The 55,149-nt window shown below is 65.1% G+C and carries 62 protein-coding genes, 1 pseudogene and 1 riboswitch (1 of these 64 only partly in view); of the genes and pseudogenes, 22 read left to right on the top strand and 41 right to left on the bottom strand.

All coding sequences use genetic code 11. The features are described from left to right. Together R4P47_RS19280 and R4P47_RS19275 are read left to right on the top strand one after the other, a co-directional pair. On the top strand, nt 1-161 hold the end of the coding sequence (locus R4P47_RS19280; protein ID WP_411567355.1) for a GNAT family N-acetyltransferase. 760 nt of this gene lie to the left of the window's left edge; the window shows 161 of its 921 coding nt (coding positions 761-921); its start codon lies off the left edge, out of view; it ends in the stop codon at nt 159-161. Between the two features lie 11 nt (nt 162-172). Next, the gene (locus R4P47_RS19275) at nt 173-973 is read left to right on the top strand and encodes an exodeoxyribonuclease III (RefSeq protein ID WP_317785484.1); all 801 of its coding nucleotides are present in this window, start codon (nt 173-175) and stop codon (nt 971-973) included. Here the strand turns inward: R4P47_RS19275 and R4P47_RS19270 are convergent. The 3 genes from R4P47_RS19270 to R4P47_RS19260 form a co-directional block, all read right to left on the bottom strand. Continuing rightward, complete coding sequence (locus R4P47_RS19270; RefSeq protein WP_317785483.1) at nt 943-1,539, bottom strand: hypothetical protein; 597 nt, start codon at nt 1,537-1,539, stop codon at nt 943-945. The genes R4P47_RS19275 and R4P47_RS19270 overlap by 31 nt on opposite strands. Before the next feature lie 85 nt (nt 1,540-1,624). Continuing rightward, nucleotides 1,625-1,969 (bottom strand): GNAT family N-acetyltransferase, encoded by a 345-nt coding sequence (locus R4P47_RS19265; RefSeq protein ID WP_317785493.1) that lies wholly within the window; start codon nt 1,967-1,969, stop codon nt 1,625-1,627. Nucleotides 1,970-2,089: 120 nt separating this feature from the next. Next, the gene (locus R4P47_RS19260; RefSeq protein ID WP_068048077.1) at nt 2,090-2,416 is read right to left on the bottom strand and encodes a GNAT family N-acetyltransferase; all 327 of its coding nucleotides are present in this window, start codon (nt 2,414-2,416) and stop codon (nt 2,090-2,092) included. 291 nt (nt 2,417-2,707) lie between these two features. Between R4P47_RS19260 and thiD the strand changes: the two genes are divergently transcribed. Beyond that, the gene (gene thiD / locus R4P47_RS19255; protein ID WP_317785482.1) at nt 2,708-3,562 is read left to right on the top strand and encodes a bifunctional hydroxymethylpyrimidine kinase/phosphomethylpyrimidine kinase; all 855 of its coding nucleotides are present in this window, start codon (nt 2,708-2,710) and stop codon (nt 3,560-3,562) included. Here thiD and R4P47_RS19250 read toward each other — a convergent pair. From R4P47_RS19250 to thiO, 7 genes are all read right to left on the bottom strand, one after another. Beyond that, nucleotides 3,524-4,345: an adenylate/guanylate cyclase domain-containing protein gene (locus R4P47_RS19250; protein ID WP_317785481.1), complete on the bottom strand. Its 822-nt coding sequence runs from the start codon at nt 4,343-4,345 to the stop codon at nt 3,524-3,526. The two genes, thiD and R4P47_RS19250, sit on opposite strands and share 39 nt — an antisense overlap. A gap of 37 nt (nt 4,346-4,382) precedes the next feature. Then, on the bottom strand, nt 4,383-5,840 hold the full coding sequence (locus R4P47_RS19245) for a M28 family peptidase (RefSeq protein WP_317785480.1): 1,458 nt from the start codon (nt 5,838-5,840) through the stop codon (nt 4,383-4,385). Nucleotides 5,841-5,866: 26 nt separating this feature from the next. Further along, nucleotides 5,867-6,637, bottom strand: coding sequence for an ABC transporter permease (locus tag R4P47_RS19240; protein WP_317785479.1), 771 nt, complete (start codon nt 6,635-6,637; stop codon nt 5,867-5,869). Continuing rightward, a complete protein-coding gene (locus R4P47_RS19235) occupies nt 6,637-7,599 on the bottom strand; it encodes an ABC transporter ATP-binding protein (RefSeq protein WP_094640986.1) in 963 nt (320 codons plus the stop codon). The genes R4P47_RS19240 and R4P47_RS19235 overlap by 1 nt, the downstream gene beginning before the upstream one ends. A gap of 481 nt (nt 7,600-8,080) precedes the next feature. After that, nucleotides 8,081-8,830, bottom strand: a complete 750-nt coding sequence (locus tag R4P47_RS19230) for a thiazole synthase (protein WP_317785478.1) — start codon at nt 8,828-8,830, stop codon at nt 8,081-8,083. Nucleotides 8,831-8,834: 4 nt separating this feature from the next. Continuing rightward, complete coding sequence (gene thiS, locus R4P47_RS19225; protein ID WP_037186702.1) at nt 8,835-9,050, bottom strand: sulfur carrier protein ThiS; 216 nt, start codon at nt 9,048-9,050, stop codon at nt 8,835-8,837. After that, nucleotides 9,047-10,099, bottom strand: a complete 1,053-nt coding sequence (gene thiO / locus R4P47_RS19220) for a glycine oxidase ThiO (protein WP_317785492.1) — start codon at nt 10,097-10,099, stop codon at nt 9,047-9,049. Before thiO ends, thiS begins: the two co-directional genes overlap by 4 nt. Beyond that, a riboswitch (TPP riboswitch) is annotated at nt 10,098-10,212 on the bottom strand. (Overlaps the previous gene by 2 nt.) Before the next feature lie 46 nt (nt 10,213-10,258). Here thiO and thiE point away from each other — a divergent pair. After that, entirely contained in the window at nt 10,259-10,951 is a 693-nt protein-coding gene (thiE, locus tag R4P47_RS19215; RefSeq protein WP_068048054.1) for a thiamine phosphate synthase, read from the top strand. A gap of 2 nt (nt 10,952-10,953) precedes the next feature. Here the strand turns inward: thiE and R4P47_RS19210 are convergent, their stop codons facing one another. Then, nucleotides 10,954-11,802, bottom strand: coding sequence for an NUDIX hydrolase (locus R4P47_RS19210; RefSeq protein WP_149406557.1), 849 nt, complete (start codon nt 11,800-11,802; stop codon nt 10,954-10,956). Nucleotides 11,803-11,888: 86 nt separating this feature from the next. On the opposite strand from R4P47_RS19210, the gene R4P47_RS19205 reads away from it, so the two are divergent. Genes R4P47_RS19205 through R4P47_RS19195 form a run of 3 tightly spaced genes read left to right on the top strand, consistent with a single transcriptional unit; the run spans nt 11,889 to nt 16,582 of the window. After that, nucleotides 11,889-13,193, top strand: coding sequence for a hypothetical protein (locus R4P47_RS19205; protein ID WP_231893724.1), 1,305 nt, complete (start codon nt 11,889-11,891; stop codon nt 13,191-13,193). Beyond that, a complete protein-coding gene (locus tag R4P47_RS19200) occupies nt 13,190-14,161 on the top strand; it encodes a glutamate ABC transporter substrate-binding protein (protein WP_149406555.1) in 972 nt (323 codons plus the stop codon). Before R4P47_RS19205 ends, R4P47_RS19200 begins: the two co-directional genes overlap by 4 nt. A 12-nt stretch (nt 14,162-14,173) precedes the next feature. After that, nucleotides 14,174-16,582 (top strand): serine/threonine-protein kinase, encoded by a 2,409-nt coding sequence (locus R4P47_RS19195; RefSeq protein WP_317533945.1) that lies wholly within the window; start codon nt 14,174-14,176, stop codon nt 16,580-16,582. Here the strand turns inward: R4P47_RS19195 and R4P47_RS19190 are convergent. Together R4P47_RS19190 and pta are read right to left on the bottom strand one after the other, a co-directional pair. Beyond that, a complete protein-coding gene (locus tag R4P47_RS19190) occupies nt 16,579-17,760 on the bottom strand; it encodes an acetate kinase (RefSeq protein WP_317785477.1) in 1,182 nt (393 codons plus the stop codon). The genes R4P47_RS19195 and R4P47_RS19190 overlap by 4 nt on opposite strands. Continuing rightward, the gene (pta, locus tag R4P47_RS19185) at nt 17,757-19,880 is read right to left on the bottom strand and encodes a phosphate acetyltransferase (RefSeq protein WP_188078694.1); all 2,124 of its coding nucleotides are present in this window, start codon (nt 19,878-19,880) and stop codon (nt 17,757-17,759) included. Before pta ends, R4P47_RS19190 begins: the two co-directional genes overlap by 4 nt. 129 nt (nt 19,881-20,009) lie before the next feature. Here pta and R4P47_RS19180 point away from each other — a divergent pair, with 129 nt between their 5' ends. Continuing rightward, on the top strand, nt 20,010-20,522 hold the full coding sequence (locus tag R4P47_RS19180; protein ID WP_317785476.1) for a nitroreductase/quinone reductase family protein: 513 nt from the start codon (nt 20,010-20,012) through the stop codon (nt 20,520-20,522). Between the two features lie 12 nt (nt 20,523-20,534). Here R4P47_RS19180 and fgd read toward each other — a convergent pair whose 3' ends face one another. The 3 genes from fgd to R4P47_RS19165 form a co-directional block, all read right to left on the bottom strand. Next, on the bottom strand, nt 20,535-21,548 hold the full coding sequence (fgd, locus tag R4P47_RS19175) for a glucose-6-phosphate dehydrogenase (coenzyme-F420) (protein WP_317785475.1): 1,014 nt from the start codon (nt 21,546-21,548) through the stop codon (nt 20,535-20,537). 64 nt (nt 21,549-21,612) lie between these two features. Further along, nucleotides 21,613-21,945, bottom strand: a complete 333-nt coding sequence (locus tag R4P47_RS19170) for a YidH family protein (RefSeq protein WP_317785474.1) — start codon at nt 21,943-21,945, stop codon at nt 21,613-21,615. Further along, entirely contained in the window at nt 21,942-22,064 is a 123-nt protein-coding gene (locus tag R4P47_RS19165; RefSeq protein ID WP_317785473.1) for a hypothetical protein, read from the bottom strand. The genes R4P47_RS19170 and R4P47_RS19165 overlap by 4 nt, the downstream gene beginning before the upstream one ends. Before the next feature lie 225 nt (nt 22,065-22,289). Between R4P47_RS19165 and R4P47_RS19160 the strand changes: the two genes are divergently transcribed. Together R4P47_RS19160 and R4P47_RS19155 are read left to right on the top strand one after the other, a co-directional pair. Continuing rightward, nucleotides 22,290-22,757 (top strand): DUF1348 family protein, encoded by a 468-nt coding sequence (locus R4P47_RS19160; RefSeq protein ID WP_094640980.1) that lies wholly within the window; start codon nt 22,290-22,292, stop codon nt 22,755-22,757. After that, complete coding sequence (locus R4P47_RS19155; protein ID WP_094640979.1) at nt 22,757-23,323, top strand: TetR/AcrR family transcriptional regulator; 567 nt, start codon at nt 22,757-22,759, stop codon at nt 23,321-23,323. The genes R4P47_RS19160 and R4P47_RS19155 overlap by 1 nt, the downstream gene beginning before the upstream one ends. A 122-nt stretch (nt 23,324-23,445) precedes the next feature. Here R4P47_RS19155 and R4P47_RS19150 read toward each other — a convergent pair whose 3' ends face one another. After that, the gene (locus R4P47_RS19150; RefSeq protein WP_317785472.1) at nt 23,446-24,141 is read right to left on the bottom strand and encodes a GNAT family N-acetyltransferase; all 696 of its coding nucleotides are present in this window, start codon (nt 24,139-24,141) and stop codon (nt 23,446-23,448) included. Between the two features lie 104 nt (nt 24,142-24,245). Here R4P47_RS19150 and map point away from each other — a divergent pair, with 104 nt between their 5' ends. Beyond that, a complete protein-coding gene (gene map, locus R4P47_RS19145; RefSeq protein ID WP_317785471.1) occupies nt 24,246-25,016 on the top strand; it encodes a type I methionyl aminopeptidase in 771 nt (256 codons plus the stop codon). Here map and R4P47_RS19140 read toward each other — a convergent pair whose 3' ends face one another. Beyond that, the gene (locus tag R4P47_RS19140) at nt 25,017-25,532 is read right to left on the bottom strand and encodes a GNAT family N-acetyltransferase (RefSeq protein WP_317785491.1); all 516 of its coding nucleotides are present in this window, start codon (nt 25,530-25,532) and stop codon (nt 25,017-25,019) included. A gap of 162 nt (nt 25,533-25,694) precedes the next feature. On the opposite strand from R4P47_RS19140, the gene R4P47_RS19135 reads away from it, so the two are divergent. Continuing rightward, nucleotides 25,695-26,174, top strand: a complete 480-nt coding sequence (locus R4P47_RS19135; protein ID WP_317785470.1) for a winged helix-turn-helix domain-containing protein — start codon at nt 25,695-25,697, stop codon at nt 26,172-26,174. A gap of 3 nt (nt 26,175-26,177) precedes the next feature. On the opposite strand, the gene R4P47_RS19130 is transcribed toward R4P47_RS19135, so the two are convergent. The 4 genes from R4P47_RS19130 to R4P47_RS19115 all read right to left on the bottom strand — a co-directional run bounded on the left by R4P47_RS19130 (nt 26,178) and on the right by R4P47_RS19115 (nt 28,775). Then, the gene (locus R4P47_RS19130; RefSeq protein ID WP_149406545.1) at nt 26,178-26,702 is read right to left on the bottom strand and encodes a permease; all 525 of its coding nucleotides are present in this window, start codon (nt 26,700-26,702) and stop codon (nt 26,178-26,180) included. Between the two features lie 84 nt (nt 26,703-26,786). Beyond that, nucleotides 26,787-26,960 carry a hypothetical protein gene (locus tag R4P47_RS19125; protein WP_317785469.1) on the bottom strand — a complete coding sequence of 58 codons (174 nt, stop codon included), beginning with the start codon at nt 26,958-26,960 and terminating at the stop codon, nt 26,787-26,789. Between the two features lie 263 nt (nt 26,961-27,223). Next, nucleotides 27,224-28,159, bottom strand: a complete 936-nt coding sequence (locus R4P47_RS19120; RefSeq protein WP_317785468.1) for an NADP-dependent oxidoreductase — start codon at nt 28,157-28,159, stop codon at nt 27,224-27,226. A gap of 61 nt (nt 28,160-28,220) precedes the next feature. Next, entirely contained in the window at nt 28,221-28,775 is a 555-nt protein-coding gene (locus tag R4P47_RS19115) for a hypothetical protein (RefSeq protein ID WP_317785467.1), read from the bottom strand. A gap of 308 nt (nt 28,776-29,083) precedes the next feature. Between R4P47_RS19115 and R4P47_RS19110 the strand changes: the two genes are divergently transcribed. Next, nucleotides 29,084-29,842 carry an HAD-IIA family hydrolase gene (locus R4P47_RS19110; protein ID WP_068053998.1) on the top strand — a complete coding sequence of 253 codons (759 nt, stop codon included), beginning with the start codon at nt 29,084-29,086 and terminating at the stop codon, nt 29,840-29,842. Next, nucleotides 29,842-30,915, top strand: coding sequence for an isochorismate synthase (locus tag R4P47_RS19105; protein WP_317785466.1), 1,074 nt, complete (start codon nt 29,842-29,844; stop codon nt 30,913-30,915). Before R4P47_RS19110 ends, R4P47_RS19105 begins: the two co-directional genes overlap by 1 nt. A 41-nt stretch (nt 30,916-30,956) precedes the next feature. Here the strand turns inward: R4P47_RS19105 and R4P47_RS19100 are convergent, their stop codons facing one another. From R4P47_RS19100 to R4P47_RS19085, 4 genes are read right to left on the bottom strand one after another with little or no spacing between them, the layout of a single operon-like run. Then, the gene (locus tag R4P47_RS19100; RefSeq protein WP_300523414.1) at nt 30,957-32,180 is read right to left on the bottom strand and encodes an O-succinylhomoserine sulfhydrylase; all 1,224 of its coding nucleotides are present in this window, start codon (nt 32,178-32,180) and stop codon (nt 30,957-30,959) included. Then, nucleotides 32,177-32,590: a rhodanese-like domain-containing protein gene (locus R4P47_RS19095; RefSeq protein WP_068053994.1), complete on the bottom strand. Its 414-nt coding sequence runs from the start codon at nt 32,588-32,590 to the stop codon at nt 32,177-32,179. The genes R4P47_RS19100 and R4P47_RS19095 overlap by 4 nt, the downstream gene beginning before the upstream one ends. A gap of 48 nt (nt 32,591-32,638) precedes the next feature. After that, entirely contained in the window at nt 32,639-33,166 is a 528-nt protein-coding gene (locus R4P47_RS19090; RefSeq protein ID WP_317785465.1) for a hypothetical protein, read from the bottom strand. Between the two features lie 48 nt (nt 33,167-33,214). Then, nucleotides 33,215-34,078: a TauD/TfdA dioxygenase family protein gene (locus R4P47_RS19085; protein WP_149406529.1), complete on the bottom strand. Its 864-nt coding sequence runs from the start codon at nt 34,076-34,078 to the stop codon at nt 33,215-33,217. Nucleotides 34,079-34,384: 306 nt separating this feature from the next. Here R4P47_RS19085 and R4P47_RS19080 point away from each other — a divergent pair, with 306 nt between their 5' ends. Next, complete coding sequence (locus tag R4P47_RS19080) at nt 34,385-35,770, top strand: FAD-dependent oxidoreductase (RefSeq protein WP_317785464.1); 1,386 nt, start codon at nt 34,385-34,387, stop codon at nt 35,768-35,770. A 71-nt stretch (nt 35,771-35,841) separates the two neighbouring features. On the opposite strand, the gene R4P47_RS19075 is transcribed toward R4P47_RS19080, so the two are convergent. After that, a complete protein-coding gene (locus R4P47_RS19075) occupies nt 35,842-36,711 on the bottom strand; it encodes an SMP-30/gluconolactonase/LRE family protein (protein ID WP_317785463.1) in 870 nt (289 codons plus the stop codon). 55 nt (nt 36,712-36,766) lie between these two features. On the opposite strand from R4P47_RS19075, the gene R4P47_RS19070 reads away from it, so the two are divergent. Continuing rightward, complete coding sequence (locus R4P47_RS19070; protein WP_068053980.1) at nt 36,767-37,513, top strand: amidohydrolase family protein; 747 nt, start codon at nt 36,767-36,769, stop codon at nt 37,511-37,513. A gap of 1 nt (nt 37,514) precedes the next feature. Here R4P47_RS19070 and R4P47_RS19065 read toward each other — a convergent pair whose 3' ends face one another. Together R4P47_RS19065 and purT are read right to left on the bottom strand one after the other, a co-directional pair. Next, nucleotides 37,515-37,997 (bottom strand): DUF456 domain-containing protein, encoded by a 483-nt coding sequence (locus R4P47_RS19065; RefSeq protein WP_068053977.1) that lies wholly within the window; start codon nt 37,995-37,997, stop codon nt 37,515-37,517. A 24-nt stretch (nt 37,998-38,021) separates the two neighbouring features. Then, entirely contained in the window at nt 38,022-39,218 is a 1,197-nt protein-coding gene (gene purT, locus R4P47_RS19060) for a formate-dependent phosphoribosylglycinamide formyltransferase (RefSeq protein WP_317785462.1), read from the bottom strand. A 94-nt stretch (nt 39,219-39,312) separates the two neighbouring features. Here purT and R4P47_RS19055 point away from each other — a divergent pair, with 94 nt between their 5' ends. Beyond that, nucleotides 39,313-40,389, top strand: coding sequence for a CaiB/BaiF CoA-transferase family protein (locus tag R4P47_RS19055; protein WP_317785461.1), 1,077 nt, complete (start codon nt 39,313-39,315; stop codon nt 40,387-40,389). 6 nt (nt 40,390-40,395) lie between these two features. On the opposite strand, the gene R4P47_RS19050 is transcribed toward R4P47_RS19055, so the two are convergent. Further along, on the bottom strand, nt 40,396-41,877 hold the full coding sequence (locus R4P47_RS19050; RefSeq protein WP_068053970.1) for a PLP-dependent aminotransferase family protein: 1,482 nt from the start codon (nt 41,875-41,877) through the stop codon (nt 40,396-40,398). Nucleotides 41,878-41,968: 91 nt separating this feature from the next. On the opposite strand from R4P47_RS19050, the gene R4P47_RS19045 reads away from it, so the two are divergent. Then, complete coding sequence (locus tag R4P47_RS19045; RefSeq protein ID WP_317785460.1) at nt 41,969-42,493, top strand: methylated-DNA--[protein]-cysteine S-methyltransferase; 525 nt, start codon at nt 41,969-41,971, stop codon at nt 42,491-42,493. 68 nt (nt 42,494-42,561) lie between these two features. On the opposite strand, the gene R4P47_RS19040 is transcribed toward R4P47_RS19045, so the two are convergent. The 8 genes and pseudogenes from R4P47_RS19040 to R4P47_RS19005 all read right to left on the bottom strand — a co-directional run bounded on the left by R4P47_RS19040 (nt 42,562) and on the right by R4P47_RS19005 (nt 49,383). Further along, on the bottom strand, nt 42,562-43,002 hold the full coding sequence (locus tag R4P47_RS19040) for a hypothetical protein (protein WP_317785459.1): 441 nt from the start codon (nt 43,000-43,002) through the stop codon (nt 42,562-42,564). Between the two features lie 89 nt (nt 43,003-43,091). Beyond that, the gene (locus R4P47_RS19035; protein ID WP_317785458.1) at nt 43,092-44,789 is read right to left on the bottom strand and encodes a signal peptidase I; all 1,698 of its coding nucleotides are present in this window, start codon (nt 44,787-44,789) and stop codon (nt 43,092-43,094) included. A gap of 3 nt (nt 44,790-44,792) precedes the next feature. Then, the gene (locus tag R4P47_RS19030; protein ID WP_317785457.1) at nt 44,793-45,314 is read right to left on the bottom strand and encodes a SipW-dependent-type signal peptide-containing protein; all 522 of its coding nucleotides are present in this window, start codon (nt 45,312-45,314) and stop codon (nt 44,793-44,795) included. Nucleotides 45,315-45,400: 86 nt separating this feature from the next. Next, nucleotides 45,401-45,910, bottom strand: a complete 510-nt coding sequence (locus R4P47_RS19025) for a hypothetical protein (protein ID WP_317785456.1) — start codon at nt 45,908-45,910, stop codon at nt 45,401-45,403. Then, nucleotides 45,907-46,506 carry a signal peptidase I gene (locus R4P47_RS19020; RefSeq protein ID WP_317785455.1) on the bottom strand — a complete coding sequence of 200 codons (600 nt, stop codon included), beginning with the start codon at nt 46,504-46,506 and terminating at the stop codon, nt 45,907-45,909. The genes R4P47_RS19025 and R4P47_RS19020 overlap by 4 nt, the downstream gene beginning before the upstream one ends. Further along, nucleotides 46,503-46,988, bottom strand: a complete 486-nt coding sequence (locus R4P47_RS19015) for a hypothetical protein (protein ID WP_317785454.1) — start codon at nt 46,986-46,988, stop codon at nt 46,503-46,505. The genes R4P47_RS19020 and R4P47_RS19015 overlap by 4 nt, the downstream gene beginning before the upstream one ends. Nucleotides 46,989-47,069: 81 nt before the next feature. Further along, nucleotides 47,070-47,636, bottom strand: a pseudogene (locus R4P47_RS19010) (alternate-type signal peptide domain-containing protein); the annotation flags it as partial. A 457-nt stretch (nt 47,637-48,093) separates the two neighbouring features. Further along, on the bottom strand, nt 48,094-49,383 hold the full coding sequence (locus R4P47_RS19005) for an adenylosuccinate synthase (protein WP_317785452.1): 1,290 nt from the start codon (nt 49,381-49,383) through the stop codon (nt 48,094-48,096). A gap of 202 nt (nt 49,384-49,585) precedes the next feature. Between R4P47_RS19005 and R4P47_RS19000 the strand changes: the two genes are divergently transcribed. The 3 genes from R4P47_RS19000 to R4P47_RS18990 all read left to right on the top strand — a co-directional run bounded on the left by R4P47_RS19000 (nt 49,586) and on the right by R4P47_RS18990 (nt 51,619). After that, nucleotides 49,586-50,251, top strand: coding sequence for a hypothetical protein (locus tag R4P47_RS19000; RefSeq protein WP_068053919.1), 666 nt, complete (start codon nt 49,586-49,588; stop codon nt 50,249-50,251). Continuing rightward, the gene (locus tag R4P47_RS18995; RefSeq protein ID WP_317785451.1) at nt 50,248-51,021 is read left to right on the top strand and encodes a site-2 protease family protein; all 774 of its coding nucleotides are present in this window, start codon (nt 50,248-50,250) and stop codon (nt 51,019-51,021) included. Before R4P47_RS19000 ends, R4P47_RS18995 begins: the two co-directional genes overlap by 4 nt. Nucleotides 51,022-51,151: 130 nt before the next feature. Then, nucleotides 51,152-51,619 carry a pyridoxamine 5'-phosphate oxidase family protein gene (locus R4P47_RS18990; RefSeq protein ID WP_068053912.1) on the top strand — a complete coding sequence of 156 codons (468 nt, stop codon included), beginning with the start codon at nt 51,152-51,154 and terminating at the stop codon, nt 51,617-51,619. On the opposite strand, the gene R4P47_RS18985 is transcribed toward R4P47_RS18990, so the two are convergent. The 3 genes from R4P47_RS18985 to R4P47_RS18975 all read right to left on the bottom strand — a co-directional run bounded on the left by R4P47_RS18985 (nt 51,609) and on the right by R4P47_RS18975 (nt 54,166). After that, nucleotides 51,609-52,538 carry a cation diffusion facilitator family transporter gene (locus R4P47_RS18985; RefSeq protein ID WP_317785450.1) on the bottom strand — a complete coding sequence of 310 codons (930 nt, stop codon included), beginning with the start codon at nt 52,536-52,538 and terminating at the stop codon, nt 51,609-51,611. The two genes, R4P47_RS18990 and R4P47_RS18985, sit on opposite strands and share 11 nt — an antisense overlap. A 79-nt stretch (nt 52,539-52,617) precedes the next feature. Continuing rightward, a complete protein-coding gene (locus R4P47_RS18980) occupies nt 52,618-53,712 on the bottom strand; it encodes an FUSC family protein (protein ID WP_094640956.1) in 1,095 nt (364 codons plus the stop codon). A gap of 37 nt (nt 53,713-53,749) precedes the next feature. Continuing rightward, on the bottom strand, nt 53,750-54,166 hold the full coding sequence (locus tag R4P47_RS18975) for a DUF3151 domain-containing protein (RefSeq protein WP_068053907.1): 417 nt from the start codon (nt 54,164-54,166) through the stop codon (nt 53,750-53,752). 150 nt (nt 54,167-54,316) lie between these two features. Here R4P47_RS18975 and R4P47_RS18970 point away from each other — a divergent pair, with 150 nt between their 5' ends. Beyond that, nucleotides 54,317-55,105 (top strand): hypothetical protein, encoded by a 789-nt coding sequence (locus R4P47_RS18970; protein ID WP_317785449.1) that lies wholly within the window; start codon nt 54,317-54,319, stop codon nt 55,103-55,105. Nucleotides 55,106-55,149 lie beyond the last annotated feature (44 nt).

Here is a 55,149-nt window from a genome sequence, read left to right as displayed (position 1 = left end):
TGTGCGGAGAACTGGTGCGCTGGGGACGCAGCCATGGCGCGACACACGCGTACCTGCAGGTGGCCGTCGACAACACCGAAGCCGTTGCTCTGTACCGAGACCTCGGCTTCGAGGACCACCATCGGTATCGCTATGCCCGGCCTGTCGGAGGCGTTCGATAAGGTTCGTTCCCGTGCGCTTGGCTACTTGGAATGTGAACTCCGTCCGCTCTCGTCAGGATCGAATCGTCGATTGGCTGCAGCGATCCGATGTCGATGTGCTGGCGATGCAGGAAACCAAGTGCAAGGACGCACAGTTTCCGTATCAGCGGTTCACCGACATCGGGTACGAGGTCGCCCACGTCGGGCTGAGCCAGTGGAACGGCGTCGCGATCGCATCGCGCGTCGGCCTGGACGATGTGCAGGTCGGGTTCGAGGATCAGCCCGGGTTCAGCAAGGATCCCGAGATCGATCCCGCTCAGGAGGCGCGCGCCATCGGTGCCACGTGCGACCGGGTGCGCGTCTGGAGCCTGTACGTGCCCAACGGTCGCGAACTCGCCGATCCGCATTACACCTACAAGCTCGAGTGGCTCGCTGCGCTGAAGGCCGACGCGCAGGCGTGGGTGGCGGCCGATCCGCAGGCGCAGATCGCGCTCGTCGGCGACTGGAACATCGCGCCTACCGACGACGACGTCTGGGATCCCGCACTGTTCGAGGGCAAGACCCACACCTCCCAAGCCGAGCGTGACGCCTTCACCGCGTTCGGCGACGCCGGCTTCACCGAGGTGACGCGGCAGTTCACCCCCGAGCCCAGGACGTACACCTACTGGGACTACACGCAGTTGCGGTTCCCCAAGAAGCAGGGCCTACGCATCGACATGGCGTTGACCTCCCCTGCCCTGGCGGCACGAGTGACCGGCGCGTCCATCGACCGCGAGGAACGCAAGGGTAAGGGAGCGAGCGATCACGCTCCGGTGATCGTGGAGATCGGCTGAGCAGAGTCCGCCGACCTGTCCGCCACGGCCCTGGCGGCGAGAATCGCCCCGACGGCGATCAGCACTCCGTGCGCAATTCGCACGGCAGGCGGGGTGTAGAACTGAGGAAGGAAGAGCACGAACCCGGCAGCGAGCACCGCGGCGTAGCGGTTGCGTAGAGCGAATGCCACCAGCCCAACGGCGATCAGCACCAGTCCGAGCCCGAACATGACGGACTGTACGAGCGAGTACCTGATCGAGTCGGCCAGATCGATCAGGCCGGGGTTCGCGTTCTGTACGGCATCGACACCCAGCGCATGCAGCGCGAAGGTTTCCGCGCCGTAGTACGGCAGCACCAACCCGACGCCGATCCACGTGGTCACGACCGCGAGCTCCGACCGTCGACCGGTGTAGAGCACGGTCAGCCCGAGCGCGATGAAGCCGAGCATGGCGAAGGTGTGGGAGAGCACCCAGTTCGAGGATGCGAAGGCGTCGACTCCCGCCGTGCCCACCTCGTCCGAGTAGGGACGCAGTGTGGGATACGCGGCGAACATGATGCCGACGAACAGATACAGGGATACACGCATCGGGGAATGCCAACCTTTCGAGAGCGGCGCTCTCTACAGGAAGCAGTATTCATTCGATACGCCCATAAAACAAGAGCACTGCTCTCTATTCGGCGATCAGATCCAGAAATTCTTCGTGCTGCGCCAGGTATCGCCGCACGTAGGTACAGATCGGAACGATGCGCCACTGCCGATCACGAGCGGTGTTCAGCGACGCCCTCACCAGCACGCCCGCCCACCCGCGGTCGCCGTACTCCTCCTTGACGACGGTGTGCATGAGCGCGACGACCGGGCCGTCGTCGCCCTCACCGAAGCGATAGCCGAGAATGCCGACGAGTTCGTCGTCGACGAAGAGGTCGAACCTGTTGTGATCGACGTCGTCCTCGATGCGAACGACGGGCCGGTCGACCGGAGCGGGCCCGGTGACCCGCCGTGGAAGTATGTGACTCATGTCACTCATGAGACCAGTGTTGTCCATGTGACGCGAGGCGAGTGCACCGATCGTCGCCGAGTCGTGCCCTTAATGTGACCAGCCTTGATGTGACCGGGCGATGCGTGCAGGAACCCGAGGTCAGAGAGCGACGAGCATGTCGTTGTATTCCGGGTTGGCCGCGGCGAAGCGCTGAACGTAGGTGCAGACCGGCTTGACCTTCCAGCCGTACGACCGCGCACTGTCGAGTGCGCGCCGCACCAGAATGCCGGCCAAACCCTGATGACCGAAATCCTCGGTGACGACGGTGTGCATGAAGGACACGACGTGAGTACGCGTCGCACGCGTGCCGTTTCCCTCGACCTCGTAGAAGCCGACGATCCCGACGAGATCACCGTTCAATCGAAGCTCGAATCGGTTCTGGTCTTTGTTGATCGAGACATCAGCGCTAGGAGAACTTGCCAGCATGGGACGCCTCCTTCGCTGTGTGTGGAGTGATGAACGAGTGAAACCGATGTGACGTGCACCACTATTAAACATGCGCACGGTGGCTCTGTCACCTTTTCTACCAACAAACCTTCGGATGCGTAGGTTTGTCCGTCGAACCCGACACGAATGCTGGTACGGATCATAAGTGGCCCTGTTCGACGTTGTGATACAACAACATTCAAGGCCTGCCCAAGTTTTCGCCACGGACTCGGCAATCCGATTCAGCGGCCGCGACCCCCGTCTCCCCACGCGCCGGTACTGTCTTCTCTCGTGAAGTTCCTACCGCTCACGCCCAACGGCGAGACTCCAGTCCGCGCGCTGACCATCGCCGGAACCGACTCCGGTGGCGGTGCCGGAATCCAGGCGGACAGCCGAACGATGGCACTGCTCGGCGTCCATGCCTGTGTCGCGGTCGCTGCGGTCACGGTCCAGAACACCGTCGGCGTGACGGGCTTCCACGAGATTCCGCCGGACGTCGTCGCCGCGCAGGTTCGCTCCGTCGTCTCCGACATCGGCGTCGGCGCAGCGAAGACCGGAATGCTGGCCTCCACCGCGATCATCGACGCGGTCACGGCCGTCTGCACCGAGGTCGGTATCGGCCGCGATCAGCCGGTTCCGTTGGTCGTCGATCCGGTGTGCGCGTCGATGCACGGCGATCCTCTGTTGCACGCCGAGGCCCTCGACGCCATTCGCCACACCCTGTTTCCCATTGCCTCGCTGGTGACCCCCAACCTCGACGAGGTTCGGCTCATCACCGGCATCGACGTGGTCGACGACTCGAGCGCGCACCGCGCCGCCGAGGCCCTGCACGGACTGGGCGCGCAGTGGGCCCTGGTCAAGGGCGGTCACCTGCGGACCTCCACGCACAGCACCGACCTGCTGTTCGACGGAGACACCTTTCTCGAATTCACCAGCGAACGCATCGACACCGGCAACGATCACGGCGGCGGCGACACCCTCGCCGCGTCGATCGCATCGGCCCTGGCGCACGGATACTCCATGCCCGACGCGGTGGCGTTCGGCAAGGCGTGGGTCACTCGCTGCCTCGCCGCGTCCTACGATCTGGGCGCGGGCCACGGACCGGTGTCACCGCTGTGGCGACTGCACGAGTCGGAGAATGCGTAGGTCGTCGGGTGCGCCCTTGATCTTCGGAGCGAAGAAGCTGCGGCGATAGGGCTTGGAGACCACGCGCAAGGCGTCGAGCACCTCCGGCGGGACCCCCTCCAGGGCCGTCGCGGAGATCATGATGTTGCCGTTGCCGCCGGTCTGCATCACCCGGGCGGCGACGGTGACGTCGACGCCCAGCCAGTCCGATCCCACCTGCCGCGGGCTGCCGGTGTGGATGCCGACGCGCATGGTCGGGGTGTAGCCGTCGACGTCGACGCCCTTCAGTGCCTCACGGGCCGCGAAGACCGCGTCGACTGCTTTGCCCGGATCGGCGAACACTGCCATGATGCCGTCGCCCAGTCTCTTGACGACGTGGCCACCGCGGAATGCGACCTCGGGTTCGACGGCTTTGGAGACCTTGCGCAGCAGGGTCAGGGTGGCGGTGTCGCCGGCCCGCAGCGACCACGACGAGAAACCGACGAGGTCGGTGAACACGATGGTGACGTCGTGCTCGCCGCGGCCTCGGCCGGCTCGTTCGAGGATCGCCTGCCACACCTGCAATGCTCCGAGGCCCACTTCGCGGGACGCACCGGGTTCGTCGTCGAGGCCGTTCGCAGCCAGGAACCTGTCGGCGACACGAGCGACGGCCATGGCTCTGCCCGGGCCGTCGATCGACAGCGGATCGCCGAACGTGGGGTCACCGGGTAGTGCGCGGCGCACACGCCGAACCGCCCCGACCACCGCGGGCGCTCGATTGGTGGTGCGGACCCACTCCACGACCGAGGAGACGACTGCGTTCACAGCATCGAGCGTAACCCACGGTTACACATACTTACCCTCATCCTTCGGCGCGAGCGGCCTCGCGCGCGGCGCCCACCGGAACCCCGTTGGGGCCCTCCACCGACTGCGCGTAGACGCCGATTCCGTAGGCCACCGCCGCGCCGTTCTTCGCCAGTGCTGCGCGGTCGACGTTCGCCAGGGTGTCCTGATCGGTGTGGTAGTTCTCGTCGAAGGTCTGATCCGCGGTGCCACCCCACTTCTCGGCCTGCGCGCCGGTCTTGTTCTCGTCCGCGCCGCTGAACACACCACCGGCGGGGATACCGACCTCGATGAACGGCCCGTAATCCGAGCGACCGTCGAAATCGGTGCCGTCGACGGCTACGCCCTCGGTCGCCAGTCGCTCGACGAAGGTGCGCTCGATGGCGTCGGATCCGGCCGGTCCGGCGGGCTCACCCACCTGGTCGGAGTCGTCTCCGTCGTAGGCGAGGTAACCGGCATTGTTCGAGCCGATCATGTCGAAGTTCAAGTACAGCGCGATGTTTCGCTTGTCCTCGTCGGACAGGCCCTCGACGTACTCGGTGGAACCGACGAGTCCGTTCTCCTCGGCACCCCAGAACGCGAAACGCACCGCGTTGGTGACCTCGGGGGCGCTACCCATCTGCAGTGCGGTCTCGAGCACTGCCGCGGTACCGGTTCCGTTGTCATTGATGCCTGGACCCTCGGGGACGCTGTCCAGATGCGCACCGGTGACCACCACGTTCTCGGTGGAACCGGTGGTGGTCTGCGCAATGATGTTGCGGCTGGTGGTCGTTTCGGTCTCGGTGACAAGTGTCAGCGTCACCTCGGGTGCGGCCAGAACGGCCGCCCCGTCCTCCTGGCTGACGCCGCCGGTCGGAATCCGAGCGGTGTCGGTGTCGCCGAGTGTGCCCGAATCGAGCGGTCCCGGTTCGTTGTTGACGATGATCGCGGCGGCCGCTCCCAGTTCCGCTGCAACAGTTTGCTTCACACCGAACGGGCACACTCCGCGCGGCACGACCGCAACGGCTCCGGCCAGGTCGAGGCCGGTGTAGTCGGTCGCCTCGCAGCCGTCTGCACCGGCGGGAGCGCCGACGACGCGTGCGGTGATCCCCTCGGCGGTGGTGGTCGGCGAGTAACTGAGCGCGAACACCGGGATCTCGGCACCCGCCACCGACAGGGTCTGGGTCTGCGCCTCGAAGGTGTCGAAATCGAATTCCGGGGTGGTGACCTCGAACCCGGCCGATTCGAGTTGCGAGACAACATAATCGACACTCGCGTCGTACCCGGCGGTGCCGGCCGCGCGGTTTCCGTCGTTCTCGGCGGCGATGGCTTCCAGTTGTTCGAGGTGCCCCACCAACGCCTCCTCGGTGACCGCTTCCGACAGGCCCGGCCCGTCGGGTGTAGCGAAAACTCTGGCCGGTTCCCCGTCCGAGGTGGACGAGCAACCGGCCAGAATCAAGACAGTGACAGCGCTACTTGCAAGCAAGGAAATCCGCATAGCGGACACCCTACCGGCGAGCGGCGTCAGGCGTCCCGACGATTGACGACGAACACCGCTGCTCCGAAGATCACCGCGGTGAAGGCGACGAAGTAGATCAGGCCGCCGATCGGACCCCAGTGGAAGTCGACGCCGCCGCCGGATCCGAGGAAGTGATTGGCGTTGAGGAAGGGCAGGAACGGCTGGATCTTCTCGCCGACCGTCGGAATCACCCCGACGAGGTTCTCGATGAGCAGTGGCCACAGCAGCAGGATGGCAATTGCTCCGGCGGACTGCCGCATGAGAGCACCGACGCCGATGGCCAGAACCACCTGGACGAACGCCAGGATGGCGGTGCCGTACAGGATGCGCCAGGTTCCATCGACGTCGAAGCCCAGCAGCGCACCTGCCTGCTCACCGGCGAGCGCCTTGGCGAGGTAGAGCCCGATGACGGCGAGCACGAACGACAGGATCGCACCGTAGACACCGACCAGCAGGGCCTTGGCCGCCAGCACCGATCCTCGGTTGGTCACGGCCTGGAACGTGGTGCGGATGAGTCCGAAACGGTACTCGCTGGTCACGGTCAACGCGGCCAAGATCATCAACACCATCGAACCGAACGTTCCGACTCCGAGTCCCACCACGTCGGCTGCCGTCGTGGGCGGAATGCCCTCGGGCGCATCGGTGTCGGTGGCCAACTGTGCAGCCCACCCCAGTATTGCCGCGAACCCGAGACCGAGCACCACGATGATCGCGCTGCACCACCACGGCGACTTGGTCGAGGTGAACTTGATTCTTTCTGCTGCCAAAACGCCCATCAGAGTGCACCGCCCATTGCTTGCTGATTGTTGGGGTTTTCGGCTCCCGCGCCGTGATATTGCACTGTGTCTCCGGTGAGTTTCATGAATGCTTCCTCGAGCGAGCCTCGCTGAGAGGCCAACTCGTGCAATGTGATTCCAGCTCGACCGGCAATGTCGCCGATCGCGTCGGTCGTGGAGTTCAGCACCACCAACGAGGGCTGAAGTTCGTCTGTCTTGTCCGGCTCACGCACGGTGAGACCGGCGGTGGTCAGGGCCTGGCGAAGTCCGTCGAGCTGCGGGCTGCGCACGCGTACCGATGCTTCGGAAGCATGGTCGATGAATTCCTGCACCGTGGAATCGGATATCAACTTGCCGCGTCCGATGACGATGAGGTGCTCTGCGGTCTGCGCCATCTCCGAGAGCAGGTGGCTCGAGACCAGCACGGTGCGGCCCTCGGCTGCCAAGCGCTGCATGAACTTTCGGATCCAGACGATGCCCTCTGGATCGAGTCCGTTCACCGGCTCGTCGAACAGCAGCACCTTGGGGTCACCGAGCAATGCGCCCGCGAGTCCGAGCCGCTGCGACATACCGAGCGAGAACCCGCCCGCGTTCTTCTTCGCGACCTCGGACAGGCCCACCAGCCGCAGTACCTCGTCGACGCGCGACTTCGGAATGCCGTTGGAGGCCGCCATCCACTCGAGGTGCGCACGCGCCGAGCGATTGGGGTGCACCCACTTGGCGTCGAGCAGAGCGCCGACGGTACGCAGTGGCTGCTTCAGGTGGCTGTAGCTCTTGCCCTCGATGGTCGCCGTTCCCGAGGTGGGGCGGTCGAGACCGAGAATCATCCGCATCGTGGTCGATTTGCCTGCGCCGTTGGGGCCGAGGAATCCGGTCACTATGCCGGGCTTGATGGTGAAGGTGAGGTTGTCGACCGCCGTCACCGCGCCGTACTGCTTGGTCAGTCCTGTCACTTCGATCATGGGTCAACCTTCCCCCATCGACAGCGTCCGCACATCGACCCACAGTCGTCAGTTGCATCATCCTTTCGGATGACCCAACCCTGAGACAGTCGGTCACTTCGGCGGCACGCGGCTGCTGGGCACGCGGTCACATGGGCGCGGCCGCAAAAGCGCGCGCGTTTGCCAGACGCGCGCGGAATCGTCCCCGTACCCGCCACTATTCCGCACGCGTTTCACGAACGCGCGCGCGTTTGCCGGATGTGAGGAGGCAGCGGCCACATCGGCGGCGTCGGCGGGACGCGGCCATATTGAGCGTCGGCAGCAGCGGTCACATCGGCGGCGTCGGCGGCGGCACGCGTCCGCAAAAGCGCGCGCGTTTGCCAGACGCGCGCGGAATCGCCCCCGTACCCGCCACTATTCCGCACGCGTTTCACGAACGCGCGCGCGTTTGCTGGAATTCGCAGTACCCCAGGCAACGCAGCACCCCAGGCAACGCAGGTGATCACATGGGCGAGCTGGCCTGAGCCCAGAATCGTTTCGGAATTCGACCCGCATGCCTGGCCTGGTAGCCCGCGGCCACCGCGTTCCGCATCGCCGATGCCATCAGCGCCGGATCCTTCGCCCTGGTCACCGCGGTCGCGAGCAGCACCGCGTCGCAGCCGAGTTCCATCGCGAGGGTGGCGTCGCTGGCGGTGCCGATGCCCGCGTCGAGGATCACCGGCACAGTTGCAGCGTCGACGATCATCTCGATGTTGTGCGGGTTGGCGATACCGAGGCCGGTGCCGATGGGTGAGCCGAGCGGCATGACGGCGACGCAGCCGATGTCCTCCAGTCGCTTCGCCAGGACCGGGTCGTCGGTGGTGTACGGCAGCACCTGGAAGCCGTCGTCCACGAGTTGTTCTGCGGCCTTGACCAATTCGATGGCGTCGGGCAGCAGGGTTCGCTCGTCGGCGATCACTTCGAGCTTCACCCAGTCGGTTTCGAGCGCCTCACGCCCGAGTTGCGCGGTGAGCACCGCTTCGGCCGCGCCGCGGCAGCCAGCCGTGTTCGGTAGCGGCGCGATGTCTAACCGGCGCAGCAGATCCAGCACTCCCGTTCCACCCGCAGCGTCGACGCGCCGCATCGCGACGGTGGTCAGTTCGGTTCCCGACGCGACGAGGGCTTCCTCGAGTACCGCGAGATTCGCCGCTCCCCCGGTGCCGGTGATGAGCCGAGAGGTGAAGGTGCGGCCCGCGATCGTCAAACCCGCCATGCCCTCAACCACCCTGCACCGCCGTGAGAACGTCGATGGTCCAACCCTTTTCGACGCTGGTGGTGTCCCAGCGACTCTTGGGCAGCACCGCTCCGTCGACGGCGACGGCGATACCCTTCTCGGGCAGGCCCAGGAATTCGAGCAGCCGACGCATGGTCATGTCCTCGGTGAGCAGGTGATCCTCGCCGTTGACGGTGATGCCGATCGCGACCTGTGTCATGGTGTCCTCTCGATGTGTGCAAAGCGTTCGGGTGTGGCTGCTTTCGCCTCGGGCAGGGTGTCACCGGAGATCAGCGCGGCGACGGCGTCGGCGGTGATGGGCGCGAGCAGGATGCCGTTGCGGCCGTGTCCGGTGGCGACGACGACGTTCTCGTCGAGCCTGCCGATGATCGGGAGTCCGTCCGGGCTCATCGGCCGTAGGCCGGCAGCGGTTTCGTACAGTTCGTATTCGCCGATGCTCGGCATGAGTCGTTCGGCGTCGGCGATGAGGTCTCGTACCCCGGCGACGGTGACCTGGGTGTCCTCACCGGATTCGTATTGTGTTGCGCCGACGACCAATCCGTCACCGCGTGGCACCAGGTAGATCGGGCGGCCGTGCACGGTTCCGCGGACGGTGCGGTGCGGCGGCGGTGCGGCGCTGGGCCTACGACGCAGCCGCAGGATCTCGCCTTTCACCGGCCGGACCGGCAGTGTCGGCCACAGTGCGGAACAGCGAGAACCGGCGGCCAGGACCACCTGATCGGCGTCGGGAAGTGCGTCGACCGAGCGTGCCACGAACTCCACGCCCGCGTCCAGACACCCCTGCTCGAGCGCGGCGATCAGCGCCCGGTTGTCCACCGACAGTTCGGTCGGAGCCAGCAGGCCCAGTCGAATGTTCTGCGCCAGAGCAGGTTCGAGCTCACGCAGCTGCGCCCGTCCCAGAATCTCGAGTTCGTGTCCCTGCTCGCCCACCCATTCGGCGATGGTTCGTAGATCGGCTGCATCGGCGGAGTCGAGGGCAACCGTCACCGATCCTGCTGCGGAGAACACCGAGGGGCCGGGAAGGCGTCGGGCGAATTCCGGCCAGCGCGCCAACGACGCGGCACCGAGATGCAGCAGTTCGTGTTCGCCGGGCCAACCCTCGGACAACGGTGCCAGCATTCCGCCCGCGACCCACGACGCGCCTTTTCCCAGCGCGGGATCGTGCACGACTACCCGATGACCGTCCTCGGCCAGCCGCAGCGCCGTCGACAACCCGATGACGCCTCCGCCGATAACGACGATGTACACGCGATTCACGTCCTCACTCCCTGCGCCCGCATGATCGGGTTCAGGTATTGACGGTAAGGGCGGCGAACCCACTCTCAGCCCCACGATCCTGAAGGACTCCCGCGATTTCTCGGCCACTCCGTCGTCGGTGGCGGCCACCATGAGAATACAGTTCGCTTTGTGCATCCATCTCAGACCGCCCGCAATCAGACTCCCCGTGAGCGTCTTGCGTCCGCTCGCCTGTACCTGTGTACCGATGCCAGGCGCGACAAGGGCGATCTCGCGCAGTTCGCCGAGGCCGCGTTGTCCGGTGGCGTCGACATCATCCAGCTGCGCGACAAGAACTCCGCAGGCGAGCGCGAGTTCGGCCCCCTCGAGGCCAAGGACGAGCTCGCTGCGCTGGCGATTCTGCTCGCCGCGACCAAACGGCACGGGGCGCTGTTGGCGGTCAACGATCGCGCGGATCTGGCGTTGGCCTCGGGTGCGGATGTACTGCATCTCGGTCAGGGCGATCTACCGGTGCACTACGCGCGGCAGATCCTCGGCCCTGACGTGGTGATCGGGCGCTCGACGCAGAACCGCGCCCAGTCCTCGCTCGCCGCGATCGAGGACGGCGTCGACTACTTCGCCGTCGGTCCGGTGTGGCCGACGCCCACCAAGCCCAACCGCTCGGCCGCGGGGCTCGAGGCTCTGAGGGCGACTGCGGACGCGCTACCGGAGCGGCCGTGGTTCGCCATCGGCGGCGTCGACGCGACCAACGTGGATCAGGTCAAGGCAGCCGGTGCCGACCGAATCGTGGTGGTTCGCGCCATCACCGAGGCCAGGGACCCCCAGGCGGCCGCTCGTTCGTTGGTTCAGGCGCTACAGGCTTAGAGCTACAGCCACGCGAGAACCGAAGACGGCGTCAGGACCTGCACCGATTCCGGCAGCCGATCGCGTAGTCCGCGGTCGGCGGTGACCATCGCCGTCAGGTCTCCGCCCCGGTGGGCTTGGTCGGCGAGCGTGTCGTCGCCGCTGCCGTCGGCGAGAATCGTCCGGGTGCGGGGGTGGTCGACGACCGCGTCCCTGGCCTGGCCTTCGAGCACGGCCTCGATGCGGGTGAGCCAGCCGTACTGACCGCTCGGCAGTTCGACGGTGCGCGGCAGCGTCTCGGCGAGCGAGGTCAGCAGTGCACCGGTCGATCCGGCGCGGTCCTTCCACCACCCGTTCGGTCGCGAGCCGAGCACGTTGGCGGTGTCGAGCAGCACCCGCAGCGGCACGGTGCGCAGCGACGGCCAACTGGACGCGAAACCCGGGTGCAACGGGAGTTCGTCGACGATCGACTCCGGCACCCAGCGCAGTTCGGTGCTCTCGCCGTTGGGCACGGTGGTCAGAGGGTGGTCGGTATCGGCGACGACGGTGGTGTACGACCAGCCGCTCTCGACACTGGCAGTGACGCGCTCGCTGCGCACCCTGACCTGTTCGTCGGAGATACCGGCTTCTTCGTGGGCCTCGCGTACCGCCGCGTGCGCGGTGCTCTCGTGGGAATCGCGAGCTCCGCCGGGTAGTGCCCAGGTTCCGCCCTGGTGGCTCCACAACGCTCGGTGCTGCAGCAGCACCATCGGCTCACCGGTGTTCGACGGTTCGTTCGACGGTGCACGCAGCAACAGTCCGGCGGCACCGTGCTTTCCCCAGTGCCGAGAACCGTCCGTACCGATCACCCAACCGTCCCCGTCACCACGCATGCTCTCCAGCGTAGGGGAATCATCCTTCTGTAGTGACTGCGCTGTAGTGGCTGCAGTACGGTCCGCCTGCTTATATGCTCGGGTGCGTGATCGCGGCCGGCATTACCCCCTCCGCTGCCGTCCCCCCGACAACGGCTACACACGTCGGTGCCGCTGCAGGCAAGCCGCCGGTTCGATACACGATGCGTTCGACGCCTGCGCGGTTGGTCGCGATGGGAACCGCGCTGGTGTTCTTGGCCTTGACGGTCGGAAATCTTGCGTCCACGGCCGTGACCGATCGGGTCGACACCCTGGGCACCCTGTTGGTGCGGACCGAGCCCTTCGCGAACTCGGCACAGAATCTGTACGGGGCACTGTCGGTGGCGGATGCGGCTGCGGCCACCGCCTTCATCGCCGGCGGTCTCGAGCCGCCCGAGGTGCGCGAGCGCTACTCACAGGCGCTCGGCGAGGCGTCGTCCGAGCTGATCGCGGCCTCGGCCGGGGTCGCCGAGAACGACGCGGCCACCAGCGCGGTGCTCACGCAGATCGCCGCCGGGTTACCGGTATACAGCGGTCTGGTCGAAACGGCGCGAGCCAACAACCGCAGCGGAAATCCGGTGGGCGCGGCGTATCTCGGCGAGGCGTCGACGATGATGCAGACGACTTTGCTGCCGCTGGCCGAGAAGTTGTACACCGAGCAGGCGTCTCGGGTGTCGGCCGATCAGGAAAGATTCACCAGTCCGCCACTGTTCGCAATCGGCTCGCTGGTGTTCCTGTTGCTGATGACCGGCGTGGCCCAGTGGTACCTGTCGCGGACCACTCGCCGCACGTTGAACGTCGGATTCCTCGCTGCCACAGTCGCTGTCGCCGGCCTGCTCGGCTGGATGCTGGTGGTGGGACTGATTTCCTCGATCGCCACCGATCGCGCGATCGACCGCGGCGTGTCTCCGCTGAAGTCGTATACGACGGGTTTCATTCTGGCGCAACAGGCCAGAGCGGACGAAACTCTCGACCTCGCCCGTCGCGGCGGCGGCCAGGATTACGGACAGTCGTTCGACGCGAACGTCTCTCGGCTCACGGAGATGTTCCAGGGCGACACCGCGGTGATCGATGCACTGAACACGTGGTCGGTCTCGCATTCCAGAATCGATTCCGCCCTCGAGGTCGGCGATTTCAACGGTGCGGTCTCCATTGCCACCGGCACCGGCGAGTCCGATTCGGCGGCCGCGTTCACCGCACTGGACAGCGTTCTGGTCGACGGAATCGAGAATGCGCGAAGCGAACTGCGGTCCAACATCGACCGATCGGTATGGGTGCTGTCCGGGCTGTCGAACGGCGCGTACGTGCTCACCGTCGTCGCGTCGGTTGCCTTCGGCGTCGGCCTGTTCCCGAGACTGCGGGAGTACCTGTGAAACGTCTACTCGCCGTCGGCATCCTGGTCACCGCCCTGTTGGTCGGCTGTGCACCGCCCGAGAACTCTGCGCCGCAGGTCGACACGACGTTCACCGAACCGCCGCTGCCGGAGGGCGCTTCCGTCGCCGCTCGGCCCACCGAGAGCCCAGCCGACGACGAGTGCGCCCGCCCCACCGCCAGCCTGCGACCACTGGCTACCGGCACCGATGTTCCGCCGCCGCCGCAACCGACCGTCGACGCACTGCGCGCCAAGGGCCGCTTGGTCGTCGGACTGGACACGGGCAGCAACCTTTTCAGCTTCCGCGACCCGATGACCGGGCAACTGGTCGGCTTCGATGTCGACATCGCTCGGGAGGTCTCACGAGACCTGTTCGGCGATCCCAACCGGTTGGACTTCCGTATCCTCACCTCCGCGGAGCGGCTCGAAGCTCTGCAGAATTCTTCGGTGGACATGGTGGTCAAGACCATGACCATCACGTGCGCACGCCGCAAGGACGTCCAGTTCTCCACCGTGTATTTCCAAGCGCAGCACCGTGTTCTGGTGGTGCAGGGGTCGGGCATCCGCGGAGTCGAGGACCTGGCGAACAAGCGAGTGTGCGCCGTGGAGGGCACCACGTCGCTGCGACGCCTCCAGCGCGTCCAGCCCGCCGCGACCGTGGTGACGGTACCGATGTGGTCGGATTGCCTTGTGGTACTGCAGCAACGGCAGGTCGACGCCATCAGCACCGACGACGCGATCCTCGCCGGTCTGGCAGCACAGGATCCGTACCTCGAGATCGTCGGCGACAGCCTGAGCCCGGAGCCGTACGGGGTGGGAATCAACAAGAACAACGAGGATCTGGTGCGCTTCGTCAACGGAACGTTGGCACGCATCCGCTCCGACGGCACGTGGAATCGCATCTACAACCGGTGGCTGACCGTCCTCGGCCCCTCCCCCGGTCCGCCCAACGCGTCGTACAGCGATTAGGGGCCTCGGAATATGGACGACGACGAACAGCAGGCAACCGCCCCGGCGGAGCGAACTCAGGCGGTCTCGCGCACCGACGACAGCGAGCGCACCCGGGCAGTGTCGAGAACGCAAGCAGTCTCGGAAACGGACGGCGTCGAGCGCACTCAGGCCGTCTCGCGGTCACCGGTCGACGATCGAACCCCGCCATCGAATGCGTCGTACTCCGCTTCCACCCGCTCCAAGACGGGTCGGTCGAGGTCCGGTCGATCGCGCAGCACTGGGATTCGGCGGCGACTCGGCGGCGGTCTGGTGGAAGTGCCTCGCGTCGAACCGATCGATCCTGCCACGGCCGTGATGTCGGATCCGACGGTGCCGCAGCACAAGCGGTTCTGTTGGAAGTGCAACGCCAAGGTGGGCCGCAGTGAACCGGACGAGCCCGACGTGGCGATGGGCATCTGCCCGCACTGCGGCGCAACGTTCGACTTCACTCCCTTGCTGGAACCCGGCGATCGCGTGGTCGGCCAGTACGACGTGCAGGGCTGCATCGCGCACGGCGGACTCGGCTGGATCTACCTCGCCATCGACCGCAACGTCAGCGACCGCTGGGTGGTGCTCAAGGGACTGCTGCATTTCGGTGACGAAGAGGCCCACGCCGTCGCGGTCGCCGAGCGGCAGTTCCTCGCCGAGGTCGCCCATCCCGGCGTGGTGAAGATCTACAACTTCGTCGAGCAGCCCCGCAGCGACGGGTCGACCGTCGGCTTCATCGTCATGGAGTACGTCGGCGGCCGGTCACTGCGCGACATCCTCACCTCGTGCGGCGACGGCGCACGCCTACCCGTCGAGCAAGCACTGGCCTATGTTCTCGAAGTGCTTCCGGCCCTGGGCTATCTGCATTCGATCGGACTGGTCTACAACGACCTCAAGCCCGAGAACATCATGGTCTCCGACGACCAGATCAAACTCATCGACCTCGGAGCGGTCGCGGGTATCGAGGACTACGGCTACCTGTACGGCACGGTGGGCTACCAAGCACCGGAGATCGTCAAGACGGGACCGACGGTGGCGTCGGACATCTTCACGGTCGGCCGCACGCTGGCGGTGTTGACCCTGGACATGCCGTCGAAGAACGGCAAGTACCTCGACGGCCTCCCCTCGGTCGAGGAATCCGAAGTGCTACAGCAGTTTCCGTCCCTGCATCGACTGTTGCTGCGCGCGACACACGAGGATCCCACTCGACGGTTCCGATCCGCGGACGAGTTCGCCGGGCAGGCCACCGGTGTGCTGCGTGAGATTCTGGCCATCAGGACGGGTGTCGAGCGGCCGGGGCTGTCGACGGTGTTCAGCCCGCCGCGTACGACCTTCGGCACCGAGCAGTCGGTGGGGCGAACCGACACCTATGTGGACGGTACGGTACGGCACGAACGAATGACCGCCTCGGAAGTGGTTGCTGCGCTTCCGGTTCCGCTGGTGGACCCCAACGACCCGAGCGCGCCGCTGTTGGCGGCAGCCGTGCACGTCGAACCTCGACAGACCCTGGACTCGCTACAGCACGCCAAACGCAACGGTATCGAACGCGTCACCGCCGGAGCCGAATCGAGCCGTTCCGCAGGGTCCTCCAGTCCCGTGGAACTGAGCCTCGAAATCACCCTCGCCGAGGTCAAGGCCCATCTGGATCTGGGGAACGTCGTCGAAGCAACCGACATTCTGGCCAAGGTGCAGTCGCCCGACCACACCGCGGATCCGTGGCGAGTGCAGTGGTACGCAGGCCTGATCGCGCTGCTGCATCACGAATACGATTCTGCGTTCACGAGTTTCGACAACGTACTCGGGGCGATGCCCGGCGAACTCGCACCCAAGCTCGCTCTCGGAGCCACCTCGGAGCTGCTCGGTCATGTGGCTGCGGGCAACGGCGAGGAAGCCGAGAAGTGGCGGGCCCGCGCCGAGGGACTGTATCGAGCGGTGTGGCGGACCAATCGCGGCATCGTGAGCTCGGCGTTCGGCTTGGCCCGGCAGTTGCAGCGGCGCGGCGATCAGACCGGGGCAATCGCAGCGTTGGATCAGGTGCCGATCAGTTCTCGGCACTACTCGATGGCGCGCATGACAAGCGTGCTGACACTGCTGATGGACCGCTCGCGAGCGGAGCTGTCCGAGGCCGATTTCCGTTCTGCTGCACGGCGAGTGGCGTTGCTGCCCAAAGCCGAGAGCCGGGCGCTGCAGATGCGGACACTGGTACTGGCGATGGCGCTGGACTGGATCGTCTCCGGCCACGCCGCCACCGCCGAGCGAGAACCCATTCTCAGCGTCCCGTTCACCGAGGACGGCTTGCGGCGCGGCACCGAGAAGGGCCTGAGGGCACTGGCCCGCAACGCCACCGATCGCGCCCACCGTTTCTCGTTGGTGGACCTGGCGAACGCCATTCGGCCGCGTTCGCTGTTCTAACTGCGTACCAGGCTGTCCGCTGCCCGAGCGATCGCCAGCTCCTCGTTGGTGGGCACCACCAGCACCGTGACGGTCGACGAGTCTGTGGAAATCACCCGAGCCTGCTTGCTGCGCAACGCATTACGCTCTGGGTCGATCTCGATGCCGAAGCCCTCGAGATTTGCCAGGGCATCGGCGCGCACTGCTGCGGCGTTCTCGCCGACACCGGCGGTGAACGTGATGGCGTCGAGCCGGCCCAGCCCGATCATGTACGCACCGATGTACTTGCGCAGACGGTGGATGTAGACGTCGTACGCCAAACGCGCGGAGGCGTCGCCGTCGTCGATCCGCTGTTGCAGTTGCCTGAAGTCGTTCACCCCGGACAGTCCGATCAACCCGGAGCGACGGTTGAGCAGGGCATCGATGTCGTCGACGCTCATGCCTGCGCTGCGACGCAGATGCAGAATCACCCCGGGGTCGATATCCCCACTGCGGGTACCCATCACCAGACCTTCGAGGGGAGTCAGTCCCATCGAGGTGTCGACCGCCTTGCCGCCGGCGACCGCCGAGGCCGAGGCCCCGTTGCCCAGGTGCAGCACGATCTGATTCAGCTCCGCGAGATCGCGTTCCAGGAACTGCGCCACCTGGTCCGAGACGTAGTGGTGCGAGGTGCCGTGGAAGCCGTAGCGCCTGATGTCGTGCTCGGCGGCAACGGTCGCGTCGATGGCGTAGGTCGCGGCCGCGTCGGGCAGGGAATGAAAGAAGGCGGTGTCGAACACTGCCACGTGCGGCACGTTCGGCAGCTGCTTCCTGGCGACCTCGATGCCCAGCACGTTCGGCGGATTGTGCAGTGGTGCAAGACTACTGAGGTCCGAGATCTGCTGCACGACGGCGTCGTCGATGATCGTCGGCCGGTAGAACACGGTCCCGCCGTGGACGACACGATGCCCGACCGCGGTGACCGATTCCAGTTCGACGCCTGCGTCGGCGAGCATCTCGAACGCCAGCGCCAGACCGGCACCGTGGTCGTCGATGTGCTCGATTCGCTCGACACTCTCGCCCCGATAGTCGAGTTCGACTCGGCCGTCGGATTCACCGATGCGCTCGACGAGCCCAGTGGCCACGGACTCTCCGGAGCCTGGTTCGACGAGTTGGAACTTGACCGAGGACGAGCCGGAGTTGACGACGAGGATGCTCACTTGCCCTCCTGATCGGCTGCGGCGGCAATCCCCTGCGCCTGAATCGCTGTGATGGCCACGGTGTTGACGATGTCCTCGACCAGCGCACCGCGCGAGAGGTCGTTGACAGGCTTGCGCAGTCCCTGCAGAACGGGGCCGACGGCAACCGCACCGGCGCTGCGCTGGACGGCCTTGTAGGTGTTGTTGCCGGTGTTGAGGTCCGGAAAGATGAACACCGTCGCTCGGCCTGCCACGTCGGAATCGGGCAACTTCGACGCGGCGACGGACGGTTCGATCGCCGCGTCGTACTGGATCGGACCCTCCACGAGCAGTTCCGGATTGCGTTCGCGCACAAGCGCTGTAGCTTGCCGCACCTTGTCGACGTCGGCTCCTGAACCGGATTCGCCGGTGGAGTACGACAGCATGGCCACCCGTGGTTCGATCCCGAACTGGGCCGAGGTCTGCGCCGAGGACACGGCGATGTCGGCGAGCTGCTCGGCCGTCGGGTCGGGTACGACTGCGCAGTCACCGTAGGCGAGAACACGATCGGACAGGCACATCAGGAAGATCGACGACACCGTCGACACGCCCTCGGTCGTCTTGATGATCTCGAACGACGGCTTGATGGTGTGCGCGGTGGTGTGCGCGGCACCGGAGACCATGCCGTCGGCAATTCCCTTGTGCACCATCATCGTTCCGAAGTACGAGATGTCGGCCATGATCTCGCGGGCACGGTCGATCGTCATACCCTTGTGCTTGCGCAGCTCGGTGTACTCGGCCGCGAAGTCCTCGGCGTAGTCGCAGTTCTTGGGGTCGAGAACCGTCGCACTGTCGAGATCGACGCCCAGTTCCGATGCGCGTCGTCGAATGGGACCTTCCTCGCCGAGGATCGTCAGGTCCGCGACCTGACGCTGCAGCAGACGTCCGGCAGCCCGGAGGATGCGATCGTCGCCGCCCTCGGGGAGCACGATGTGCTTGCGGTCGGCGCGCGCCCGGTGAATCAGCTGGTACTCGAACATTTGCGGGGTCGTGATGGTGGGAATGGCGATGTCGAGCCGCTCCAGAAGAGTTTTCGCGTCGACCCGCTGTTCCATCAGACCTAGCGCGGTGTCCACCTTGCGCTGCGAACCCACCGCCACGCGGCCGCGCGTCTGCGCTGCAGCAGAAGCGGTATCGAAGGTGCCGAGCTCGGTGGTCAGGATCGGCAATCGGGGGCCGAGGCCCGCCACCAGACGAGCGATCGCCGGATGGGGTTCGATGCCGCCGTTCATGATGATGCCGGCGAGAGACGGAAAGCCCTCCGCCTCATGCGCATTGACGAGGGCGAGCAATACGTCGGATCGGTCTGCCGGCGCAATGACGACGACGCCCTCGGTGAGGCGTTCGAGAATGTGCTCGGCCGTCATGCCACCGACCATGACCCGCAATGCTTCTCGTTGCAGCAGCGACGAATCACCGCTGTACAGCGTGCCGTCCACCGCCTCGAGCAGTTCCGCCATCGTCGGCGCGACGAGGAGCGGAATCTCCGGCAGAGACCACGCGGGCACGCCGACCGACGCCAACGCGTCGGTGACAGCATCGAGATCCTCGGGGGCGCAACGGTTCGCCACGATCGCAGCCAGGTGGGCATGATGCTGACGCAGTTCGCCCTGGCACAGAGTGGCCAACTGCGCGATCTCGTCGGGCGTGCGACCGGACCCGCGCAGCGCAAGCAACACGGGGGCACCGAGATTGACCGCGATGCGCGCATTGAAGCCGAGTTCACTGGGGCTGCCGACGTCGGTGTAATCACTGCCCACGATCACCACGGCGTCGCACTGGGACGCCACCTCGTGATACCGATTGACGATCTCACTGAGCGCTGCATCCTGATCGGCGTGCACCTGCTCGTACGTGACACCGAGCGACTGCTCGTACGTCAGATCTGCGGTGGTGTGCTCGACGAGCAACTCGAGGATGTAATCGGGCTCGTCGGTCGACCGAGCAATGGGACGGAACACCCCCACCCGGGCCGCGGAAGCGGCGAGCATCTGCAGCACACCGAGCGCGATGGTCGATTTCCCGGTATCCCCTTCCGGTGACGCGATGTAGATGCTCGAGGGATACATGTCCGACGCGTCGGTGCCGCTGGGCTCAGCCATGGCAGCCAGCCTAGTAGGGGTCGTTCCGCAGGCTCCACTCCTGCCTAGTAGGGGTCGTTCCGCAGGCTCCACTCCTGCCCAGTGGGTTGGGGTGTTGACACCGGGCGCGGTCGGGTTGTCCCATGAACCATGGCCCAATCACCGTTCCCGGATGTGCGCTGGGGCAGCGAGACATCGTTCATCCGCAAGCCTGCCGTGAAGTTCGCGTCGACGAAGCCCGGTTCGTGGGTAATCCGGAACCTCGCAGGCGTCGACCGGTGGCTCTTGACCAAATCCGACGGCCGCTTCACCGTCCTCGGGCCGATCGCGGCTCCGGTGGTCTTGCTGACCACCACCGGCCGCAAGTCCGGCAAGCCCAGGACGAGTCCGTTGCTGTACTACCGGGAGGGCGACAAGATCTACGTCGTCGGATCCAATTTCGGTCAGCAGCACCACCCGGCGTGGACGTCGAACCTCCTCGCCGACCCGAAGGCCGTGGTGGCCATCGGCGGCAAGAAGATTCCGGTGACGGCCACCCGGATCACCGGCGACGAGAAGGCTCGCATCTACCGGCAGTTCGACGCGATGGTCGAGGTGTACGGCGAATACGAGACCCGGACCGACCGCGACATGCGATTGTTCGCACTCGCGGCCGATCTCTAGTCTCTTCGGGAGTCAGCCGAGCTTGCGCAGGCGCGGGGCCAGGTCCTTCTCGAACAGCTCCAGGAACCGCTTCTGATCGTGCCCGGGCGCGTGGAACACCAAGTGATTCAGGCCGGCATCGGTGTACTGCTTGACCTTCTCCACTGCCTCGTCCGGGTCCGATGCGACGATCCAGCGCTTGGCGACCTGCTCGATCGGAAGCTCGTCGGCGGCCTTCTCCATCTCGATCGGATCGTCTATCGAGTGCTTCTGCTCGGGCGTCAGTGACAGCGGAGCCCAGAAACGGCAGTTCTCCAGCGCCAGTTCGGGATCGGTGTCGTAACTGATCTTGATCTCGATCATCTTGTCGATCTCGCCGGCGTCGCGATCGGCCTTGCCCGCGCCCTCTTCGACGGCCGGAAGCAGCTTGTCGGTGTAGAGCTCCATGCCCTTGCCCGACGTGCAGATGAATCCGTCGCCCGCACGTCCTGCGTACCGCGCCACCACGGGTCCGCCGGCCGCGATGTAGACCGGGATACCGCCCTCGGGGACGTCGTAGATCGACGCGCCCTTGGTGGTGTAGTACTCGCCCTCGAAGTCGACGCGGTCGCCGAGCCACAGCTCACGCATCAACCGCACCGACTCACGCAGGCGCGCGAATCGTTCCTTGAACTCCGGCCATTCGCCGGTGAATCCGGTCGCGATCTCGTTGAGCGCCTCTCCGGTGCCCACACCCAGCATGATGCGTCCGGGGTACAGGCAGCCCATCGTCGCGAACGCCTGAGCGATGACCGGCGGGTTGTAGCGGAACGTCGGCGTCAGTACCGAGGTGCCGAGCTGGATCGTGTTCGTCCGTTCCCCGACCGCCGTCATCCACGCCAGTGAGAACGGCGCGTGGCCACCCTCGTGCCGCCACGGCTGGAAGTGATCGCTGACCGTCGCCGAATCCATACCGTGCTGCTCGGCGAGCACACCGAGCTCGACCAACTCCCGCGGTCCGAACTGCTCCGCCGATGCCTTGTACCCCAGCTTGAGACCCTGCGCCACGCCGAACTCCTGTCGTTGGTCGTCCTAGTTCTTCGATTGTGCACCTGTGGTGGTTCACCACGCTCTACTGGATCCCCAGAACCGTGACCACTGCAGCCAGCACCGCCACGGAGCCGATACCCACCGCGAAGATCCACAGATCTCGTGACTCGGGCATCGGTGCACCGCTTTCGAGAGCATCTCGAACGCGCATCCACCGTCGCAGACCGATGATCGGTGCCGCCGCAGCAAGACCGATCAGAAGCAGGCCCAGCGTCGTACGAACCCACCCGGTGCTGAAATCGGGAACCAGGTGGACGATCGCGATTCCGCCGGCGAGCAGGCCGAGAGAGGTTCGCAGCCAGGCGAGAAAGGTGCGTTCGCTGGCGAGGGTGAACCGCTCGTCGGGGCGCGTCACGCCCGTGGGGTCATGCGCTCGCGAATCAGATGGGCAACCAGTTCAGGATCGTCGGGGGTGAAGACCGGCGAGATGCGGCGGAGGGTGAGCACCACTGCAGTGTCCTTCTTGGGACGCATCACGTCCAGTGGAAGCCACTGGTCGGTTGTCGACGCAACCCCACAGTCACCACGTCCGCTCCCGGAACTCGAGTTCGAGCAGACCCTGTCGGTCGGATTGCACGCTGCGCGAGGGCATCAGCAGTCAGAAGAAGCCATTGGCTTCGCCTGTACCTTTTGGTACAGTGTGTATCGATCAGTACGCACTGTACCGCCTGGCACCCGACTGCTTCGATAGGAGCCCACATGTCTCGTCCTCCGCTTCCGCCGTTCACCGAGGCCACGGCCATCCAGAAAGTCCGCGCCGCAGAAGACGCGTGGAACACCTGCGACCCCGAGCGCATCTCTCTCGCGTACAGCGAGGACAGCTGGTGGCGTAACCGCACGACCTTCGTTCGAGGCCGCACCGAGATCGTGGAGTTCCTCACCGACAAATGGGACCGCGAGCTCGATTACCGGCTCATCAAAGAGTTGTGGGCGTACACGGGCGACGTGATCGCCGTTCGCTTCGCCTACGAGTATCGTGACGTCACCGGACAATGGTTCCGCGCCTACGGCAACGAGAACTGGCACTTCGATAAGGACGGACTGATGACGCACCGCCACGCGAGCATCAACGACGTCGCGATCACGGAGTCCGACCGTAAGTTCTTCTGGGATGCATCCGGCCCCCGTCCCGCCGACCACGCCGGCCTGAGTGACCTCGGACTGTAATGGCCCGAACTGTCCTCGAACGCTCGGATGCGGTCCGAGCCCTCGCCGACGTGTTCCGCAAGCGTGGTTTCGAGAGCGGCTCTCTTTCCGTCATCCAGCAGGAGACCGGGCTCGGCCGGGGCAGCCTCTACCACTTCTTTCCCGCAGGAAAGACGGACATGGCCCGTGCGGTCCTCGAGCAGGTAGGCAAGTGGTTCGAGGAACAGATCTTCGTTCCCTTGCGCACCACCGAGAACACCACGAGTGCGATCGAGGCGATGTCACGGGAGGTCACCGACTACTTCATGACCCGCGAAAGCGTGTGCCTGTTCGCGGCGATCACGCTGGGTCAGGAGAAGGCAACATTCGCCGAAGCGGTCCGGAACTACTTCACGGACTGGGTCGACGCTCTCGCCGAGGCACTGCAACGCGGCGGGCTCTCGACCCAGGAGGCGGCGGCCCGTGCCTTGGACGCGGTCGCGACGATTCAGGGCGGACTGATCCTGGCCCGTGCCTACGGCGACCACGCGACCTTCCTGCGGATCATCGACCGCACCGAGCAGCGCCTGCTCGCCCCCGCTCCCTGAGCGGGCTCTCGCGGTTGACCGGTCTGCCGCCCCCGAACACCCGCGCGACCGAACCCCGGCCTCACCTTGTTCGTGGACACACAATGACGGCAAGGCGACGAAGAGATACCGCTGTTCCGACGTCAGGCGTCGAGCGCACGTTCCGGAGTTCTCACCAACGTCAGGTGCGAGGTGCGACGCAACTCGAATCCAATGGAGAGATAGAGCTCGATGGCGCGCACGTTCGCGTCCGACGCATGCAGGAACGGCTCCTCGCCGCGGGCACGAATACCGTGACCGACCGCTCGAACCAGGTCGGTGGCCAACCCCTGCCCACGGAACGCCGGGTCGGTACAGACGGCACTGATCTCCGTCCACCCCGGTGGATGCATGCGCTCGCCTGCCATCGCGATCAGCGCGCCATCGCGTCGAACACCGAGGTACGTGCCGAGTTCGATGGTGCGGGGCAGGAACGGCCCGGGCTCGGTGCGGCCCACCAGATCGAGCATCTCCGGGACGTCCGCTGTTGTCAGCTCCACCGCCTCGGCGAAGGGCCGCGTTTCGAGGTGCGTGCCGACGAGCTGCACCAGACCGAAAGTCTCCAGGTGCGACCACCCCTCGGGCAGTGCGCGTTCCGGGCCGTTCAGCCCGACGACGGTTCGTGGGCCGAACAGCGCAGCGATGTCGTCCCAGTCCTTGGGCTCGAGGACGTCGGGGTGCACCAGAAACGGAGACACCGCAGGATCGGCGCGCATGATCCGTCCGCGCCGGACCGCGAACCGCGAAAGTGGGCCCTCCAGGGAATTGCGAACGGGGTCGTCGAGAGGATGAGCAGACACGACACACAGCGTCGCACGATCCAGCTCACGGCTATGCGTGCCGTCGGACTCGTCACCAATACTTATACCGGTATCGTTGTTCGGCACACGGCGAAAGGCTCCACATGATCGAAATTCTTCCCCCCACCAAGATCCCCCTCGCGCGCGAATCCGGCGCTCTGGTGGCCGGAATTCTCCGAACCGTCCGCGAACGCGCCACAGTCGGCACCAACCTGCTCGAGATCGATCAGTGGACCAAGGACATCATCGAAGGAGCCGGGGCGACGTCCTGCTACGTCGACTACGCGCCGTCCTTCGGCCGCGGTCCGTTCGGTCACTACATCTGCACTTCCGTCAACGATGCTGTGCTGCACGGCCTTCCACACGACTATGCGCTGGCCGACGGCGATCTGCTGACGCTGGACCTGGCCGTGATCCTCGGCGGCGTCGCCGCGGATTCGGCCATCAGTTTCGTCGTGGGCGAGAACAAGCCAGCCAACGCTCTCACGATGATCGACGCCACCGAACGTGCGTTGGCTGCGGGAATCGAAGCAGCTGGACCGGGCAACAAGATCGGCGATATCTCACACGCCATCGGCACGGTGCTCAGCGCTGCCGGTTACCCGATCAACATGCAGTTCGGCGGCCACGGCATCGGCTCGACAATGCACCAGGATCCCCACGTCTCCAACTCCGGACGGCCCGGCCGCGGCTACCGCCTACGCCCCGGCTTGATGTTGGCTCTCGAGCCGTGGGTCATGGAGGACACCGCCGAACTCGTCACCGACCCCGACGGCTGGACCCTGCGGAGCACGACGGGATGCCTCACCGCGCACAGCGAGCACACCGTGATCATCACCGACGACGGTGCAGAGATCATGACGTTGCCCGCGTAGCTACAGCCGTTTCTCGACGGTGTTCGAGAAGGGCAGAACCTCGTAGGGCGGGAACACCGGGATCCGGGTGTAACCGTTCTTCTCGTACAGCCGAACTGCGTCGGGCTGACGGTCTCCGGTCTGAAGTATCAAGCGTGGCGGGCCCTGGTCACGGGCGCTGTTCTCAGACGCCTGCAGCAGGGCAGCCGATACTCCCGTGCCGCGATGGTCGGGGTGAACGAACATTCGCTTGAGCTCGAGATCGGGTCCGTTCCAACGCAGCGCCGCATGTCCGACAGCGCGCTCGGCACCCTCCGAGTCACGGCGATACACGACGAACGTCCGGTGCACAGAGTTCTCGTCGACGGCGTTGGCCTGGGTCTTGGACATCAGAGCGGCCCGGTCGGCGTAACGCGGACCCACCTCGGCGGCCATCGCCGCACGCAGAGCTTCGGCGTCGGGATGATCCCAGTCGACGGTACGGATCGTGAGTTCGGTTCGTGGTTGGCACACATCTGTCACGCCCGATCGGAACATGCCAAGGATCGTCGGGTCAACATTTGCGATCACGGTGAGCAGATCCATGGCGAACCTCCGATTCGTCGTCGACCATGTGACTGTGAACGAGAACTGTCGCTGCCACCACTGACCGATCGCCCCAGGATCTGCAGCAACCCTTCTCCCAGGAGTTCTCGAGCCATGACCACAGAAGCCACCGTCGTTGTCCGTATCTCCGATTCCGGAACGTCATCCCTACAGGGGCTGACCCGACCGCAGTTGCACGCACTCGCCGAGGCGCTCCGCAGCGCCGCCAAAGGCTATGCCCCGCATGCGAAAATCCTCACGCGATTCGATGTGAGGGTCAACGAGCTGAACGCACCACTGGTCATCGATATCCCCGCCCGCGACGTGATCCTCGGCGGCAGGAGCGTTCGTCTCTCCCACACCGAGTTCGAGATATTCGCCTACCTGGCGCGGCACCCTCGGGTCGTGGTCGGAAGATCCGAACTCAGCACCTCCGACGGCGGACGCAGTGTCGACGTCCACCTCTCCCGAGTGCGCACCAAACTCGGTCACTTCGGTCGTCTGATCACCACCGTCCGCGGCACCGGTTACCGCTTCGATCCGGAGCCGGGCATCCGCGTCGTCACCGCGCCGACCACTCTGCGCAGCGCCTGAGAGTTATTGCGACAGAGCAGCAGCTCTGCGGCGACGCTTCCGCCGGACCACCACGAACACCAGCAAGGCAAACAGAACCACGGCAATGAGGGCCCCGAGTGCCGTGGCACCACGGAAGCCAGGCGCGCTGGTGTCGAGGGTGCGTTCACCGGCATGAGCGGCGTTGCTGGTTCCGAGAACGATCGTGAGCGTCAACAGGTTCGGGATGGCCGTGACGACGGCCAGGACGACCGAGCCGATCGCCAATTGCTTGCCCGCCCTGCCCTTCCGAACCGACCAGGCGCTCCAGAAGAACACCAGCGGCGCGAACGTGCAGACGATGCCGAACAACAGGCCCCACAGAATGCCCTTGGTGAACGTGCGGTCGGCCAGGGTCTCCACCCGCAGACTCCACCAGCGCGGAAGGAACGCTGCCAGGATGAAGTAGGCGATCAACAGCAGGACAATGCCGGCTCCGACGAGAATGCCCCGCCTCTTCCAGTTCGCCGAGCTGGTCGACGGTGCGGGCGTGGTCGGATCGGCAGTCATGCCGACAATCGTAGAGCCTGCACAGCAGTGCCCCGGTCGTGTCGAGACCCGATCGTTAACTGAATAGGTCCGCGAAGACGAAAACTAGCTCCGGCGGGCCGAGATTTCGACCAGCGGGCTCTTGCCGGATTCGCGTCCCTCGGAAGCAGTGCGATACGGCCACAGAGCTCGTGCCAGTAGACCGACCGACAGTCCGATCCACATCCATGCCAGATCGCGTTGTAGGAACGCGAGTGCTGCACCGACAAGCGTGAGCACGGAGCCGATCCCAATCGAGCTGCACCGTGTTGAGCGCATCGGCCGCCGAACGAGAATCCTCGACCTCGAAGACGGACGAGACTTCCGAGCGAACTGCCGCAGGACCGCCTGAGCGCCGTCGATACCGGCCGGACCGACAACCCCGCGATGCCTGACGACTCGAGCGGCCGAGACCTCACACCCCTTATGCCGACCGATCACCCCTGGTCTGACCCGGGTTCGACTGATCGGTCGGGAGAAAGGGTGTGAAGTTACCCGAACAGCTAGGGAATCAAGACGAACTTCCCGCGAGGGTGTGCCGTCTGCAGTTCGGCGTGCGCCCTGGCGACGTCATCGAGCGGGAAGGTCTTGGCGACCGTCACCTCGAACACCCCCGCACCCGCCTGCTCCAACAGCACCGGGGAGGCGAGGCGTCGACGCTCCATGCTCGCCGGCCCACCGACGGTCGAAAACCCGTCTGCCGAGGCCCGCCCGAAGGCTGCCGTCGTCACCAATCTTGCTCGATCCGTAAGTAATTCGAGAGACACGTCGACCGCCTCGTCGGTGCCCACCGTGTCGATGGCTGCGTCGATGCCGTTCGGTGCGGCCGCCCGCACGCGGTCCAGCAATCCGTCGCCGTACTCGACCGGCTCGGCTCCGAAGGCACGCAGCGCTTCGTGATTCTGAGCGCGAGCAGTCCCGATGACCTTTGCACCGCGTTCCAGAGCGAGCTGAGCCACCACGGACCCGACGCCGCCCGCAGCCCCGTGCACGAGCACCGTGTCGCCGCTCTTCACGCCGACGGTTTCCAGTGCGTCGTAGGCTGTTCCGGCGGCGGCCAGCACCCCGGCGGCGACGTCCCAATCCAGATTCGCCGGCTTCGGGAACACGAAGCGCGCGGGCGCGACAATCTTCTCGGTGTACGTGCCGTTCACGCCGGAGACGATCACCTCGTCGCCGACGGCTATCGAACCGCCCGGGCCCTCGACAGCGCCGCCGACTGCCACCACGATTCCCGACGCCTCACTGCCCAGGGCGATCGGGAGCTTCGATTCGTCGGTACCGAACGCACCGCTGTAGCTCTTGAAGTCGAAGGGATTGACTCCGATCGCCTTCAGCTCGACCAGAACCTCGCCCTCGGAGGGTTCGGGTAATTCTCGTTCGACGATCTCGACGACTTCCGGACCACCGTAGGACGCTGCAACTGCTGCTTTTGTCATGCAAAGCACAACGACCGACACGGTGGAGATTGTTCCGGTCAGACCCCCATTCTCCGACGACTCAGACGGCCACGGACAGCTGGTTTCGTTCGTCCCGCTCCAGGACCGAACCTGCGCGGTGAAGAACGGCACTCGGCTCCGTCAGGTTCGCGCGCTCGACCCAATAGTCGATTGTTTCCCGGCCTGCCTCGAACTGCGCGAGCATCTCCAGACACAGCCATGACACGACCGAGAAGTCCGGCTCAGCACCGTCGAGCCCTGTCAGTGCCACTTCTTCTGCCACCGAGAGCAGCGCACGATCGGTCTCGAAACAACTCCGATCGAGCCATGCCGCAGCACGACGAAGAAGTGCCCAATCCGACTGGGGCACAGCTTCGGTCGCCGACTGCCTACACAATTCTGCCGTCGCGGCAAGCACATCCACAACCGGACTCGACACCGCACCGTCCAATTCGACGAGCAAGCCTCGCTCCGAATCGATCATGTCTGCCATGTAGTGCCAGCGGACGGGAATTGCCGCGCCTTGGGGCCACAATTCCGTCATCCCGAACTGAAGTCGGGCGATCAGTTCCCTCGGTGAACTGCACGAAGCGGCGAAGCGAAAAGCGTCGTTCATGTCGATCATCCCCACTGGGTCAACACTCAGCCAACGGACACCGGCTCGGAATCGAGCTCGGGAGGTGCTGCAATGCAGTGGCGTCTGTCGCCGAACAAGCAACGCTGCTGTGGTCGTTACGTCTGCCTTGCCCGTTATTGAACGCCGTGACCAGCGCAAGCGCGACTCGGCGTTACCGGAAATCGACAACGTCACAATTTTCCCGACCTACCGCCGAGCCGAACGCGCGAGTGGAGCCTGCGCAATGGGCAAGTAGGTAAAATGCGGAGGTGAGTGAAATCGAGAAGCCTCAGCAGTGGACGTATCTGATGGACATGGACGGCGTTCTGGTTCACGAGGATCATCTGATTCCCGGTGCCGACACGTTCCTCGCCGAGCTGCAGGCCAACGAGATTCCGTTCATCGTGTTGACGAACAATTCGATTCGTACCCCTCGTGACCTGCGCGCACGTCTCGCATTCACCGGTCTGGACATTCCGGAGAAGTCGATCTGGACCTCCGCTCTCGCGACCGCGACGTTCCTCGGCAATCAGCGACCCGGCGGCAGCGCCTACGTCGTCGGCGAGTCGGGTCTGACGACGGCCCTGCACGACATCGGCTACACCCTCACCGATTCGAGCCCCGACTATGTGGTGCTCGGCGAGACTCGGACCTACTCGTTCGAGGCCATCACCACCGCCATCCGTCTCGTCGAGAAGGGTTCGCGCTTCATCGCCACCAACCCCGACGCCACCGGACCGTCCCGTGAGGGCTCGCTGCCTGCGACCGGTTCGGTTGCCGCGCTGATCACCAAGGCCACCGGCAAAGAGCCGTACTACGTGGGCAAGCCCAACGCGTTGATGATGCGTTCGGCGCTGCGTGCGATCGGTGGCCATTCCGAGAACACGCTGATGATCGGCGACCGGATGGACACCGATGTGCTCTCCGGTCTCGAAGCCGGACTGCAGACCATCTTGGTTCTCACCGGCATCTCGACGGTCCAGTCCGTCGAGCAGTATCCGTACCGGCCGACCAAGGTTCTCGATTCCGTCGCAGACCTGGTGGGTCGCACGCAGAACCCGTTCTGATGACACTCGAATTCGTACTCTCCCGGCAGGATCACCACGTTGTCGGGCGGGGTGTCCGGCACGCTTTTCCCGATATCGCCGACGCGGTGGCCGCGGTGCGAGACGGCCGAAATGTCGTCGGCGCAATCCCTTTCGACATGTCCGACGCCACCGCGCTGATCGAGCCGGAGGAGTTCTATCGACTCGACGGGCCGTGGGCAACGGTCGATGCTCTCCCGCCTTTGCCGACCGTGACCGTTGCGCGGCAGATTCCCGATCCGGATGTTCACGTGCAGCGAGTCCGGGATGTCGTCGAGCAATTGAAAGCCGGTGTGGCCGAGAAGATCGTGCTGGCGCGGGCTATCGAGGTAACCGCGGAGTCGCCGATGGACCCTGTCACGGTGCTGAGCGCGTTGGTCTCCCGGGATCCGATGGGCAACGGATTTCTGGCGGACCTGTCTCCCACTGGCGATTCGGGTGGGCACATCGTCGGCTCGAGTCCCGAGTTGCTGGTTCGCAAACGCGGCAACATCGTCACCTGCCATCCGTTCGCGGGAACAGCAGCACGGTCGACCGACCCCGACGAGGAAGCGCGCATCTCCGCGGCGTTGGCGGCGAGTGCGAAGGATCAGGCAGAACATCGCTTCGTCGTCGACGAGATCAGGGCTGCGTTGACGCCGTTCTGCGAGACGCTCGAGGTGCCCGAGTCGCCGCAGCTCAGCAGCACTCCGCAGCTGTGGCACCTGTCGACGCCCATCGTCGGAACGCTGGCCGATCCCGCGACGTCGGCACTCGACCTGGCGCTTGCGCTGCACCCCACCGCCGCCGTCGCCGGGGTGCCCCGAACTGCGGCGATGGACACCATCGAGAGCGTCGAGGGATCCCGCGGCTTCTACGCCGGAGCCGTCGGATGGACCGATGGCAGCGGCGACGGCGAGTGGATGGTCACCATTCGCTGCATCGAACTCTCTGCAGACGGGCTGACCGGAACGGCCACGGCCGGCGGCGGCATCGTCGCGGATTCGGATCCCGACGCCGAACTCGACGAGACCACAGCGAAATTCAGAACCGTGCTCAGCGTCTTCGACCGCTGATTCGATCCGGTCAGCACAAGATCGACGCCCCGCTGCGCCGACTACTTCAGGGCCTGGTCCAGATCTCCGATCAGATCCTCGGTGTCCTCCAGGCCGATGGAAATGCGCACGACGCCGTCGGTGATGCCCACTGCTGCACGGCCTTCCGGACCCATCGCGCGGTGCGTGGTGGTCGCCGGGTGGGTGATGAGCGACTTCGAGTCACCTAAGTTGTTCGAGATGTCGACGATGCGCAACGCGTCGAGCACCTCGAAGGCACGCTTCTTGCCTTCGCCCTCGGGAGCATCGAGCTCGAACGTGACGACGGTACCGCCGCCCGACATCTGCGACTTCGCCAGCTCGTACTGCGGATGTGACTGCAGGAAGGGATATTTGACCCACCGCACCGAAGGATGAGATTCGAGGAACTCGGCGATCTGCAGCGCGGAGTTCACCGAATGCCGCACCCGCACCGGCATCGTCTCCAAACCCTTGAGCAGCGTCCAGGCGTTGAACGGACTCAGCGCCGGGCCGGTGTGCCGCATCAGGGTCTGCACCGGACCGTCGATGTACTCCTTCGATCCTAGGATCGCACCGCCGAGCACCCGCCCCTGACCGTCGATGTGCTTGGTACCGGAGTACACCACCACGTCGGCACCGAGTTCGAGGCTGCGCTGCAGCAGCGGCGTCGCGAACACGTTGTCCAGCACCACAGTTGCGCCGGCGGCATGAGCCATCTCTGAGACGCGTCGAACATCGACCAACGACTGCATCGGGTTGGACGGAGTCTCGAAGAACACCGCCGTCGTCGGCACCGACAGGGCCTGCTCCCACTGCTCTAAGTCCTCGCCGTCGACGAAGACGGTCTCGACGCCCCAGCGCGGCAGAATCTCGTTGCAGACCACGAAGCACGAGCCGAAAAGGCTACGCGCAGCAACCAATCGGTCACCGGCCTTCAGCAGCGCACCCAGCGCGGTGAACACCGCCGACATTCCACTCGAGGTACCGAAGCACGCCTCGGCACCCTCGATCAGGCGCAGTCGCTCCTCGAACATCTTGACCGTCGGGTTGCCGTAGCGCGAGTACACGAAATGATCGATGTCTCCGGTGAACGCCTGTTCGGCGGCTCCGGCACTCTCGTACACGAAACCCGAAGAGAGATAGAGAGCTTCGGCGTTCTCGTCGAAACCCGATCGCATCAGACCGCCGCGAACGCCGAGCGTTCCCAGACCCACACCCTCGGGTAACGGCTTGTCGAAACCCCCGCCTTTGGGAATGTTCGTCACGACTGCCTCCAGGGCAACCCGACCGCACGCCATCCTGTGGCACCGCGGTGGCCGTCGGCGTCGGTGGCACCTTCGAAACCGTCGAGCACGTTGTAGGACGGACCGATTCCCGCAGCGGTCGCGGCTTCGGCGGCCCCGATGGATCGCTGACCGGAGCGGCACAGGAACACCACCGGCCGATCGCCGTCCACGCCTGCGGCTTTCAGGTCGTCGACGAAGTTGGCGTTGCGGGCACCGTCGGGAAAGCTGACCCACTCGATCAGGTGCGTCGGGCGGTCGATGCCGGAGGTGTCCGGGACACCGACGTACTGCCACTCGGCGCGCGTCCGAACATCCACGAGCACTGCCTCGGGGTTGCTCTGCAACAACTCCCAGGCAGCTTCCGGGGTTATGTCACCTGCGTAGGTCACTTGATCAGCCTTCCGTCACTCGCTGTTTCGACATCACACACGTACCGGTCAGACATTGCACACCAGCCACTTGTCGTCCACACGGACGAAATTCCACACGTCGTCGGTCTGCACTCCGGATTTCTCTTCCTTCAGCGGGACCGTGACCATTCCGCGGTCGCCGTTGACCTGGTACTCGGTCGGCACGCCGTCGATGGACGTCTCGCCGTTGCGCTCGACCTCGCCTGCCCGATCGGTTCGGTACTGCGCGTCGTCACCCGGAATCAGGCGCTCGACCTGATCGAAGCAGGTGTTCTGACGCAGCAGGTCCGCGTTACCGGTGTTCTGCGCTTCGAGGAACCCGTCGAGGCTGTCGGTGAGCAACTGGGCCTGCGTCACGTTGTCCTCCGCGGGAGCGAACTTCGAGGCCGCGAAGATGCCGCCGAGCAAGACGACGACGATGCCCACGGCGATGATGAACGGCCACGCGTTGGGCGGACGCTGCTCACCGGACTCGGCAGCCGCCTCGGATGCGTTGTTGCGCGCTTCCTCACGACTGTCGACCCACTGCTGCCTACGTTCACTCCACGACGCCATGAAGCCAATCTTCCTCGATCCGACGGGTCCGCGTTCAGCTGGGGCCTCTCAGTGAGAGGGGCCGACGGGGATGTCTCCACGCAACGTGATGCGGTGCATCTTGCGGTGCTCGGTGCCGTAGTCGCGGTTGGCGTAGTGCGAGGTGCTGCGGTTGTCCCACAGCACCAGGTCGCCCAACCGCCAGCGGTGCCGCACGATGTGCTCGGGTTTGGTCAGGTGCGCGTAGAGCAGATCCAGGATCCCGCGACTCTCGGCCTCCGACACACCCACGATGTGGGAGGTGAAACCCGGATTGACGAACAGCCCCTTGCGGCCGGTTTCCGGATGGACCCGCACGACGGGATGTTCGACGGGGACCAGCGCGGTGACTTCCTTGCCGTCCCACACGTTGCCCTTTCCGCCGCGTTTCTGCGCGAGGTAGTAGCCGAATTCACGATTGCCGTCGTGAATTGCCGTGAGCCCGTCGATCATTCGACGCACGGGCGCGGACAGCGATTCGTAGGCGAGCTGGCTGTCGGCCCAGTTGGTGTCGCCGCCGTGCGGTGGCAGGACGACGGGCCGCAGGATCGAACCCATCGGCGGACGTTCCATGAACGTGACGTCGGTGTGCCAGACGTCGGCGAATCCGTTGTCCTGACTGTCGAGCGCGTAGACCTCGGGGGCGACGTGGCCGCTGTCGTGCACCGGGTGGCCTGCCGTCAGGTCGCCGAGTCTGCGACCGAATTCGACGTGTGCAGCGTCGTCGAGCGTCTGCCCGCGCAGCACCAGAACCTTGTGCTCGACGAGGGCTCGGCGCACGGCGTGAATCTGCGCATCGGACGCCGCGGCGACATCGAGGCCGATGACCTCGGCACCGAACGACGGGCCGAGCTTGTCGAAAGTGAGCGTGACGGGCTGTTCCAGAGTGGTCATGTGTCCTCGAATCTGTGCACGGCCGGCGCTGATCTTCGGCAACGCTGCCGCAAAAGGGAGGGAACCCGACCTGCTGAATACCTACAGAAGGAGGGGACGGGCGTCGGGTCTTGTCACCGACAACACATGTTGGTGCAGGTACGACAGAAGTCGACGGTGAACCGTCGGACCAGGTATGTCGTCTCCACAGAGCAATTCCTACCGGAAACCGGGAAATCCGGCAAGTTGCCCACTGCCCCAGCTCAGGTTGTCCTTAATTTATGCTGGGGTGTCCGCACTTCCCTCGAAGAAGGTAGCTCGCTGCACATGACTGATCAGACTCGTCCACTCCGCGTCGCCATCGTCGGTGCCGGACCGGCAGGCATCTACGCCGCCGACGCGCTCATGAAGTCCGACCACAATGTCAGCGGACCGGGCGTCAGCATCGACCTCTTCGAGCGCATGCCCGCACCGTTCGGGCTCATCCGCTACGGCGTGGCCCCCGACCACCCACGCATCAAGGGCATCATCACCGCCCTGCACAAGGTGCTCGACAAGCCCCAGGTCCGCCTGCTCGGCAACATCGACTACGGCACCGACATCACCCTCGACGACCTGCGCCGCTTCTACGACGCCGTCATCTTCTCCACCGGAGCCAACGCCGACCGCGCACTCAACATCCCCGGCATCGACCTCGACGGCAGCTACGGCGCCGCCGACTTCGTCTCCTGGTACGACGGCCACCCCGACGTGCCCCGCACCTGGCCCCTCGACGCCGAGAAAGTCGCCGTCCTCGGCGTCGGCAACGTCGCCCTCGACGTCGCACGCGTCCTCGCCAAGACCGGCGACGAACTGCTCCCCACCGAAATCCCCGCCAACGTCTACGAAGGCCTCAAAGCCAACAAGGCCATCGAGGTACACGTCTTCGGACGCCGCGGACCGGCCCAGGCCAAGTTCACCCCACTCGAACTCCGCGAACTCGACCACTCCCCCAACATCGAGGTCATCGTCGCCCCCGAGGACATCGACTACGACGAAGGCTCCGAACAAGCCCGCCGCAGCTCCAAGCAAATCGACATGGTCGCCAACACCCTGCAGGACTGGGCCATCCGCGACGTCGGCAAACGCCCCCACAAGCTGTTCCTGCACTTCTTCGAATCCCCCCACGAAGTACTCGGAGACAACGGCAAAGTCGTCGGCCTCCGCACCGAACGCACCGAACTCGACGGCACCGGCAACGTCACGGGCACCGGCAAATACAACGACTGGGACGTCCAAGCCGTCTACCGCGCCGTGGGCTACCTCAGCCAGAACATCAGCCAACTCCCCTTCGACGAGCAAGCAGGCACCATCCCCAACGAGGCCGGACGCGTCGTCGAATCACCGCACTCCACCACGCCCGTGCCCGCCACCTACGTCACCGGCTGGATCAAACGCGGACCCGTCGGCCTCATCGGTCACACCAAAGGCGACGCCAACGAGACCGTCGCCAACCTGCTCGAAGACGCACCAACCTTCGCCGGTGCCACCGAGCCCGATCTCGACGCCGTCACCTCGTTCCTCGAAGGCAAGCAGGTCCCCTTCACCACCTGGGACGGCTGGTACCGCCTCGACGCCCACGAACGCTCACTCGGCGAACCCGAAGGCCGCGAACGCGTCAAGGTCGTCGAGCGTGAGGACATGCTGAAGGCATCCGAGCCCGACAAGGCGTAGAGCGGCTGGCGCCGCATGTGAGTGGAACTTCGACCCCTGCTACGAAGTTCCACTCACATGCGCGGAGCGCTCTATACCCGCACTGCCAGCAGCTTTCCCTCGGTCTCGATCTTGCGCTGATGCTCGTTGAAATCCGGTGCAGCGCAGACGAACAGCGTGCGGCCGTCGGATCCGCCGAGTCCACAAGCGAAGACCCCGAGATCGAAATCGAGCTGCTGCAGAATCTCCCCGCCCGGTGCCACGTGCAGCACTCGCTGCCCCAGCGCGTCGGCGATCCACATCGTGCCGTCGGTGTCGATGCAGCAACCGTCGGCCGCCACCTTCACCTCGCCCATGGCCGTGGCCATGTCCGTCGACGACGGCAACTCACCGAACGTCGCCCAGTCGCGCCGCTCCCCCAGTGACCCGTCCTCGGCGATGTCGAAGGCACTGACCCGGTTGCCGACCGTCTCGTCGACGAGCAGTTCGCCCGACGCCGTGAAGGCCATCCCGTTGGGGAAGTACAGATCCGACGCCACCACGTGCGCGGAACCGTCCGGATCGACGCGAATCAGATCGGCCGTCTCCACGGGCGCGAAGTTCATCAGATCGAACCCGAAGTTACCGATGTACGCGCGGCCCTGCGCGTCGACGAGCATGTCGTTGAGGTTCGCCTTCACGTACGTCGACAGATCGGCGTGCACGGTCAGTGAGCCGTCGTGCTCACGCAGTAGCAGCTTGTAGTCGCGCATCGACACGATGAGCAGCCGCCCGTCGGGCAACCATCCCAGGCCCGACGGCTGATTGGGTACTTCGGCTTCGACTCGTACGTCGGAGCCGTCCTCGAGGGCGGACACGACGCGATGGGAGTAGAAGTCCGATACCCAGATCCTCCCCTCGTGCCAGCGTGGACATTCGAAATAGGTGTATCCGTCGAGAACGACAGTGGTCTCCGGTTTCATGTTTCGAATTCAAACACCGCGAACGGTGGCCGCGACGCCGAATGGGTGAGCTGGCATGCTGGGGGCCGTGTTCGACGCCCACCTACACATCATCGACCCGAAGTTTCCGCTCATCGAGAACCACGGTTTCCTGCCCGATCCGTACACCGTCTCGAACTACCTGTACGACGTCGACGGGCTCGGTATCACCGGCGGCGCAGTGGTCACGGGGTCGTTCCAGGGCACCGATCAAAGTTTTCTGCTCGCTGCGTTGGAGACTCTGGGACGCGGCTGGGTCGGCGTCACTCAGATCGATCCGGAATGTTCCGACGAGGACATCGTCGCACTGAACGACGCGGGCGTGCGGGGAATGCGGTTCAATCTCAAACGCGGCGAGACGGATCTGCAGATGCTCACCGTTCAGGCGCGTCGTGTCCACGATCTGGTGGGGTGGCACGCCGAGCTGTACGTCGATGCGTCCCTGCTGCTCTCGCTCGAACCCGTCCTCGCGAAACTGCCGGCGGTGAGCATCGATCACTTGGGACTCTCGACACAGGGTCTGCCGTACCTGCTCGATCTCGTCGACCGCGGAGTACGCGTCAAGGCAACGGGATTCGGCCGGGTCGATCTCGATATCGCCGACACCCTGCAGCAGATTCACCGGGTCAATCCCGCGGCGTTGATGTTCGGCACCGATCTACCGGGCACCCGCGCCCCACGCCCGTTCTCGGCGAACGACATCGACATCATTTCTCACGCCGTCGGCGGCGATCTCCCGGCGGTGCTCGACGGCAACGCCCGGGCTTGGTATCGGGTCCCTTGACCTAGACGAACACCGCGCCGCCGAGCCACACCGCCGAGGCGAGCAGGGCACCGAACAGTTCCACCAGAATGGACAGACCAGCGGCCTTGGTGGCGTGCACGGTGGATCTCCATGCCTCGGAATGGTTTCGGTGTCTCGGCACTTCCGCCACGTAGACGCCGGCGATGAAGCCGACGAACAGGCCGAGGACGGGGATGACGAAAAATCCGACGATGCCGAGCAGTCCGCCGATCATCAGCGATCGCGTCGGCACACCCGCCTCCCGCATGCGCCGCCCGGGCCAGGTGTATTTCACGACGCCGCTGATCACCAGCAGCACCGTCGCGATCGCGAAGACCGTCCACGCGGCGGCTCCGCCGGTGACCCACGCCCACACTGCGACGGCCCCGAAGATCAGGATGGTGCCCGGCAGAATCGGGACGACGATACCGACGAGGCCGACCAGAATCACCAGGCCGACTAGGACTTCTCCGAGCGCACTCATGAGCTCAGTGTGCCCTGTGTCCGGTCAGACGACGGGACGAACCTTGCCCGCTGCCTCGCGTGCCCGGCTCCGTGCGGTGTCGATATCCGACGCCGTCGACACCGCCACTCCCATCCGACGCCGGACGAAGCTCGTCGGCTTGCCGAACAGGCGAAGGTCGGTCTCGGGAACCGCCAGCGCATCGGCGACGCCGTCGAAGTGAATGCCGTCCGCGTCGACGCCGCCATAGATGACCGCCGACGCACCGGGCGAGAGCAGCGTCGTGTCGATCGGCAGACCCAGAACGGCCCTGGCATGCAGCTCGAACTCCGAGAACCGTTGTGTGCGCAGCGTCACCAGACCCGTATCGTGTGGCCGCGGACTGACCTCGGAGAAGTAGACGTTGTCGCCCTGCACGAACAGTTCGACGCCGAACAACCCGCGTCCACCCAGGGCCGTGGTGATCCGCTCGGCAACATCGCGCGCACCGGCCAGGGCCGCGTCGGACATCGGTTGGGGTTGCCAGGATTCGATGTAGTCGCCGGATTCCTGCAGGTGCCCGATCGGCTCGCAGAACGAGGTTCCGTTCGCTGCTCGGACGGTGAGAAGCGTTATCTCGTAATCGAAATCGACGAATCCCTCGACGATGACGCGACCGAGGTCGACGCGGCCGCCCTTCAGCGCGTACTCCCACGCCGTCTCGACATCGGCCTCGCTGCGAACGACGGACTGACCCTTGCCCGACGAGGACATGACGGGTTTGATGACTGCGGGAAAGCCGATGATGGACAGCGCTTCTCGCACGTCTTCCAGCGAATCCGCGAACGCATAGGGGGACGTCGGCAGCCCGAGGTCCTCGGCTGCGAGACGCCTGATGCCCTCACGGTTCATGGTCAGCTGAGTCGCGCGAGCCGTCGGGATCACGACCGTCCTGCCCCGCGCTTCCACCTCGGCCAGGGCATCGGTGGCGATGGCCTCGATCTCCGGCACCACGAAGTCCGGCTGCTGCGAATCGATCAGCGCCAGTAGTTCTTCGGGGTTGCTCATGTCGATCGTGAACGCGTGATGGGCCACCTGGTGACCGGGGGCGTTGTCGTAGCGATCGACGGCAATCACCTCGACGCCGAGGCGCTGGAACGCGATGATCACCTCTTTGCCCAGCTCACCCGAGCCGAGCAACATCACCCGGGTGGCCCCGGGAGTGAGCGGAGTACCGATGCGGACGGGATCTGGGGCAGTCACAGCCCTATTATCCACACCCCGATCAGTTGGACGACCTAGTACAAGTTAGTCTCCATTCACATTCGCAGCTGACGAGTCGGAACGAGGCAACAACGTGTCGAACACTGGTGGACCGCTGACAGGGCTCCGCGTCGTCGAACTCGCGGGCATCGGGCCCGGCCCGCACGCCGCACTGCTGCTGGCCGACCTCGGCGCAGACGTCGTACGCGTCCAACGCGCAGGCCAGGTGTCCCCGGACGACCATCAGCTGCGCAGCCGCACCATCGTCGAGGCGAACCTCAAGGATCCCGCCGACATCGAGAAGGTCCTCGGCCTGATCGAGCGCGCCGACGTGCTGATCGAAGGGTTCCGCCCCGGCGTCACCGAACGCCTCGGCCTCGGACCCGACGACGCCCTGGCCCGCAACCCGCGTCTGGTCTACGGCCGGATGACCGGCTGGGGTCAGGAAGGCCCCTGGTCGCAGACCGCCGGCCACGACATCAACTACATCTCCGTCACCGGTGTGCTCAACGCGATCGGCCGCGAGGGCGAGCGGCCCGTGCCGCCACTGAACATGGTCGGCGACTTCGGCGGCGGCTCCATGTTCCTCGTCTTCGGCATCATGGCGGCGCTCTACGAGCGCCAGAGCTCCGGGCAGGGCCAGGTGGTCGACGCAGCGATGGTCGACGGCACCGCCGCACTCTCGCACATGATCTGGTCGTGGCGTGGCGTCGGAGCCTGGAGCGACGACCGTGGCACCAACCTGCTCGACACCGGCGCGCCGTTCTACGACACCTACGAGACCTTCGACGGCCAGTACATGGCAGTCGGCTCGCTCGAGCCACAGTTCTACGCTCAGTTGCTCACCGGACTCGGCCTCGCCGATGCCGACCTACCGTCGCAGATGGACAAGTCCCGCTGGCCCGAGTTGCGCGAGAAGCTCACGGAGACATTCCTGTCCAAGACTCGCGACGAATGGGCCGCGATCTTCGACGGGACCGACGCCTGCGTGTCACCGGTCCTCACCTTCGCCGAGGCACCGAATCACCCACACATGAAGGATCGCGACTCGCTCATCGACGTCGGTGGCGTCACCCAGCACCGTCCGGCACCCCGGTTCTCCCGCACCGAAAACGGAGTCCCGACGCCACCGCCCTCCACAGCAACCGACATCGGCTCGGTCTGGAGCTAGCTCGGGTCAGAAGACCAGCGCCGGTTGTTCCGATTCGGCGCTCGGGGCCAGTGCTCGATACGCCGCCGCCGTCGCCATCACCGCGGCCCGAAGCTCTTGCGGCTCACGGGTGTACGGCAGCCTCAGGTAGCGCTCGAAGGCACCCTCGACGCCGAACCTCGGTCCCGCGGCCAGCACTGCGCCGAAAGCGGGAGCGGTGGCGGCGAGCGCACTCGACACCGGTGCGGGTAGCTGCAACCACAGCGACATGCCACCCTCGGAGCGTCGGTAACGCCAATCCGGAAGATGTTCGGCCAGAGCATCTTCGAGCACATCTCGACGCTCACGCAGCTGGGATCGACGGAGCTCGAGCGCCGGTTCCGCGTCCTGCAGCAGGAACGAGGACGCCAACTGATCCATGATCGACGTGCCGAGGTCGTGTGCTGCCCGCGAGCCCGCCAGCTGCGAGACGAGCGACGGATGCGCCCTGATCCATCCGATGCGCAGGCCACCCCAGAACGACTTGGATGCCGACCCGATCGTGACGATATCGGACCCCGAGACCCGCCCGAACGACGCGACCGGAGGGGGTGGTGGGGCGTCGAGCCACAGGTCCACCATGGTCTCGTCGACGATGAGCGTCATGCGCGTGTCACGGGTGATGCGGGCGAGCTCCGCTCGGCCCTCGGCACCCAGCACCTGGCCGGTCGGGTTGTGGAAGTCCGGTATCAGATACGCCACCTTGGCGGCGGTTTGCCTTGCGGCACTGCGTATCCCGTCGAGGTCCCAATCGCCGTCGGCCGGTCGCACCGGCACTGGCACGGGACGGGCACCGACTCGCCTGATGGCTTCGAGCGCGTTGGGGTAGGTCGGATGATCGATCAGCACTCGATCACCGGGCGAGGTCAACGTGCCCAACAACAACCGAACTGCCTGCTGCGCACCGGAAGTCACCATGATCTGATCGGCCGTCGTCGGCAGGCCACGCTCGACGAAGCGTTGCGCGATGGCCTCCCGCAGCACCGCCAGACCGATGGGCTCCATGCCGTGCGTCGGCAGATACGTCGGAAGTGCCTGGAGCGCAGACTCGTACGCCGCGGTCATGGTGCCGTCCGCCGCTGCCATTGCCGCGTGGGACATGTCCACCACCGGCCCCGACGGTGTCGTCGACTGGATCAGCAATCCATTGGGGGTGGGCGCTGCGGGCAGGGCGACGGTACTGCGCGATCCCTGCCTGCTGATCAGATAGCCCTCGTCGCGCAGGACCGAGTACGAGGACGTGATGGTGGTACGACTGAGATCGAGAGCCGCCGACAGATCACGCTCACTGGGCAGACCGACACCGAGCGGAATGCGACCGTCGTGAATCAGCAGTCGAACGCCGTCGGCCAACGCCCGATACGTCGGACGCGACGCCTTGCGCCTCCCGGATCCGTCCGAGGACGCGTCGCCGCGCCAGCTGCCGAGATCACGGGCCAGTGACGCTGCATTGAGGACTCTCGAAGCCATGCCCACCAGTATTCGCCCACTGGTCTTCGACTTTCAAGTCCATTGCGCATTTCACTGGACTGCCGACCGAGGTCAGGTGAATACTGGACGGATGCCGAGCAGCACGCTCTTCGACACCGCCATCGGCCGTTGCGGCATCGCCTGGACCGACGACGGAGTGGTCGCGGTCGCCCTCCCCGAACCATCGGACGAGGCGATGACGGACTACCTCGCCGGCTTCGGTGCAGTGGAACGACCGGTCGACCCCCTCGCAGCCGAAGCGATCGAGCGAATTGTCGCCCTGCTCGATGGACGTACTGTCGACATGAGCCCGATTCCGCTGGTGCTGGACGTCTCCGAGTTCGACGCCGCGGTGTACACCGTGTGCAGTGGGATTCCCCGGGGCGCGACACTCACGTACGGCGACATTGCCCGGCGACTCGGCCACCCCGGCGCAGCCCAGGCAGTAGGCGGTGCGCTGGGACGCAATCCTGTACCGATCATCGTCCCGTGCCATCGGGTACTCGGTGCCGGTACGGAAGTCGGCGGCTTCTCGGCACCGGGTGGTACGAACACCAAACAAAAAATACTCGGTATCGAGGGAGTCCCGGGATTCGACGAGCCGACTTTGTTCTGAATTGCCGCACAATTGATTGAAACTGTTTGCCCGAATAAACCTGCCGAAACGGGGACCTGGTCCGGAATTCAGGCAGATATACCGAGAGCCTCGATCGGAGTATCGACTGCCGACACCGTTACGGCTTCCGGCCCGGGGCTGACATCGGATTCCTCCGAACGACCGCCGATCGTGAATGCACCCACATCCGGCAGCCACCCGATAGCTCCGCGTTGAAAGAGGTTGTACCGACCGGATCCAGTGGGCGTCGGGCGCTCGTTGCTGATCGGATAGCCAAGTGCGCCATAGGGTCCCCCGTGGCCGAGGTACCAGTCGAGGATCGGACCGTGCACTTCGTGGGCGCCACCTTCGGGAAGAGCGAAGACGGTAGCGTGCGTGAATTCGAGCATTCCTCCGCCCTCGGGACCGAGCATGAATTCACCGGCCTGAGCGCCGATCCAGGGATGTTCGTATGCGAAGCGATCGAATTGGTAGCTGAAAACTTCCAATCCGTTGTAATTTTCAGTCATCGCTCGACCTTTCGTCGCCCAACCTGGCGACAATTATCCACGTCGACCAGCGGCGGCGCCTGACGAATAAGACATATATGTGAAATGGGCTAGTTCAGGAGCTCGAGAATATCGGCCGGAACGAGATCCGTCGCCGTCGGATCGATCACCGTCCGAGACCACGAACCGCCGCTGCCGTCGAGACGAACCAACTGATCGGGACCGAGTAGCCACAGCTGATCTCCCGCCGACCAGTTCACTCCGTAGCCGTACGCCTCACTGGACGTAGCGGGAGCGCTGTACTGCACCGCTCCGGTGGCGTCGACGATCTGCAGCGTCGGAACGCCGTCGATGTCGACGACCTGGGCAGTCGACGCACCCGACGGCGAGGCCACCGGGGCGGACAGAACCGCGGGAGCAGGCGGAGTGGTGGTGGTCGGCGGTGGGACAGTCGTTGTTGTCGTTGTCGGAGGGACGGTTGTCGTTGTCGGAGGTTCGGTCGTCGTTGTCGGCGGAACCTCGACCGGCGGCGGAGCCGGGGACTCCTCGATGAGCGACGGATCCATCGTGGTCGGGGCCGGTGCGAGTGTCGACTCCGGAACGAGAGACGACGTCACCGTCGGCGCGGGTGTGGTGGTCTCGGGAACAAGGGCCTGAGGGGCGCTGCGGGCGGCAGCAGCGGTGCCTCCGCAACGAGCACTGGCAGCCAGGCCGAGGAGCAGACCGTTGTTCATGGTTATGTTCACAGTGGGACTCGGCTGTGAAAACCTGGTGCCCGATTTGGTTCGGATCGAGGCGGTATAGACACCGTCGAGCACCGGAGCCAGGGGTAGCGGCAGCAATTCCAAGAGTGCTCCGTTTTCCACTGCTTGAGTGATGACCACTCCGGTAGCAGCGGTTCCGGCCACCGCGAACTCACGGTCGTTTTCGCCGGCCTTCTTCAGTGTCAGCTGGTAGGTGTACTGCGCCCCCCGCGACGGGAAGGTGAGATTCACGAAGCGAATCGTACCGATAAGCCCCCGCTCGTCATTGGTACACGTCAGAGACAGCGGTGCGGGAATGGGCAACGCCGTGGTGATGGTGCCGCTGAGGGCTGTCGCCGTATCTTGTCCCGCAGCAAGGGTTGTCGGAGTGTTCGAGGCACTGATACCCACGGCCGAGATGGTCGCCAACGCGAGCACCACCCCGAGGGTCGACGTACCGCGGCCCTCGGCACTGTGCCGCCCACTGCGCGATTCCTGCAGTCGATCGTCGTCGGGCTTCGCAGTGGACTCCGCATCGGACTCCACGCTGGGCCTACGAAAACCGAACGCGGTCATGAGAAGTGCGCCGACGGCGATGCCACCGATGAACACTGCGACCGGGCCGCTGAGCCAGCTGACCGCATAGCCGAGTTTCCCGACGCTGAAGAACACACGATCGGCCTCGGACACCACGTAACTCTCGGCATCGGGCTCAGCGTTAGCGTCACCCTGAAGGAACAGCTGCGCGCTATCGGTTCCGACAGCCCCGATCTCGACCACGCGGTGGGTGATTCCTGCCCCCGACGCGTTGGTGACCTTGACGATGTCACCGACCTCGATGTCCGCGACCAGAGTCGTCTTGCTCAGCGCCAGAGCGCCCGTGTCGATGGCCGGGGCCATGGACCCGGAACGGAAAATCAGGGGGGTGATACCGAAGAACACGGCCGCGAGCGCGAACAGCACACAGATCAACCCGGCGACAGCACCGACGGTCAGAGCGATCTCGCGAAGCAGACGCGGGCGAGATCGCACGCGGGTAGCCGAGGCGGCGTGGGTATCGGACATGATCTACGTCGACGTCGCGGTGATGGTGTACGTAACGGTGCCGGATAGCGCGGGACTCGGCTGAGCCCCGGCCGTCATCGTCACGCTGATACAGAGCTGATCGGAGCCGTTCACGGGTAGAGATCGGTTCAGAGCCGGAAACGGCGTCGAAGCTCCCAGGCCGGTGACAGTGCTTATCGCCGCACCGGAGCACGCCACGCCGGACGATGGCACCCCGGTGTGCACCGAGGAGCTGAGCCTGTTCCCCAGGTCAGCGTTACTGGCTACCACGGAGATCGTGTATGTGTTGGCTACGGAACCGGCCGCGTTGGATATGAGGAGTCCAGCTGCGACTGTATCGCCGGGAAAAATCGCAGGATTTGCCAGTGTGGTCGCGAATACCGGCGGATTGTTGTCGATCGCCGGTGTACCCACTTTGATATCCAGCCGACCCGTTGTGAACACACCCGACGTGGCGGTCGCCGAATCCGACCATGCAGCAAGGGTTCCCACGGCACCGAGCCCGAGAACGATGCCAATCGACATGATGGCTCGGGCGCGCGCGCTGATGAGCGCAGAGCCTATTCGGCGGAGAACCGACCTTGCACCGGCGGTGCCACTGTGCCGCGACATCAGGGCTGCGCCCCTTCCGTATCCGTCCGCGCGCCCGAGAATTCCGGGCACTCGGCGTTGTTGCTGTTGTCCCATTGCACGATCAGATCGATTCGTGCGATGGAGGTTCGAGTGTCGTTTCCGGCTGAATCGGCCATCGAGACCTCCGCGTCGATGCGCTTCTTCTCCCCGGCCTCGAGGTCGATCCACGCGCACGATTCGGCCACCTCGCCGCCGCCGATGGAGACGCTCAGGGCTCGAAGGAACGCCGGGTTGTCGCTGTCGAAGGTCAGCCAGAGGCGTCCGTCCCGGTCGGTGTCGTTGAACACGTGGAATCGTGATTCACGCGAGTCGCCGGGAACCCACCGAATATCGTTGTCGAAGAATGCACTTCGAAGGGTCGGCGCCCACTCCCTCCCGTCGTCGCTGTACTTGATCGTTTGCGCTCGGGTGGATCCGGCACCGAGGAACAACACCACTGCGACGCCGGCGAAGGCGGCCGTGCAGGCGACAAAAGTGATGTGTCTCAAAGTGATTGCTCCTTCCGGCTCCGGTAGCGATCGACACCGGCCCCTACAAACATCACCAGGGCGTAACCGAACAGGCCGATGACAATGACGGCGACGGTGATCTTGCGCTGTTCACCGTTCAGCCAGTTGTTCACGTATCCCATGTACGGAATCGAGTACCACACCTCGCCGCGAATCTGCCCCACCTGAACTGGGTTCTCGTCGTCGGCACCGTTGTTGTCGCCGCGCGTGATGAACGTGAGTTCACCGCCTCCGCTCTGCCGGGTGGCAACGATGCGGTGGGTCACCACTTCCGGTTCACCCGAACGCAATTGGTAGGTAATCGGAGTTCCGATGGCGAGTTCGCTGGGATCGACGGGACGCACGACGATCAGACTGCCGGGCGGATACGTCGGCTCCATCGACTGTGTGAGGACGGTGTACGGAGTGGACCCAGTGACTCGCGGGACAACGACAGTGGCCAGAAGAATCAGAACCATCGCGGCCAGCAGGGTGTACGACACTATGCGGCTCGTCCACCACCACACGCCCGTGTGCTCGTCGTCTTCCTCATGTGGCGGGACGACCGGGATGACATCGGTGTCGTCGGTGGTCATGCCTGATCCGCTCGGAAAGAGAACGTCACCGTCGAGGAGACGCTCTGGGGTGGTGAATCGGAAGTGGTGAGGCGAAAGCACCACACCTCGTTCGATCCTGGAGCAAGGGGGCGGGCCGCGGGCGCCGTGGGCACCTGAGCGCCCGCCGCATTGCCATTGAACAGCGCTGTCGCACCGGTGGGTGCGCCGGCTGCGGGGCATGCCGACGCGTCGGCGACGGTGCTCGCCGTCAGAGTGAATGGGAGCGATCCATTGACCGTCGTGGTCTGCAGGCGAAAGACGAAGGGGGTGCTTCCGTTGTTGCGAATCAACAACGGTGCCTGCGCGAAACCGTTCGGCACGAGGACGTCGTTACCCAACCCCGGGATGACGAAGTCCGCCACCTCGGCCGAACCCTCTGGCCCGAGCTTGATGTCCAAGGTGCCCGAGGTGATGGTGCCCCCGCCGAGCACTTCCTCGTCGCGCCATAGCGCGCCCGTCACCTGTGCTGAGCCAAAACTCACCACAAGGACGGACGCGGCTGCCAACGCCCAGTATCGACCGTGCTTCAAAGGAACCAGGACTCAGAGCGGACGGATCTGTGTGAGGTCGAGGGTGAATTCCTCCAGGCTGATGCTCTGGTTCTGGGCATCCGTTCCCGTACCTGGCGCGTCTCCCGTCGTGACGTCGAACACGAACTCGACTCGAACTGTGATTCTCTGATTTTCGGCTGCTGCGTTAGGGGCGGTGATGACTGCAGAACCTGCGCCGTCCGTGGGGAGAGCGGCACCACCTTGGTCGGTGGCAGATACGGAGGTAGTGATGGCGCTCAGCAACTCGGCCGAGTCAGGGACAGTACTGGCAATAACGTTGCTGGTGTCTGCGGTGAGATTGGCCGTCAGATTGTTGCCCTCGGCCTGAATGTCGAACTGAGCCGTGTAGGCAACAACGTCTCCGGGAACGATGCGGAACGCCGCAATGTCTGCGATCGGTAGGTCGACTCCGCCATTGACGTCGTCCGATGCGTCGAACCAGGCGACCGAGTTGGGGACCAACTCGAGGCTGAGGTCTCCTGAGGTAATTGTTCCACCGCCGAGTGTCTCGCTGTCATTCCATACAGCTAGCGATCCCAAACCGCCGAGCAGCAGTACAGCTGCCGCCCCCGGCTATGGCGCCTTTGGTTGCCTTGTTCATTTGTTCTACTTTCTTCGGTGGCCGTTAAGGCCGAGGGGGGTGATCCGAACGGATCGTCGGCCATCCGAAGAGGCCTCCGCAACTGGTGCGATGCCCATTGTTTCGGAACGACCTTCTCGGCCGTTACCCAAGTGATGGTAAAAGTCCGAGGGAATGTTCGGCCGCTCGTTTCGTACTTTTGGTTTACACATGATCTCGGCATGTAAAGCTTCTCGAATTACGAAAACAGCCACCTTGCAGCGGATCGCCGCAGGTACCGTTCTCGATTACAGCGAACGAAATGCTTTCGTCCTCATTTTTCCTACCCGCTCCGCTGTTTCTCACCGATGTGCGAAGTCGACAATCGACGGCGCATCCGGGCACGAAAAAGCCCCGAGGCTCTACGCCTCGGGGCTTGAATTTCGCAGTGGTTGCCTACCGCAGAATGTCGCGGCGAACGATGGTTTCGTCGCGGCCCGGTCCGACTCCGATGCACGACATGTACGCACCCGAGAGCTCTTCGAGACGCAGCACGTAGTTCTGTGCGTTGATCGGCAGTTCCTCGAACGTGCGGGCACCGGAGATGTCTTCCCACCAACCGGGCATCTCTTCGTAGATCGGCTTGGCGTGATGGAAACCGGTCTGCGTCATCGGCATCTCGTCGTGCCGGACGCCGTCGACGTCGTACGCGACACAGATGGGCACCGTGTCCAGGCTGGAGAGCACGTCGAGCTTGGTCAGGAAGTAATCGGTGATGCCGTTGACGCGGGTGGCGTATCGCGCGATGACGGCGTCGAACCAGCCGGTGCGTCGAGCACGCCCGGTGGTGACGCCCACCTCGCCGCCCTGCTTGGCCAAGTACTCACCGTAATTGTCGAACAACTCCGTCGGGAACGGTCCCGAGCCGACACGCGTCGTGTACGCCTTCAGGATGCCGAGGACGGTCCCGATCTTGTTGGGGCCGATGCCGGAACCGACCGACGCGCCGCCCGCAGTCGGGTTCGAGGACGTGACGTAGGGATAGGTGCCGTGGTCGACGTCGAGCAGAGTGCCCTGCGACCCCTCGAGCAATATGGTCTCGCCGCGCTCGAGCGCGAGGTTGAGCTGCAACCTGGTGTCGGTGATGCGGTGCTTGAAGCCCTCGGCCTGCTCGAGCACCTCGTCGACCACCTGCTGTGAGTCCAGCGCCCGCCGGTTGTAGATCTTCGAGAGCACCTGGTTCTTGAATTCCAGTGCGGCCTTGACTTTTTGGGTCAGGATTTTCTCGTCGAGCACATCGGCTGCGCGGACGCCGACGCGAGCGATCTTGTCCTGATAGCAGGGCCCGATACCGCGGCCGGTGGTTCCGATCTTCTTGGCACCGAGGAAGCGTTCGGTCACCTTGTCGATGGCGACGTGGTACGGCATGATCAGGTGCGCATCGGCGCTGAGCAGCAGGTTCGTGGTATCGACGTCACGCTTCTCGAGGCCTTCGAGCTCGGTGAGCAGCACACCCGGGTCCACGACGACGCCGTTGCCGATGACGTTCTTCACGCCGGGCGTGAGAATTCCCGACGGGATCAGGTGCAACGCGAACTTGTCGCCGTTCGGAAGGACGACCGTGTGACCGGCGTTGTTGCCGCCCTGGTAGCGAACGACCCACTGAAGGCGTTCGCCGAACAGGTCGGTGGCTTTGCCTTTGCCCTCGTCGCCCCACTGGGCGCCGATCAGGACTATCGCCGGCATGTGCTCTCCTACGTTGCTTTCGTGCGAGGACGCGCTGCAAATACTGCTCGATCGAACGCAGCCGTCACCATTTGCCGCAGGCGCGACAGTGGCCGGGGGAACAGTCTAGCCGAGGCGGTGAGCTGGCCCGCATGCCGCTACGGTGGAGCCGAAACGAGGGCACTATGGTCGTTCGAGGGTTCGACGAAGATCTAGGAGCGCCGTGACACCGTTCGTTCTGCACTGCGGAAATCCGCCGTTGCCGATCACGCTGACCGACGTCCCACTGCGCACCGCCGATGCAGTACCGACAGACGACGACTGCAGCGCGATCTTCTCCGACATCGAATCCGCACCGGCCCCCCGCATCATCGTCCTGGGCAGCGACGCGTCCCTGGCGGCCGTACTGACCCGATTGATGCGCACCGATCGGCTGCACGTCGAAGTCGCATTCGTACCGGAGACCGCGACCGACGCCGCCCACATCTACAAGCTCGGAACGGGATCCCGTGCCGCAAAGGTGGCACTGACGGGCAAGGCGTCGAGCACACCCCTCATTCGCGACGACGCAGGCAAGGCCGTTGTCGGTCGCGCGCTCCTCGGCGGTGCCGGCGGCGCGGAACTCGAGGGCGAGGCATACGTCGACGACACTCGGTTGTTCTCCGGAGTCGTACCCGGCGTCGAGGTGGCACCGACCCCGGAACTGCCGGGGCTGCGCGCGCGAGTGATCAGCCGTCGACGATTTCTGCCTCGCCGCTGGGTGAGCGGACGGGCGATGCAGCTCGGCTCCCCCGCCGCAGACCTGATGCGCGACGGCATCGCCGGCGACCGAACGGTGAAGCGGTCGACGTTCTATCGTCACCACGAAGAGTGGCTACTGGTCCGATGACCGTTCCGCTGCGCCGCAGTCCCGTTCTGCCGAGCCCGGTGTTCGTTGCCGTCCTCGCCGTCGCGGGAGTGGGCGGCGCGCTGGCGTGGACGGCCGAGGACGTCACCTCGTTCACCGCGCGCCTCGGAGTGTTCGTCCTTGTACTGGCCGGCTGGATCGCCTCGGTGTGCCTGCACGAATTCGGTCACGCATTCACCGCATTCCGCGCCGGCGACCGAGAGGTCGAACTCCGCGGCTATCTGACGCTCAACCCGCTGAAGTACACCCACCCGCTGCTCTCGATCGTCTTACCGGTGGTGTTCATCGCGATCGGCGGAATCGGACTTCCGGGCGGGGCCGTGTACCTCCGGACCGGGCAGTTCTCGGCGTCCACGCAGCGGCGCATCGCCCTCGCCGGCCCCTTCGCCAATGCCCTAGTCGCCGTGGCACTCCTGATCGTCATTCGCATGTTCGGCACCGACGGCACTCATCAGGCCTTCTGGTACGGGCTCAGCTTCCTGGCGTTCCTGCAGATCATGGCCACGATCCTCAACCTGATTCCGGTTCCGGGACTCGACGGCTACGCCGCACTCGAGCCCTCGCTCTCGCCCGCCACCCGTGCATCGCTGAACCAGTTCAAGGGCTACGGAATCCTCGTTCTCGTCGCGTTGCTGTTCGTGCCCGCAGTCAACTCCTTGTTCTTCGGTGCGATCTACACCCTGTTCGGGCTGTCCGGTGTTCCCGAGTTCTTCGCAGGCAACGGCAACTACCTGATGCGATTCTGGCTGTGACGGCTGGTTCATCCAGGAGCAGCGGGAAGAATTGCACGGTTTCGAGCGCGATCGACGGGATTCCGTCGATGCAGGCAGGTTCTGTGCAGACTTTCCCGATTGTGTCGGTGCTCGGTCGCATAATTTCCCCATGACGACGTGGAACGACTTCTCGACGGCAGCACCGAGCCTGGCATCGGCGGTGCGCGCCAGATTCACCGCCCACAAGCACCATGTACTCGCGACGCTCCGGGTGGACGGCTCACCGCGCGTCAGCGGAACCGAGGTCGAGTTCGACGACAGCGGCGTACTGCGCCTCGGCTCGATGCTCGGAGCCGTCAAAGCACGAGATCTCCAGCGCGACGGACGGTTCGCGCTGCACAGCAATCCGGGTCACCACTCGATGGAGGGCGGGGACGCGAAGATCGGCGGGCGTGCCGTCGAAATCACCGATCCTGCTGTGCTGCAACCGATATTCGACGCCGCGCCGGGCGAGCTGGTGCCGTACCACGTGTTCGATCTCGACATCACCGAGGTCGTACTGACCTCACTGGTGGACGATCACATGCAGATCGACGTGTGGCGTCCCGGCTCCGACGTACACACCGTCACCAGGTGAGCTCTTCCTTGCAGGTTCGGCCGTGCGCGGCGGGTTCGACCTGCACCGTGGCGTGGTCGAGGCCGTAGCCGGACAGCAGCGACTTGGCACGATCGAGCACCATCGACGACGACCCCTCACATTCGAGGTGCACCGTGGCCACATCCATTCCGGTGGTGAGTGTCCACACGTGCAGGTCGTGCACTCCCGTCACGCCCGGTAGCGCGCGCAGGTCGCCGGTCAGCGCGTCGACGTCGACATTTGCCGGGCTCGCCTGGGTGAGGATGCGCAGCGCCGACCCGGCGAGCTTGATCGCACGCGGAATGACCCACAGCGAGATCAGGACGCCGACGACGATGTCCGCCCACGTCCACCCGAACACGACCATCAGCACGCCGGCCACGAGCACGCCGACGCTACCGACCGCATCGGCCAGAACCTCCATGTACGCACCGCGGACGGCCAGGGAATCCTTGGCGTCGCCACGAATGAGCAGCATCACGACAATGTTGGCCGCGAGACCGGCCGTCGCGGTGAGAATCAGTGGTACGCCGGGGATTTCAGGAGCATCGCCGATGCGTGAAATCGCCTCGTACATGATGAACGCCGCAACACCGAGCAACAGAACGGCATTTGCGATGGCGGTCAACACTTCTGCCCGATGCCAGCCGAATGTTCTTGCCGCTGCTGCACTTCCCTTGCGAGCGAGCATCAACGCGATCAGACCCATCGACATGCCGAGCACATCGGTGAGCATGTGGCCGGCGTCGGCGAGCAGGCCGAGCGACCCGATAGCCAGGGCCACGGATGCCTCGACGACGAGGAACACCACCAGGATCGCCAGCGCGACGACCATCTTGCGCACCCGAGACCTGGGCGGCCCCGCACCTGCGGGCGAGTGACCGCCCACGCCGTGGCTGTGCCCGTGACCCGCGCCCATGACTCCCCCTGGTGACCGATGTCGACTTCCGGAAGTCACCATATGCGTACATACGCATATATGCAATGGTGTGCTCGGGTCACAACTCCGGCGGGACGTGCGGATGGTCCACCGTCGGTGGAAGTGTCGCCAATGCAGAAATACGCTTGAGCCCGGCGACCTGCAGCAAGTCGACGATGATCGATCGCAACTGCGCCAGCACCACCGTCGCCGACAGACCGGCGTTCGAGATCAACTCCGGCTTGGCACCGGCCGCAACCGACCTCAACACTCGCGCTGCTTCTGCCGCGTCGGGCTTCTGTCCCGGATCGGCGAGGATCATCTGCCGCAACACCTCCACCGCATGCGCCAACTTCTCCACCTCGTCGACGACACGCGGATCGAGAATCTCGTCGTCGCGCACCAACGTCAGCGACCGGCGCGCGAGCACCCGGATATTGCGGACGGCGTTGTCGATGGGATCGGCCGTGGCCGCGAGCGCCGCAAGACGATTGCGGTGGTTCCAATACATCGGAGAGATTCGCGCGATCTCCCGGCCGCCCTTGAGGTCGGTCCGCAGAGCATCGATACCGGACTGCGTCGCACGCGCCTTGCGCAACGCCTCCTCGATCGGTTTGGGATCGTTGGCCACCAAACCGTCGGCCACCTTCTGCAACACGCTCGCAGCCGTCGCCAACACGCTCGCCGCATCCTTACGGGCTCGCCACACCGGATGCGTCGGGATCAACGCCACGATCGCGATGCCCACCAGGCCACCGACCAACGCGTCGACCATGCGGTTGGGGCCACCCATGTTGCCGGGTGGAATGAGTGTCGCGACCAGCACGGCGGACGATCCGGCCTGCATAGCGATGATCGGGCCGCCGTCGAGGAACACCGCAGCCGACATCGCCAACACCACGACAAGAGCGATCTGCCACGGACCGCTTCCGATCAGTGAGATCAGCAGATCTCCGATGCCGATGCCCACCGTCACTCCGACGACGAGCTCGGCCGATCTGCGCACCCGCGCACCGAGCGAGACGCCCAGTGAGACGACAGCGGCGATCGGCGCGAAGAACGGGCTCTCGTGACCGACGATGTCCGTCGCGACGAACCACGCCACACCTGCCGCCAACGCGCACTGAATGATGGGCAGCAGCGACAACTTCAGCCGAGCGCTGCCCGATTTCACTCGGGTTCGGCCGCGCACCCGGCTGGCGCGCGCCCTGTCAGCCCAGGCCGAGCGCTTCTGCTGCCTTGGGGTCACAGTCTTCGAGGAGGTCGAGGCAGCGGGCGTACTCGTCGTGCTCGTTGATGTCGCGGGCCGCTTTGGCGAGGACTGCGACGCATCGGAGGAATCCTCGGTTGGGCTCATGGCTGTACGGGACCGGCCCGAATCCCTTCCATCCGTTACGACGCAACTGGTCCAGACCTCGGTGGTAACCGGTACGAGCATAGGCGTACGCCGTGATGGTGGCACCGGACTCGAGGGCGGCCTCGGCCAGGTAGGCCCACGCGATGGACGCCGTCGGATGCGCCGCCGCGACAGCCTCGGGCGCTTCGTGGTTCAGCAGCGCGGATTCGGCCTCGTCGTCTCCGGGCAACAGTGTGGGTTGGGGTCCGAGCAGATCACCGAAAGAAGTCATGGCGCTCATTGTGCCCCTACGTCACCGAATCGTGTCCGAACACCCCCGGTGGCGCTCGCGGCGAGCGGCACACCCGGTCGATAGGCTGCCAGCTGACGAAATCGAGAACCTCCGAGTTCTCGGATGAATTCGGTGAACGAGGGAGAACGCATGCCGGACGAGAAGAAGAAGGCGCCCTCCGAGGCCGACGCGGCCACCGAGAAGATCGATCTGGGCAAGAAGAAGCAGGTCGACGAGCCCGCCGACCCTCCGACCGAGAAGATCGTCACTGCCCCAGCCGAGGAACCGGCAGCGGAGGCGAAGCCGGTCGCGAAGCCGACTGCAGCCCCGCGTCGTATCCCGCCGCGAAACCCGTCCGGCGCTCCAGCGAAAGATGTTGCGGCAGAGAAGAAATCACCAGCCGCCGTGCCGCAGCCGGTCGGGCCGAGGAAGATCGAGCCGCAGCAACCGAGACCGAAGCAGGTCGGACCGCAGCGCGTCGGACCCCCGCCGACGGAACCCGGCAAACCGAGTCGGAAGAAGTGGTGGGCGGCGCTGGTGGCTGTAGTTGTCGTGGTCGCGGCAGTCGCCGCCGGTGCGTATCTGCTGATCGACCGCACGAGCGTCGACGACTCCCCGGAGGCCCGGATCAGAACGACCGTCGAGTCGTTCACCCGCGCATTGGCCGACGGCGACCTCGCCACGCTGCGCAGTACCTCGTGCGGTGACCTCGCGACGTTCTACCGGGACATCCCGGACGCGGAATTCGCCGATGTCCACCGCGTCTCGGCCGAGCAGGGCAACATCCCGACCCTCGACAGCATCGACGCCATCCAGGTCGGCGACGACACCACCGCGATCGCCCAGGTCATCGCGCACACCGAGGCCAACCCGAACGATCGATCGCCGCGCACCTTCGACCTGCGCCTCGAGGGCGATCAGTGGAAGGTGTGCAGCTGACGCTGCAGGTGCGCGGAAACTCGTAGCCTGCTACGAGTTTCCGC

It is taken from the genome of Rhodococcus sp. IEGM 1370 (assembly GCF_033142325.1).
In the GTDB taxonomy this organism is placed as follows: Bacteria; Actinomycetota; Actinomycetes; order Mycobacteriales; family Mycobacteriaceae; genus Rhodococcoides.
This window is presented reverse-complemented; position numbering and strand designations above follow the sequence as displayed.

Coding starts and splice junctions, on each gene's coding strand:
- R4P47_RS19210 (WP_149406557.1), bottom strand. CDS start 11,802: ATGCGTGGTGACGGGGACGGTTGGGTGATCGGTACGGACGGTTCTCGG.
- R4P47_RS18975 (WP_068053907.1), bottom strand. CDS start 54,166: ATGACTTCTTTCGGTGATCTGCTCGGACCCCAACCCACACTGTTGCCC.
- R4P47_RS18995 (WP_317785451.1), top strand. CDS start 50,248: ATGACCGTTCCGCTGCGCCGCAGTCCCGTTCTGCCGAGCCCGGTGTTC.
- map (WP_317785471.1), top strand. CDS start 24,246: ATGATCGAAATTCTTCCCCCCACCAAGATCCCCCTCGCGCGCGAATCC.
- R4P47_RS19165 (WP_317785473.1), bottom strand. CDS start 22,064: ATGCGTCCCAAGAAGGACACTGCAGTGGTGCTCACCCTCCGCCGCATC.
- R4P47_RS19265 (WP_317785493.1), bottom strand. CDS start 1,969: ATGAGTCACATACTTCCACGGCGGGTCACCGGGCCCGCTCCGGTCGAC.
- R4P47_RS19005 (WP_317785452.1), bottom strand. CDS start 49,383: ATGCCGGCGATAGTCCTGATCGGCGCCCAGTGGGGCGACGAGGGCAAA.
- R4P47_RS19155 (WP_094640979.1), top strand. CDS start 22,757: ATGGCCCGAACTGTCCTCGAACGCTCGGATGCGGTCCGAGCCCTCGCC.
- R4P47_RS19140 (WP_317785491.1), bottom strand. CDS start 25,532: ATGTTCCGATCGGGCGTGACAGATGTGTGCCAACCACGAACCGAACTC.
- R4P47_RS19160 (WP_094640980.1), top strand. CDS start 22,290: ATGTCTCGTCCTCCGCTTCCGCCGTTCACCGAGGCCACGGCCATCCAG.
- R4P47_RS19035 (WP_317785458.1), bottom strand. CDS start 44,789: ATGTCCGATACCCACGCCGCCTCGGCTACCCGCGTGCGATCTCGCCCG.
- R4P47_RS19030 (WP_317785457.1), bottom strand. CDS start 45,314: ATGTCGATTGGCATCGTTCTCGGGCTCGGTGCCGTGGGAACCCTTGCT.
- R4P47_RS18990 (WP_068053912.1), top strand. CDS start 51,152: ATGACGACGTGGAACGACTTCTCGACGGCAGCACCGAGCCTGGCATCG.
- R4P47_RS19115 (WP_317785467.1), bottom strand. CDS start 28,775: ATGAACGACGCTTTTCGCTTCGCCGCTTCGTGCAGTTCACCGAGGGAA.
- R4P47_RS19070 (WP_068053980.1), top strand. CDS start 36,767: ATGCTGGGGGCCGTGTTCGACGCCCACCTACACATCATCGACCCGAAG.
- R4P47_RS19270 (WP_317785483.1), bottom strand. CDS start 1,539: ATGCGTGTATCCCTGTATCTGTTCGTCGGCATCATGTTCGCCGCGTAT.
- R4P47_RS19230 (WP_317785478.1), bottom strand. CDS start 8,830: ATGGCGGGTTTGACGATCGCGGGCCGCACCTTCACCTCTCGGCTCATC.
- R4P47_RS18970 (WP_317785449.1), top strand. CDS start 54,317: ATGCCGGACGAGAAGAAGAAGGCGCCCTCCGAGGCCGACGCGGCCACC.
- R4P47_RS19065 (WP_068053977.1), bottom strand. CDS start 37,997: ATGAGTGCGCTCGGAGAAGTCCTAGTCGGCCTGGTGATTCTGGTCGGC.
- R4P47_RS19195 (WP_317533945.1), top strand. CDS start 14,174: ATGGACGACGACGAACAGCAGGCAACCGCCCCGGCGGAGCGAACTCAG.
- R4P47_RS19135 (WP_317785470.1), top strand. CDS start 25,695: ATGACCACAGAAGCCACCGTCGTTGTCCGTATCTCCGATTCCGGAACG.
- R4P47_RS19110 (WP_068053998.1), top strand. CDS start 29,084: ATGGACATGGACGGCGTTCTGGTTCACGAGGATCATCTGATTCCCGGT.
- R4P47_RS19105 (WP_317785466.1), top strand. CDS start 29,842: ATGACACTCGAATTCGTACTCTCCCGGCAGGATCACCACGTTGTCGGG.
- pta (WP_188078694.1), bottom strand. CDS start 19,880: ATGGCTGAGCCCAGCGGCACCGACGCGTCGGACATGTATCCCTCGAGC.
- R4P47_RS19085 (WP_149406529.1), bottom strand. CDS start 34,078: ATGACCACTCTGGAACAGCCCGTCACGCTCACTTTCGACAAGCTCGGC.
- R4P47_RS19180 (WP_317785476.1), top strand. CDS start 20,010: ATGGCCCAATCACCGTTCCCGGATGTGCGCTGGGGCAGCGAGACATCG.
- R4P47_RS19130 (WP_149406545.1), bottom strand. CDS start 26,702: ATGACTGCCGATCCGACCACGCCCGCACCGTCGACCAGCTCGGCGAAC.
- R4P47_RS19080 (WP_317785464.1), top strand. CDS start 34,385: ATGACTGATCAGACTCGTCCACTCCGCGTCGCCATCGTCGGTGCCGGA.
- R4P47_RS19260 (WP_068048077.1), bottom strand. CDS start 2,416: ATGCTGGCAAGTTCTCCTAGCGCTGATGTCTCGATCAACAAAGACCAG.
- R4P47_RS19050 (WP_068053970.1), bottom strand. CDS start 41,877: ATGGCTTCGAGAGTCCTCAATGCAGCGTCACTGGCCCGTGATCTCGGC.
- R4P47_RS19090 (WP_317785465.1), bottom strand. CDS start 33,166: ATGGCGTCGTGGAGTGAACGTAGGCAGCAGTGGGTCGACAGTCGTGAG.
- R4P47_RS19075 (WP_317785463.1), bottom strand. CDS start 36,711: ATGAAACCGGAGACCACTGTCGTTCTCGACGGATACACCTATTTCGAA.
- R4P47_RS19245 (WP_317785480.1), bottom strand. CDS start 5,840: ATGCGGATTTCCTTGCTTGCAAGTAGCGCTGTCACTGTCTTGATTCTG.
- R4P47_RS19235 (WP_094640986.1), bottom strand. CDS start 7,599: ATGATCGAAGTGACAGGACTGACCAAGCAGTACGGCGCGGTGACGGCG.
- R4P47_RS19240 (WP_317785479.1), bottom strand. CDS start 6,637: ATGGGCGTTTTGGCAGCAGAAAGAATCAAGTTCACCTCGACCAAGTCG.
- thiS (WP_037186702.1), bottom strand. CDS start 9,050: ATGACACAGGTCGCGATCGGCATCACCGTCAACGGCGAGGATCACCTG.
- R4P47_RS19040 (WP_317785459.1), bottom strand. CDS start 43,002: ATGACTGAAAATTACAACGGATTGGAAGTTTTCAGCTACCAATTCGAT.
- R4P47_RS18985 (WP_317785450.1), bottom strand. CDS start 52,538: ATGGGCGCGGGTCACGGGCACAGCCACGGCGTGGGCGGTCACTCGCCC.
- R4P47_RS19120 (WP_317785468.1), bottom strand. CDS start 28,159: ATGACAAAAGCAGCAGTTGCAGCGTCCTACGGTGGTCCGGAAGTCGTC.
- R4P47_RS19020 (WP_317785455.1), bottom strand. CDS start 46,506: ATGACCACCGACGACACCGATGTCATCCCGGTCGTCCCGCCACATGAG.
- R4P47_RS19045 (WP_317785460.1), top strand. CDS start 41,969: ATGCCGAGCAGCACGCTCTTCGACACCGCCATCGGCCGTTGCGGCATC.